Source organism: Luteibacter sp. P1_D3 (assembly GCF_056406135.1).
This window is the reverse complement of the sequence record NZ_JBFUAT010000036.1, coordinates 1-44,680: the sequence shown is the minus strand read 5'-3', so window position 1 is coordinate 44,680 and position 44,680 is coordinate 1. Positions and strand designations below refer to the sequence as shown.

Genomic DNA, 44,680 nt, shown 5'->3' with positions numbered 1-44,680 from the left:
GTCCACCAGCCCGCACGTTCGCCGGATATCTCGAGGTATGCCGCGATACTGCTCAGGAAAAAGTCGTGCAGCACGACGACGCCGGGATAGCGCGCGAGCAGATCGAACATGTGCGTATGGAACGTCGCGTTACCCATCTGGTAGACGATCCGGTCGTAGCTACCAACGTGCTTTACGAACCATTCGACCTTGCGGACGCCGCAGTTGGCGACGACCCAGGGACTGTCGATATCGTCCTGCTCGACGATAACGTCGATGTCGTAGTGACGGGACAGCGCAGGAATGAGCTGCTCCGCGTAATCCGCGATGCCGCTGCGCGCCGGAGGAAGCGGCGTAACCATGGCGAGGCGCTGGCGCCGACGTGCCGGTGCTACGCCAGGGACCTCGACAGCCGCCAACGAGCGAGGCTCGACGGCGCAGATGGCCTCCATCGCCTGCACTGCTCGACCGGCGGTTTCCTCCCACGAAAAGCTCGCGGCGCGCTCGATGCCCCATGCTTCGAGCGAGGTGCGGAAGGCATCGTCGGTTAGAACGCGAAGCATCAGACGGGTACAGTCCTCAACCGACAATGGATCAAACAGCGCATCGGCGCGACCGATCACCTCGGGAACACTGGTCGCACTGCTTCCGATGACGGCCCGCCCGCATGCCATCGCTTCCAGCGGCGGCAAACCGAAGCCTTCGTGCAACGATGGAAAAACAAAGGCCGTGCAGAGGTTGTAAAGCGCTACCAGCGTCTCATCGTCGACGTAGCCGGTGACGACTAATTCGTCCGCCCCGACGCCCGCCTTGCGGGCCATTATCGAGAGATCGTCGAGTTCACCGGCGCTTGCCTTCCCGGCAAGAAGCAGTTGGTGCGCCTGTCGAACCTCGCGAGGCAATTGCCCGAAGGCTGTCAGCAGCAGGCGAATGTTCTTTCGCCCGTCCAGGCCACCCGTATACATGATGTAGGGACGCTTGATGCCCAGCGGCTGTAGATGCGAGCTGCGCTCGCCCGACGAGTAACTATGCGGCCGGAACACACTGTCGGCGGCGCCAAGGATATTGAACGCGCGCAGCGAATCGATGCCGGCAATATCGATCGCCTCCTGGCGCGCATGCTGCGAAATAGCCAACCAGCCGTCGGCTGCGGTCAACGTCGCGAGCTTCCGGTAGTACCAGGCCTGGGTGACGGGATCGGCCAGGTATTTCTTGGAATAGACGAGGGGAATCAGGTCATAGACGATCGCGACGATTCGCGTGAGTCCGTTCTCGACCAGGCGTGCTGACGTGACACTGTCGTCGTGAAGACCGTCGAAAACGCTGGCGACCAGTAGGACGTCGGCGTTGACGCGCGCCAGGACCGCTTCCCTGAGCAACTCGCTCGCCTGTTCCCGCCACCGGTTCCTTGCATCGCTCGCATGGGTCGGCGTGGGCATGTCCCAGGAAACGATGCGCTCCGATGGCACGAGCGAACTGAACTCGCTGCGGAGCGCATCGCCCGTGTCGGGCATGGCCGCATTGAGCGCGATCCAGTATTCGTTGTCGTCGTTCCGACCACAGAGCGCCTTAGCCAGGGCGACGCTATAACGACCGATCCCGCGAAAGCGGTTTTCGTTCTGGCATGCCTGCAAATCAATCAGGATTCTCATCCGTCATGCCCCCGCGGCGAATCGCGGCGCTCATCCGCTCCCTTGAGCGCAAGAGCATACTGCGAGGCGATCGGTGAAAGACCCACAGTCGTGGAGAGAGGTACTACACGGGTACCCTCCTGCACGCCGTACAAGCGGAGCAGACGCTGGCGAACGCGCGGCATCCGGCGAAGCACGGCAGCATCGAGTCGGCGGGCACCAGGCATTCGCGATGCCGTACGTAACAACCGCCCCGCAACACGCCGCAGGATGGCGCGTCGCCCCCCGTGGGCCGCGGGCTGAGATGCAAGACGACGGATGACACGCAACGGCCTGGTAAGGCGCCACGATGAGCTTCCGAGAATCACCGCCAACTGCTCTCGCAGGTGGTTCGCTTCTGCACGCTCGAGCGCATAAGCGGCTTCCAGGTTGCCCGCCTGCTGCTCCAGTACCTGTACGTAGTGGCGCAAGTTACCCGTTTCAGTGCGCAGGAGGTCAATCTGTCGCTCGCTCGCAGTGACCCGCTCCTCGGCTGCGAAGAGCTCCATGCGATATTGCCGCGCCGCACGGGCGTCCTCGACCATCGCACTGCATTCGCTACGTATTGCGGCAACTTCGGCCTCTGCCTTACGCACCTGACGCCGCATCACGATGCGCTCGGCCCGCAGCCTGCGATAGCGCTCGCGCATTGTGACCAGCAGGTCATGGTCCGACACATCGCCGGGCGAATCAGGCAGCGAGAGCAGATCGTCCCGCTGTTCCGTTACCTGTGCGAGATCCCTCTCGAGACGTTCGGCATGATGGCGTAGCCAGTTAACCGGCATACGCTCGTAATCGTCGAAAAAGTTCGGCGGATAAAGGAAAAAACCCTTCAACTCCGCGTATTTTTCCCGGGCCACGTAGAAGCGGTTGAGACCGTCGGCGTAGACGAACACGTAGTCCCGGGCCAACACGCCCGGCTCCCACTCTCCATGCGTTTCTACCTGAGAATTCGGTGCGGTCGCCTCGATCAGCAAGACCCAAGGGCGGTAGGCGTCGAACGACATGCCCGCCAGCACCTTTGCCTCATGACCTTCCACGTCCACCTTCAGGAAGTGGACCGTATCGACGCCATGTTCACGACACAGGTCATCCAGGGTCGTCGCACGCACCTGGAACTCGACCACGGCGTGTCCACCGAGCGAATGCTGCTGGGCGATATCCGGATCGACCGTCGAAAGCCCCGTATCGACTACTTCCCGGATCGTTTCGGTACCCACCTTGTCCGCGACGATCGCCTGTACGTTGACGTCCCGGGGACGATCCGCCTGGAGACGCTCGAACCAACGCTGCACCGGCTCGACATTGATGCCGTGCCAGCCCCTGTCGTAGAAAGCCCTCGTCACGGAATCGTTGATGGGGTCCTGCGCACCCACATCGATGTAAAAGCCGTTGGCGACATGACCGAGGGCGCGGAAGAGCATGACGTCTTCGGCGTTCTGGGCGTAGGAAATGAATGTCACGTCGTCACCTTGAAGGCCGGCGGCAACCATGTGCTACCGACAAAATAGGGTTTGTCGAAATTGCTGACAGTGAACACGAGGGCGAGATCCCGCCACTCGAAGTTATCCACCAGGTGGGTATCGGAGCTCACGAGCGCTGTCGACACCGAGTAACTTCCTGAACCCAGCGAAGCCACGAAGCCGGCGCTGAAGGTCAGCTCCGTACCTGCGCGGACGTCATGGACGACCTGGCCCGTATGGAAGGTGTTTGTGCCGAACATCTGCTGACCAAACCTGTCCTTGATCATGTAGCCGAAAACGAGCTGCGGAATATCCCGCGAAACGCGAACCTTCGCACGCAGTTCGACCGGGGAGCCAACGTTGATGAATTCCACGGCGGCGCCGTTCTCGTCGCGCAGGGAGATCTCGCTGACTACGGCCTCACCCGTACCCGAAACCGTCTGGACGATGTCGGTACCCTCGAGCCGGATGACCTCGACCGTCGAGTTCTCCTTCTCGGCGATGAGTGCGTTATAGAGGTCGATGACTTCCGTGGGAGAGCCATCCTTGATCATGCGACCCTTATCGAGAAGCACGGCGCGGTCGCATAGCGCCTGCACGGCGGAGTTGTCATGAGAGACGATGAGCAGGGTCGTGCCCTGCTTCTGGAACTCGCGAATGCGTTCGAAGCACTTGTGCTGAAAGTACGCATCACCGACCGAGAGCGCCTCGTCGACGATGAGGATGGCGGGACGAAACGCGGTTGCGACACTGAAGGCGACCCGCATCTGCATACCGCTGGAATAAGTACGAACTGCCTGGTCGAAATATTCGCCCACCTCGGCAAAAGCCTCGATAGCCGACATCGCAGCCGAAATCTGGGGCCGATCGAAACCCATCAGTCCAGCCGAATGATAGACGTTCTGCCGTCCGGTGAGCTCCGGATTGAAGCCCATCCCCAATTCGAGGATTGCCGCGATGCGACCGTTGACCGTCACCTCGCCCTCCGTGGGAGGCAAGGTACCGGTGATCATCTTCAGCAGAGTGCTCTTCCCTGCGCCGTTCTGGCCAATGATTCCCACCGCTTCGCCTGGGGCAACGGAAAAGCTTACTTCGCGAAGCACCCAATGCTGCCGGGGCACTCGCGCGGTAAGGCCAAACCAGCGCGCGAAGCGATGGAATTCGCTGCCGTATTCCTGGAATGCCTTGCCAACCCGATGAATCTTCATGACGGGGCTCACAGGACATCCACCATTTCAGCATTGGCACGACGGAAAAGGAACAGCGACAGCCCCAGAAGCAGCAACGAGCCCACAGCGATATAAGCGAGGTGGTCCAGTTGCGGCGCCTTGCCGTACAGAAGGACGTCCTGGAAACCCGAGGCTATATAGAACATCGGATTCAGATGGATGATGCCCTGGAATTGCTCCGGAAGAATCGTGGGCATATAGACAATCGGAGTCATCCAGAACCAAAGCTGCAGGATCACCACCATCACCTGCCCGATGTCTCTCACGAAAACATTGAGTATCCCGAGGATCAATCCGAGGCCGATTGAAAAAGAGAGGTTAACCGGAATCAGGACCAGCAACCAAAGCATGCTCAGGGTAGGCATATGCCCGGCAATGAGAAAAACGCCGACGGCAGCAACCAGCAGCAGAAGATTACTGACCAATGCAGACCCTGCGACGATCAGCGGCAAGCTGATTCGCGGAAAAACGATTTTCTTGAGGAGGTTGCCGTTGTCGACGAAAATGGTCAGGCAGCGCGTCACCGTCTCGACGAAAAGAGACCACGCGACCATGCCCGCGATGAGGTAGATGACGTAGGCGTAGCGGTTATCGGTACCCGGAAGACGGCTACCCATGATGCGCGACAGGACAACGGCGTAGATCGCCACCTGTGCGAGGGGCTGGAGGATCATCCAGAGGCCACCCAGCTTGCTGCGCGCAAACCGCATCCGCAGATCGTTGCGAATCGATGAATAGATGAAATGCCGGTAGACCCACACCGCTCTAAGCAAATTCTGCATTCGTCACACCCCGGACTGATCGACGGACACGTAGTCCGCGATGCCATGAATCATGTAAGTGCATCCAAAGGGACGCACTTCAGCGAGCGAGGGCGCGAGCGAGTTCCGCACGCAGATCGCTAACATCCTCCACACCCACCGACAACCGGATCAACCCATCGCTGATCCCCAGCCGCTTGCGCGTCGCCGGCGGAATCGACGCATGCGTCATGATCCCCGGGTGTTCGATCAGGCTTTCCACGCCGCCCAGCGACTCGGCCAGCGCGAACAATTCGCAGCGTTCGAGCATCTTGCGGGCTGCGCGAATACCACCCTTCACTTCAGCCGAAATGATCCCGCCGAAGCCATCCATCTGCCGACGCGCCAGCGCGTGCTGCGGATGCGACTTCAGGCCCGGGTAGATCACCTTCTCGATGGCCGGGTGCTTCTCGAGCCAGCGCGCGATATCCAGCGCTGAGGCGCAGTGCGCCTGCATGCGCAGGTGCAGGGTCTTCAGACCACGCATGGCCAGGAAGGAATCGAACGGACCGGCGACGGCGCCCACCGAGTTCTGCAGGAAACCCATGCGCTCGGCCATTTCCTCATTGGCGGCGACCACGATGCCGCCCACCATGTCGGAGTGACCATTGAGGTACTTGGTGGCCGAATGCAGGACCAGGTCCGCCCCGTACTCGATCGGGCGCTGGAGCATGGGCGAGCAGAAGGTGTTGTCGACGACGAGGATCAGGCCGTGCTTCTTCGCAAAGGCCGACAGCTTGGCCAGATCGACCAGCTTGAGCATCGGGTTGGTCGGGGTTTCCGCCCAGATCATCTTCGTGTTCGGCTTCAGGGAAGCTTTCAGCGCGGCCGTGTCATTGAGGTCGATGAAGGTGAAGTCCAGACCGGCGGAGCGACGACGAACCCGCTCGAACAACCGGTAGGTGCCGCCGTAGAGGTCGTCCATCGCGATGACGTGGTCACCCGAGTCGAGCAGGTCCAGCACCGTCGAAGCACCGCCCAGGCCCGAGCCGAACGCGAAACCGGCGACGCCACCTTCGAGGTCGGCCACGCAGCGCTCGTAGGCCATGCGGGTCGGATTCTGCGTCCGCGAATACTCGTAACCCTGGTGCTTGCCGGGACTGGACTGGACATAGGTCGAGGTCGCATAGATCGGCGTCATGATGGCGCCCGTCGACGGATCGGGATGCTGGCCGGCGTGGATCGCCCGGGTGCCCAGACCGAGTACTTGCGTCGCTTTCTTGGAAGCCATTGATCTACCTGAGATAATTGTTCCGAGCGCGCACGATGCGCCACGGTAAAGCGACTTATATTACCGTCTTGGCGTTCTCTCGGCAGGAGAGTATGAAGCGGTGTTCATCTACTCCCGGTGTAGGCGACTGAGGGTGCGTGATCACCCATAATCGGCGGCAATGCCTGCGAGAGCTCGCTCGGGGCCACATCAAGGTCGTTCATGTCCACACTTCTGGTCACCGGCGGGGCCGGCTTCATCGGCGGCAATTTCGTTCATCGGGCTGTGGCAACGGGCCACCGCGTCGTCAACCTCGACAAGCTGACCTATGCCGGCAACCTGTCCACCCTGGCCTCGCTCCGGGACCATGCCGGGCACCGGTTCGTCCAGGGGGACATTGGCGACGCCCGTCTCGTGACCGCCCTCCTGGCCGAACACCGGCCGGACGCGGTGATCAATTTCGCCGCGGAGTCGCATGTCGATCGATCGATAGACGGGCCGGCCGCCTTCATCCAGACCAATGTCACCGCGACCCTCGCCTTGCTGGAAGTGACCCGCGACTACTGGCGCGGACTCTCCGCTGACCAGGGTCAGGCGTTTCGCTTCCTGCACGTTTCTACGGACGAGGTGTACGGTTCCCTCGGCCCCGAGGGTCGCTTCACCGAAAGTACGCCTTACGCCCCGAACTCCCCTTACTCGGCCTCCAAGGCCGCGTCGGACCACCTCGTCCGCGCGTTCCACCATACCTACGGCCTGCCTACGCTCACGACGAACTGCTCGAACAATTACGGCCCGTACCAGTTCCCGGAGAAGCTGATCCCGCTGGTGATCCAGAAGGCGCTCGCAGGCGAGGAACTCCCCGTCTACGGCGACGGGCTCAACGTTCGCGACTGGCTTTTCGTCGAGGACCACTGCGACGCCATCGCCGCCGTCCTCGGAACGGGCACCGTCGGTGCGACCTACAACGTGGGCGGTGACAGCGAGCAGACCAACCTCGACGTGGTAAAGACGATCTGCGCGCTCCTGGACAGCCGTGTGCCGACGAGTACGCCGCGCGAATCGCTGATCCGCTTCGTCCGCGATCGTCCCGGGCACGACCGGCGCTACGCCATCGACGCAGGCAAGATCCAGCGCGAACTCGGCTGGACGCCACGCAACGATTTCACCTCCGGCCTGGCACTCACCGTGGACTGGTATCTCGCCAACCAGGCGTGGGTCACTGGCATCCTCGACGGCAGCTATCGGATGGAACGGCTCGGACAATGAAGAATCGCAAGGGCATCATCCTCGCCGGCGGCTCCGGCACCAGGCTGTATCCGATCACCCAGGGCGTAAGCAAGCAGCTCCTGCCGGTCTATGACAAACCGATGATCTACTACCCGCTCGGCACCCTCATGCTGGCTGGTATCCGCGAGATCCTCGTGATCAACACACCGCACGAGCAAGCCATGTTCCAACGCCTGTTGGGCGACGGTTCGCAGTGGGGCATTTCCATCAGTTACGCGGTTCAGCCCAGCCCGGACGGTCTCGCCCAGGCTTTTCTGATCGGCCGGGAATTCCTCGACGGCGCCCCGAGCTGCCTTGTACTGGGTGACAACATCTTCTACGGCGACGGCCTCACCGAGCGCATGCGCCGCGCGGATGCGCGCGACGAAGGTGCCACGGTGTTCGGTTACTGGGTGCGCGACCCCCAACGTTATGGCGTCGCCAGCCTGGGTGCGGACGGCAAGGTTCTCGATATCGAGGAAAAACCAGCCCGACCGAAGTCCAACTATGCCGTCACGGGCCTGTACTTCTACGACGAGCATGCGCCCGCCTATGCGGCGGAGCTGCAGCCGTCGGTCCGCGGCGAGCTCGAGATCACCGACCTCAACCGGCGTTACCTCGGCCAGCAGCAGCTCCACCTGGAACAGCTCGGTCGCGGCTACGCATGGCTGGATACGGGCACCCACGAATCGTTGATGGAAGCCGGCAATTACATCCAGACGATCGAGAACCGCCAGGGCCTCAAGATCTGTTGCCCCGAGGAGATCGCCTTCGTCAACGGCTGGATCGACAGGGAACAGTTGGCTCGCCTCGCCGCGCCCCTGTCCAAAGTCGGATACGGACAGTATCTTCTCCGCCTTGCCGAGCAGGATGGACAAGCGTGAAGTGCATCGCCACGGAACTCCCCGGCGTCGTGATCGTCGAACCGACGGTGCACGGCGACGACCGCGGGTTCTTCTATGAAAGCTTCAACCAGGCGCGCTTTGCGGCCAATGGCATCGACGCCAGCTTCGTGCAGAGCAACGTCTCTCGCTCGCGTCGCGGCGTCCTGCGCGGCCTGCACTATCAGTGGCCCAACCCGCAGGGCAAGCTGGTCAGCGTGCTCGACGGTGAGGTCTACGACGTCGCCGTAGACATTCGACCGGCGTCGCCGACCTTCGGCCAGTCGGTCGCAGTCATGCTTTCCGGCGACAACAAGCGACATCTTTGGATCGCACCGGGCTTTGCGCACGGGTTCTGCGTCGTCTCCGACGAAGCGACGTTCGTCTACCAGTGCACGACCCTGTACGATCCTGCCGCCGATGAATCGATTCGCTGGAACGATGCACGATTCGCCATCGACTGGCCGGTATCCGACCCCGAGCTCTCGGCGAAGGATCGCAAGGCACCGCTCTTCGACGAGATGTCGCACGACCGCCTACCCGATTACCTGCCGTGAAGATCCTGCTGTTCGGCGCTGACGGGCAGCTCGGCGGGTACCTGCGCGACACGCTGCCTGTCCTTGGTGAGGTCCACGCGTCGTCCCGGTCGACCTCAGACGCCCTATTGCGCTGCGACCTCTCCGATTCTTCAGCCGTCGATGACCTGCTCCGTCGCCTGCGCCCCGACCTGGTGGTAAACGCAGCCGCCTATACGGCAGTGGATCGTGCGGAAACCGATGCGGACGCCGCGATGCGCATCAATGCGACCCTGCCCGGCGTGATCGGCGCGGCAGTCGCCGCCTGGGGCGGCGCGGTGATCCACTACTCCACCGACTATGTCTTCGATGGAACGGCGCATTACCCCTATGCCGAAGACGATGCCACGGCGCCGCTCGGCGTCTATGGGAACAGCAAGCTCGCCGGCGAGCAGGCGCTCGCCGCGACCGGGGTGGATCACCTCGTATTGCGAACGGCTTGGGTCTATAGCCTGCGCGGACGAAACTTTCTCACGACGATGCTGCGGCTTGGTGCCGAACGCGACTCGCTTTCCGTGGTCGACGACCAACGGGGCACCCCGACCAGTGCCGGTTTCCTTGCGAAAGCCACGGCGAACATTGCCGACAAGTGGCTGAACAACGTCGCGACGCATGCGCGACCACGCGGCATCTTTCACCTAACAGCCGCGGGTGATACCACCTGGCACGACTTTGCCGAGGCGATCTTCGACGAAGCGGTGACGAGCGGACGCTTGCCGACAAAGCCTTCGGTGCTGCCTATTCCCAGTGCCGATTACCCGACGCCAGCGAAGCGTCCGGCGTGGTCCGTGCTCGATACGACCAAGACCCTTGCTTCGTTCGGCGTCATGCCGCCGGACTGGCGAAGCGACCTGCGCAAGGTCCTCAACGGCGACTACGACACCGCGTCGTCGACGTAGCCGATCACCCGCGCGGGCGACCCGACGACGATGGCTCGTGCGGGGACGTCTCCCGTCACCACCGCACCCGCTCCGACCATCGCCCGCTCACCGATCTCCAGACCCGGCAGGATGGTCGCGCCTCCGCCGATCGATGCGCCGCGACGCACGAGAGTCTGCGGAAAGCGTCCCGGATGCTGGCGTGACCGTGGCATCCGATCGTTGGTAAAGGTGGCATTCGGACCGACGAAGACATCGTCTTCGAGACGCACGCCGTCCCATAGCTGCACGCCACTCTTCACCGTGACGCGATCGCCGACGACGACGTCGTTCTCGATGAAACAGTGTGAACAGATGTTGCAGTCCTTGCCGATCACCGCGTCGGCGAGGATCACCACGAACTGCCACACCGTCGTACGGACACCGACAGTTTTGGACTGCACGTCGGAGAGCGCATGAATGATCGCCTGGTCAGCCACGAGACGGGGACTCTTATTCCACCGTCACCGACTTCGCCAGATTCCGCGGCTGGTCCACGTCCGTTCCGCGCTGCACGGCCACGTGATAAGCCAGCAACTGCAGTGGAATCGTAAACACGGCCGGCGCAATCAGATCGCCACCGCCATCCACACGCACCATGGCCACGTGCTCGGTGCCGTCATCCATCTCCGCACGCTCATCTGCGAAAACGATCAACTCGCCACCGCGCGCCCGCACTTCCTGCAGATTCGACTTCAACTTGTCGAGCAACGGCCCGTTCGGGGCGACAGCCACGATCGGCATGTTCTCGTCGACCAGCGCCAGCGGGCCGTGCTTCAGCTCGCCGGCCGGATAGGCTTCGGCGTGGATGTACGAGATTTCCTTGAGCTTGAGCGAGCCTTCCAGCGCCACCGGGAACTGCGCGCCACGACCCAGGAACAGGGCGTGCTGCTTGTTGATGAAGTGATCGGCGATCCGGAGGATTTCCGGCTCGATCTTCAGCGCGTTCTCGATGTAGCGCGGCAGCGACTGGAGCTCCTTGCAGTGCTCGAGGTACTTCGCGCCATCGAGACCGCGACGGCGACCGAGGTCCAGCGCCAGCAGGGCAAACGCCGTGAGCTGGGTAGTGAAGGCCTTGGTCGAGGCGACGCCGATTTCCGGGCCCGCGCGCGTCATCAGGCGCAGGTCGGATTCGCGGACCACCGACGACTCCGGCACGTTGCAGATGGCGAACGTGGCCAGGTAGCCACGACGCCGCGATTCGCGCATCGCGGCCAGCGTATCGGCGGTTTCACCCGACTGCGACACAGCGACGAAGAGGGTGTTCTCCGGCACGACGACATCGCGGTAGCGGTATTCGCTGGCCACTTCGACGACGACCGGGATCCGGGCGAACTGCTCGATCCAGTACTTCGCCACCATGCCGGCGTGGTAGCTGGTACCGCAGGCTACGATGTGGATGGCGCGGGTCTTTTCGAGAATCGGGTCGGCGTCGATCCCGAAGATATTCGGCAGGATGCCATGCGGGCCGATGCGGCCTTCGAGCGTGTCGGCGACGGCACGCGGCTGCTCGAAGATTTCCTTCTGCATGTAGTGGCGGTATTCGCCACGCTCCACGGAGTCGGCACTGATCTCGCTCTCATGCGCGGTTCGGTCGACGCGCTGGCCGTCGAGACCGTAGACCTCGACCGTGTCGCGGGTGATTTCGACGACATCGTCCTCTTCGAGGTACATCATCCGGTTGGTGACCTTGATCAGCGCCTGCGCGTCCGACCCGAGGAAGTGCTCGCCGATACCAATGCCGACCAGCAGCGGGCAGCCACGGCGCGCACCGACGATGCGCTCGGGTTCATCCAGGCTCATCACGGCGATGGCGTAGGCCCCTTCGAGCTCGCGTACGGCGGCGGTGACCGCCTCGCGAAGCGACTTGCCGGCCTGCACGTGCTCATCGATCACCGCACCCATCACCTCGGTGTCGGTCTCCGAATGGAAGGTGCGGCCTTTGGCCCGGAGCCCATCGCGCAGGGACGCGTAGTTCTCGATGATGCCGTTGTGCACGATGGCGATGCGGCCCTGCACGTGCGGGTGCGCATTGGCTTCGCTGGGCACGCCGTGCGTGGCCCAGCGCGTGTGCGCGATACCCGTGCCGCCCGGCACCGGGTCGGCGTCGTAAAGGGCTTCCATCTCACGAACCTTGCCCTTCGCGCGAACGCGGCGAATCTCGCCGCCATCGGCGATGGCCATGCCCGCCGAATCGTAGCCGCGGTATTCCAGGGCCTTCAGGCCGGCGATGAGGATCGGCGCGATATCGCGCTGGGCAACCGCAGCAACAATTCCACACATGAGTCGTGATCCTTATTAATTGACTTTGCGACGCAGGTAATTGAGCAGGTCGATCCGGGTGATCAGTCCGAGGAACTGCTCACCGTCGACCACGATGGCGACGTGGCCCTTCTCGAACACCGGCAATAGTGCATCGATCGGCTCACGGACCTGGAGCATTTCCGGCGAAGCGATCATGGCCGTGGAGACCGGGTCGCGGAACCGCCTTTCGTCCGCATGCACGTGCATCAGCACGTCGGATTCGTCGAGGATACCGACGATGCGCTCGCCCTCCATCACCGGCAGCTGCGAGACGTCGTACAGCTTCATGCGGTTATAGGCGGTGACCAGCATGTCGTCCGGCTTGATGACGACCGTGTCGCGCTGGGCAKAGGGACGCAGGATCAGGTCGCGCAGGTCGCCGTAGCGTTCGCGCTCCAGGAAACCGTTGTCGAGCATCCAGTAGTCGTTGTACATCTTCGACAAGTACTTGTTGCCCGTGTCGCAGACCAGCGTCACGACCCGCTTGGGCTCGGTCTGTTCACGGCAGTACTTCAGGGCGGCAGCCAGCAGGGTGCCGGTGGACGAACCACCGAGGACGCCCTCCTTCGCCAGCAGCTCGCGCGCGGCGAGGAAGCTTTCCTTGTCGCTGATCGCAAACGCTTTCTCGACCATGGTGAAATCGCTGATCGAGGGGAGAAAGTCCTCGCCGATGCCTTCGACCATCCAGCTACCGGACTTTTCCGACAGGACGCCGTCGTTGATGTACTCGGCGAGGATGGAACCGACCGGATCGGCCAGGATGATGCGGGTGTGCGGCGAGTGCTCGCGCAGGTAGGCGGTGAGACCACTCATCGTGCCCGACGAACCGCAGCCGACGACGATGGCGTCGACCTTGCCGTCCATCTGCTCGAGGATCTCCGGGCCGGTGGTCTGCTGATGCGCGAGCGGGTTGTCCGGATTGCCGAACTGGTTGATGAAATAAGCCCCCGGTGTCTCGCCCGCGATGCGCGCGGCCATGTCCTGGTAGTACTCGGGGTGACCCTTGGCCACGTCGGAGCGGGTAAGCACCACTTCGGCACCCATGGCCTTGAGGTTGAAGATCTTCTCGCGGCTCATCTTGTCGGGCACGACCAACACGAGGCGGTAACCCTTCTGCTGCGCGACGAGGGCGAGGCCCAGGCCAGTATTGCCGGCCGTACCTTCCACGAGGGTGTCGCCCGGCTTGATCTTCCCGGCACGCTCGGCGCCTTCGATCATGGACATGCCGATACGGTCTTTCACCGAGCCGCCCGGGTTGGCGCTTTCCAGCTTCAGGAAGAGCTCGCAACGGCCAGTATCCAGACGCTGGGCGCGCACCATGGGGGTGTGGCCGATCAGATCGAGGACGCTGTCATGAACACTCATTGGAACTCCATCATGGCTCGGGCATGGTCCCTGCGACCTCGCCCCTTTGGGCGCACATGATAAAGGGTGGCGCGCTGAACCGATGCCCGGCTTCTCGGCCGATCCGAAAGGGTGTAGGGACGACCAAAAAAAAACGGGCACGTTTCCGTGCCCGCTTCCTGAATTAGTGAACCCGTGCCATCGGGTCAGTGTCGCGATTGCTGCCAGCTATCCCACATTCGCTGGAGCTTCTCCTTCGCCTGCAGCTTTTCTTTCTTGAGTCCCGCCAGGCTTTGGTCATCCATGGGCAGACRGCCGATATTGGCGTCATGCAGCTTGGTGTCGAGTTCCTGGTGACGGTAGAAGAGACGACGGGTGTCGGCATCGGCGTGGATGAACTTTTCGACGTCGTCGCGCTGCTGGTTTTCGAACATAGCGAACTCCTCGCGTTGGGGAGGGCCGTCACGTGGTTTTCGCGTGGCGGGAGTTCGAAGCTACTCCGCTCGACAGGGTGCCGCAAGACCGATCTTTCTCAATTCCCGCATGAAAAAATGGTTGCGGGCGCAACGGTTTAGGCAGCAAATGGGCCCCGGACCCGCCATCTGGCGGGCCCGGGGCGAGTTATCGCACCGGATTCCTGTAGGAGCCGATTTATCGGCGATGGGTGCTCGCGACATCGACGAGCATCGCCGATGAATCGGCTCCTACATAGAGCGGTCGGCTTAGTTGCCGTTGCTGCTTTTCTTTTTCTTCGGCGTCGGCGCCGGGTCGGCTGCGCCGTCGGACGAGCTTGCGTCACGCATGGCGCGTGCCGCGGCCTCGGCCAGGGCCGCCTGCTTCTTGGCGGCGTTGGCGACCTTAGCCTGGGCAGCCGCGACCTGACGGGCCTTGTCACCCTCGGCCTTGGCCTGATCCAGGGCCTGCGAGTACTCCACGCCCTGCTGCTGCAGGCGGGCGGCCTCTTCCTGGATCATCTGGTTCTGGGCGCGCTGCTGTTCCAGCTGGCGGCGGGCCATCTCGGCGTCGAGGCGGCTGGCCTCGAGCAGGATGGAATCGTGCTCCCGGTCCAGCTGGGCCGACTTGCTCTGCGCGTCCTGGAACTGGGCCATCGCCTTGGCGATGTCCACACGGCGCTCGGCGATGTACAGATAGTGGGCGTGCTCCTTGTCCTTTGGCTTGAACTGGCCCATCTGGTTGATCGCCTCACGGGCCCGCGCCTGCTCGGCCTGGGCATAGCCACCGAGGACAGGGTCCGCGGAAAGCTGGTCCAGGCTGGAGTTCAGCCGGCGGATGTCGAGGTCGTCCGTGGCAGCGATGGCCGACCCTGCCGAAAAGACGGCAAGGACCAGGGCGGAAAGGAGGATAGTCGTGCGCTTCATCACTGGCCTCCCTGATGGTCGTTCAGAGGCTGGGTCTGGCCACCGACGGGCGGCGGCGTGGTGTCGGTCGGCTCGGGCAGGACACTTTCGGTCTCCTGGACGTTGGTCGGGATCGGCACCGTGTCGTTCGCGTGGTTGTCGATCATCTCGACGCGCATACGCGAGTTTTCCTGGCTCTTGGTCTGGTTCTGGGCACGGGCGGCACCCAACCGGGCCTTGGCCCGGGCCAGTTCGCTATCCGCACGCGACTCGTCGGCCAGAACGGCCGCCTCGTCATACTTGCGGCTCGCCATGGCGGTTTGTGCCTGGCGGAACTTACCCTGCGCATAGTCGAGGTCGACCGGCGCATAATCGGCTGCACCTGCGTCGCGCGCCGCCTGGAGCTGGGCTAGTGCCTGATTCATGGCACCATCCGGGGGCGGAGCGCTGGCGCAGCCAGCAAGAGTCGCAATCGCCAGGCCTAGGGAGGCCAGGGCGAGGAGCCGGCGGCCCTTGGAAAGGGCTTTCGACGGCAAGATGTGCACCATCACTCGTTATCCTCTTACAGGTTTGCGAGATATTGTCGATATATGAAGGTCTAGGGAGACCTCATCTCGATTGTAATGCGAATGCCCGGGGGTTTAGGTGGATATTGGTTATTTCCTGAAGCTTATGGTGGACAAGGGTGCGTCGGACATGTTCCTGACGACCGGCGCCCCCGTGAACATCAAGGTGGAAGGCAAGCTCTACCCGTTAGGTAACACGGGCCTGCCGAGCGGCATGGTCAAGAAAATCGCCTACTCGCTGATGGACGAGGGCCAGGTGCCCCAGTTCGAGCGCGATCTCGAGCTCAACATGGCGCTGGCCGTGAAGGAAGCCGGACGCTTCCGTATCAACGTGTTCAAGCAGCGCGGCGAGATCGGCATGGTCATCCGTGCCATCAAGAGCGAGATTCCGTCGCTCGAAGAGCTGCGCCTGCCGACAATCTTCCGTGACCTGATCATGGAGCCACGCGGCCTGATCCTCTGCGTCGGTGCCACCGGCTCGGGCAAGTCGACCACGCTGGCGGCCATGCTGGACCACCGCAACAACAACAGCTCGGGCCATATCCTCACCATCGAGGATCCCATCGAGTACCTGCATCGTCACAAGCGCTCGATCATCAACCAGCGCGAAGTGGGCCTGGACACGCACAGCTATCACGAGGCGTTGAAGAACGCGATGCGTGAAGCCCCGGACGTGATCATGATCGGCGAGATCCGCGACACGGAAACCATGGAGGCCGCCATCGCCTTCTCGGAAACCGGTCACCTGTGCCTGGCTACCCTGCATTCGAACAATGCGGACCAGACCCTCGAGCGCATTCTGAACTTCTTCCACGAGTCGGCGCACAAGAACGTGCTGATGAACCTGGCCCTGAACCTGCGCGCGGTGATCAGCCAGCGACTGGTGATCGGCAAGGACGGCCGCCGCATGCCGGCCACCGAGGTGCTCCTGAACACCCCACTGATTCGCGACATGATCCGTCGCGGCCAGATTCACGAGGTGAAGGACGCCATGGACCGCAGCCTGCAGGAAGGCATGCAGACCTTCGACCAGTCGCTGTACCGGCTGTACAAGGACGGCTACATCACCCTCGAGGAGACCTTGAACAAGGCCGACTCGCGCGATGGCCTGGCCTTGAAGATCCGCCTGTCCGAGGGTTCGACGAGCAACGAGTTCGCCTCGAGCGATCCGTACGGCATCGGCGTCTGACCCGCCCTTTGTAGGAGCCGATTCATCGGCGAAAAGCCAACGGAGCGGTGAAGCCGAAAAGCATCGCCGATGAATCGGCTCCTACATTTCCGTTACTGAGCGTCCGGCTGCGCTTCGGGCGCGGCCTTCTGGAAGGCCTCCAGCGCCTGGCAAGCCTCGACCACCCGGCGGATCGTCGGGTACGGCGCCAGGTCCACGCCCCAGCGCACCGCGTTATAGAACTGCGGCACCAGGCAGCAGTCGGCCAGGGTCGGCGTATCGCCGTAGCTGAAACGCCCTGCCGCCCCCTGGGCCAGCACCGCTTCGAGACCATCGAAGCCCTGCTTGATCCAGCGCCGTGACCAGGCCTCCTTGACCGACGGGTCCGCGCCGAACTCCGCTTCGATCGCCCGCATGACCCGCAGGTTACCCAGAGGGTGGATATCCGTGCCCACGACCTGCATCAGCTCGCGCACGCGGGCCCGTCCCAACGCGTCGCCCGGCATCAGGGGAACCTCGGGCCGGGTCTCGTCCAGGTATTCCAGGATGGCCATGGACTGGCGAATCGTGAGGTCACCATCGAGGAGGGTCGGCAACTGGGCCTGGGGCGAGATAGTGCGATAGGCCGCCTTCAGGTGCTCTCCGCCCTCGTTGAGCAGGTGCACCGGGCGGGCTTCGTAGCGCAGGCCTTTCAGGTTCAGGGCAATCCGGACGCGATAGGCGGCACTGGAGCGCCAGTAGGTGTAGAGGACGAGGGACATGTCGGCTCCTTTTGCGGACGGCGGGATTCTACCCGCAGGGTCTGGCCTTGCCATGGCGCGCTGCCGCGCGATCGCCGATGAATCGGCTCCTACCGAGCGCGTCGAGGGAATCCGCCGTGCCCCGCTTGGGTAGGAGCCGATTCATCGGCGATTCCAGCCCGCGATTTGCTGCCAGGGGGCCAGCCACCGACAATGGGCGTTTCTCCGAACCGAAGCTGGAGTCCAACGTGTCCGTCATCCGCATGCAAGACCTCGACCTGCGCGGCAAGCGCGTGCTGATCCGCGAAGACCTTAACGTCCCGGTGGAAAACGGGAAGATCACCTCCACCCAGCGCCTGGACGCCTCGCTGCCGACCATCGTCGCCGCCCGCGACGCCGGCGCGAAGGTCATGGTCATCTCCCACCTGGGCCGGCCGAAGGAAGGCGAGTTCGACGAAGCCTCCTCACTGAAGCCGGTCGCCGACTGGTTGGGCAAGAAGCTCGGCAAGGACGTTCGTCTGGTCCGCGACTACCTTGACGGTGTCGACGTGGCCGAGGGTGAAGTGGTGGTGCTCGAGAACTGCCGTATGAACGTGGGCGAGGGCAAGGACGACGAGGCGCTGTCGAAGAAGTACGCCGCGCTGTGCGACGTGTTCGTCATGGACGCCTTCGGTACGGCGCACCGCGCCCAGGCTTCCACTCACGGCGTGATCCGCTTCGCACCGATCGCCGCCGCGGGCCCGCTGCTGGCGAAAGAGCTCGACGCGCTGGGCAAGGCCCTGGAAAACCCGGACAAGCCGCTCCTCGCCATCGTCGCCGGCTCCAAGGTATCGACCAAGCTCGAACTCCTGCAGAACCTCGTCGGCCGCGTGGACCAGCTGATCGTCGGTGGCGGCATTGCCAACACCTTCATCCTTGCCGAAGGCCACAAGGTCGGTAAGTCGCTGGTCGAAGCCGACCTGCTCGACATCGCGAAGAAGATCATCGCCGATGCCAAGTCGCGCGGTGCCGACGTGCCGGTGCCGACCGACGTCGTGGTTGCCACCGAATTCGCCGCCACGGCCAAGGCCACCATCAAGAACGTGAGCGATGTCGCCGACGACGAGATGATCCTCGACATCGGCCCCGAGACCGCCAAGCGCTACGCCGATCTGATCGCGAAGGCCGGCACCGTCGTCTGGAACGGTCCGGTCGGCGTGTTCGAGTTCGATGCGTTCGGCAAGGGCACCGAGACCCTGGCTCGCGCGATCGCGGCCTCGAAGGCCTTCTCGATCGCCGGTGGTGGCGACACGCTCGCCGCCGTCGACAAGTACGGCATCGAAGACGGCGTGTCCTATATCTCCACGGGTGGCGGCGCGTTCCTCGAATTCCTCGAAGGCAAGGAGCTGCCTGCCGTTGCGGCACTCAAGGCCCGCGCGGAGAAGAAGTAATGCTGTTTCTCTTCGACCTCGACGGGACCCTCATCGATTCCGAAATCGGCATCTTCGCCGGCGTTCGCCACTCCCTGGCGGCCGTCGGCGCGGAGTCGCCGGACGATGCCGCCCTGCGCGCCTGGGTCGGCCCGCCGCTGCGTGTCAGCTACGCGGCGATCCTCGGTGACGACAACGAACGTATCGAAGCCGCCGTGGCGGCTTATGGCGACCGCTTTCGCGATGTGGGCTGGTCGGAACACACCGTCTACGACGGCATCCCCGAACTGATCGCCTCGCTCGCGGCGGCAGGGCACCGCCTCGCTGTGGTGACGAGCAAGCCGCTGCCGCATGCTGGTCCGATCATCGCCCACCTGCCCTTCGGTCACCTGTTCGAGCGCGTCTACGCGCCCGACCTGTCCACGTCGCACAGCGAAAAAGCCACGATGATCGCGGCGGCTCTCGCCGACTTCGGCCAGCCGGTGGACGACACGATCATGATCGGCGACCGGCTCTACGACATGGAAGGCGCCGTCGCCAACGGCGTTCGCGGCATTGGCGTGCTCTGGGGTTTCGGCGATCGCGAGGAGCTGGAAGCCGCTGGCGCCTGGAAGGTCGTTGCCGAGCCGGCGGATATCGCCACCGTCACCGCGGCGGTCATGGCCGATTAACCCACGCAAGGGTAGAAGCGTCGTTCCACACAACACAGGCTGGTGCGTCATGCAGGGTATCGGTCGATTCCTCGTTCTCGCGCTAGCCACGACCACCGCGACGCATGCGTCGGAGGGGCCGCAGCCACTGCCCCTGCCGACGCCGGTGCCCGCACCGCGCGACATGCCGTTCAAGGGCAGCATCGCGCTCACCGTCGACGCGACGAACACCTCGCAACGCATCTACCGCGTGCGCGAAACCATACCGGTCCAGTCCGCCGGGCCCATGACGCTGCTCTACCCGCAGTGGGAAACCGCCAGCCACGCGCCCACGGCATCGGCCACCGCGCTGGCCGGCCTGGTCATCCGTAGCCAGGGCAAATCGCTCGTCTGGCAGCGTGACGCGGTCAACCCGTTCGCCTTTCACGTGGACGTTCCCGCAGGCTCTACCATGCTCGATCTCGAGTTCCAGTTTCTCTCGCCCTTCTCCGCACGGCAGGGCATGGTGAGCACGACACCGGACATCGTCACGGTGCCATGGCAAAGCGTGCTCCTCTACCCGGCCGGCTGGTTCGCGCGAAATATACCGGTGACGGCGCACCTCACACTGCCGCCCGGATTCCAGGCGGTCACCGCACTGGAAAGCCAGCCCGAACGCCCTCTCGCGTTCAAGACGACGTCGCTTGAAACCTTGGTCGACTCACCGGTTGTCGCCGGTCGTCACGTCAAGCGATACGACCTGGACGCCGCCGGTGATGCGCCCGTGCGACTGACCGCGCTGGCTGCGAGCGCCAGCGATGTGGACGTGGATGCGGTTCAACTCGGCAAGCTGCGGGCGATGGTGCGACAAACACGTGCGCTGCTACCGACGCGCCACTACGCGCACTACGATTTCATGCTGGCGCTCAGCGACGATCTACCCGGTCCGGGCGGTATCGAACAGGCGCAATCGAGTAGCGACGTCCTCGCCCCGGATTTCTTCCGGAGCAACGCCGATCATCTCGTCGACCGTGACCTGCTGGCCCACGAGTTCGTTCACTCGTGGAACGGCCGTTACCGTCAGCCTGCCGACCTGTGGTCCGCCACCTTCAACGAGCCGATGCGCGGTAGCCTTCTGTGGGTCTATGAAGGGCAGACGGAATTCTGGGGCCGCGTCCTTGCGGCGCGCGCGGGACTGCGCACGACGCAGGAAACCCTGGACGCCCTCGCCGTGGGGGCCACCGGTGTTCGTGGCCAGAGCGGGCGCGCGTGGAAGTCCCTGCAGGACAGTACCAACGATCCCCTGATTGCCGCCGGCCATCCGATGGCCTGGCGTGACTGGCAACGACGCGAGGATTACTACGGCGAAGGTGTCTTCCTCTGGCTCGCCGTCGATGCCGAGATTCGCGAGAAGACGCATGACACAAGGAGTCTCGACGACTTCGCGCGCGCCTTCTTCGGCGGAGGCAAGGAAGGTGACATGACTACATCGACTTATTCGTTCGACGACGTGTGTTCGGCCCTGCAACGCGTTGCACCGAACGACTGGGCGACGTTCCTTCGTTTGCGCCTCGACAGCCACGACGCCAGCCATGTCACCGACGGCCTTGCCGGCGAAGGCTATCGGCTCGTCTTCGATGCCACGCCGAGCGACTACTTTCGACAAAACGAAATCGACGCCGGCGCCCGCGACTTCTCCAGTGCGGTGGGCCTCACGATCGGCAAGGGAGGCATCGTCAAGACCGTCTCATGGAACGGACCGGCATTCCGCGCGGGCTTCGCTCCGGGAGCACGCATCGACGCGGTGAACGGACAGGCCTACCGACCCGAGCTTCTCGACGACCTCCTCAAAGCACCGAAGCCCGCACCACTGCAACTGACGACGACCATGGATGGGAGCACCACCATCATCGTCGTGTCACCGGAGGGACCGCTACGCTATCCACACCTCCAACGCATCGGGGGGACGCCGGATCGCCTCAGCGCCTTGCTTGCGCCGAGGCCCTAGTCAGCTAGTCAGCGGCCGCGGCAACGTGCGACGGCGCTTCGTGGAGCCGACGAGCGGCCTGTGTAAACGACGGCAACAGCAGGCGATTGGCGAAGCCACTGAGGTGGTCACCGTCGAAGAAAAGCGGCCTGCCGCCGAGGAAGCCATTGCAATCACCGCCCACCGGGCAAATGACCGGGAACGGATCCCAGACGATCGATCCGGGCGCCTGGCCGGCCATGACATGAAGCGAGGCGAGCATCGGCGCGCGCAGGCGCTCGAATTCGGCGCGATTGACCACGGTGCCGTCCGCACAGACCGGGTTGGTCGTGGTCCATACATCCGCACAACGAAACAGCGGCGCCTTCATGACCAGGTCGGGTGCTTCGAGCATCGCGCGTGCGCCGGTCGCCTGGATACGCTGGAGCACTTTCTCGCCGTCCAGCATGGCCGTCTCGCGATCTTTCGCCGCGGCGGCGCCAAAGACGAGTTCAGGGATATCGTCCTGAGGCAGGCGATCCCATTGGTCCACAAAGCGCGGAACGCGCAACGACGGCATGAAGACGACATCGCCAGCGCCCAATCGCGGCAGCATGTGCTCGAGTGCCTGCCCCGCCACTTTCAGGCAACGCGGCGCGCGGTCGCGCCAGGGCTGGAGGCCCAGGAAGGGGCAACCGCCATTGTTGTAGAGGGTCACCTTGGCGCCCGTCTCCAGGGCATACGCGCTGAACATCGTGCCGTAGGCCATGGCGTGCGAATCGCCAATCGCAAAGACATCCGGCGCTGTGACGGGGTCGTTGCACGCTTTGCGTTCAAAGACAACGCGGAAGCCGTCACCCACTTTCTCGCGTGCAGGTGTGACCGAGCATCCCGCCGCATTGGTCACCGTGGCCTTGCGCGACGGATACCAGTCGTCGGCATGACGCGAGACAGCACTGATGGAAAGGCTCGGCTGCTGGCTGTCCACCCACCCGCTGATCCACATGCCCGCGTACAGTGCGACGACACCACAGCCGACCACGGCCACCCGACGCATCGCTTTGAGGCGAGGCGCCCTGCGCACGGGGGTCTCGACATAACGCCAGGACAACACGGCAAGGATTACGGCGATCGCCAACGCCACAATACGCGTGGCGAACGATCCCGTGCCCACCGTCCAGCGAAACAGGACGAAGACCGGCCAGTGCCAGAGGTAAAGCGAGTAGGAAAGCCGCCCGATCCGAAGCATCGGATGCCAGGTGAGCGCGCGTACGAAGGGAAAACTCATCGGCCGGCCGTGCAGCATGCCGAGCAGCGCCGCGGTCGCCAGCACAGGCAAGACCGCACCCGGCGCCGGGAACGTGGCGGGCTGCGACGTCACCAGACTGACCAACAATGCCGAAAATGCGAGTACGCCCGCGGGAAACAACCAGCGCGGCGTGACCGGATCGATCGTATCGAACCGGCGCCCCGCCATCGCCATGCCGAGGTAAAGCAGTACACCGACTGCCAACTCCCAGAATCGGCTGGCAAGCAGGTAGAAGGCAGACGCATGATCGCTGGAGCCGATCTGCATCGCATGATTGAACGACCACAAGCCGCCTGCGACGAACAGACCCGCGACGACCTGGCGCCAACGCCCCCCGAAACTCCACAGCCAGAACAGCACCGGGAACAGGAGATAGAACTGTTCTTCCACACCGAGCGACCAGGTGTGCGTATACGGGTTGTATTCGGAGATTGGCGAGAAGTAGTCGTTACCGAAGCGCGCCAGCATCAGGTTGCCGAAGCCGAAGAAGGCGTATCGACCGGTTCGTTGGTTGCTCTCGCTCAACCACGCATCGGGAATGAACACTGCGGCGACCAATCCGGTCACCAACAGGCAGACGATCAGCGCAGGCGCGATGCGCAGCATGCGCCGCGAAAGAAAGTACGACATGAACGACGGAAACGAGGTGCGCTCGCGGTCGCCTACCGACGCGGCCACGACGAAGCCCGAGATCACGAAGAAAATATCGACGCCCGCGAATCCGCCCGGCAGCCATGCCGGATTCAGGTGATACAGCACGACTGCCAGGACCGCGATCGCTCGCAATCCGTCGACGTACGGGAGGTACGCGTGTCGTTGGGAGGTCGGTGTCATGAACGGAGGAATCGGGTGCCCGGAACGCCAAGATTACCAGAGGGGCGGCCAACCATCGGCGCGAGCGTGCGGCAGCGCCCATTCTCCTGCCGACTTGGTAGACTTTCCATGGCCGCACCCATTGGCGGCTATCCATGGAGGAACCTATGCGTCGTCGATCGTGCTTTCCGTACATCCTGGCGCTTCTGGCGGCCGCCCAGGCATCGCTGGTCGCAGCGGCAGAGGCTCCCGTCGTCCAGACGCCTCACGCGTGGCTGACGGGGACGCAACCACAGGCGTCACCGATTTCCTGGCAATCGCCACTGCAAAGCGACGGCCAGGGCGCGTTTCCGAAGAATCCGCAAATGCTTGGCGCCACGCGCAGATCGCCCTCGAAGGACAGTGTCGTCGTTAGACCCCAGACGCCAACGGGACATTGCTCGTCCAGTGGCACCAGCTCCCAGGCGATCGGCTGCGCGGCCTTCATTGCGGTCAGCGCTGCCGTGCACAGCGTCCAGCAATAAATCCTCCAAACAGCCAAAAAAAGAGGCCTCCTTGCGGAGGCCTCTTTTGTCTACGCGGATGAAAAACCGCTTTACTTGATCACGCTCTTGACCGCATCGACGATCTTCGGCGTCGTAATGCCGAAGTGTTCATACAGGTCGTTGATCGGCGCCGAGGCACCGAAGGTGGTCATGCCGATCACCTTGCCGTCCAGGCCGACGTACTTGAACCAGAAGTCCACGCTGGCCGCTTCGACAGCGACGCGGGCGCGGCACCACGACGGCAGGACGCCCTCGCGGTATTCGACCGGCTGTGCATCGAACTCTTCCGTGCAGGGCATCGACACGACGCGGACCGGCACGCCCTGGTCACCCAGTGCCTGCGCGGCTTCCACGGCGATGCCGACTTCCGAGCCCGTGGCGATGATGATCGCCTTGAACTTCTCCGACGGCTCCCAGAGGACGTAACCGCCCTTCTCGATGTTCGCCAGCTGCTCGTCGGTGCGCGGATTATGCTTGAGGTTCTGACGCGAGAAGATCAGGCACGACGGGTTACCGGCACGCTCGATCGCCATCTTCCAGGACACCGCCGATTCAACCGCATCGGCCGGACGCCACAGGCGGTTGTTCGGGATCAGGCGCAGCGACGCCATATGTTCGACCGGCTGATGGGTCGGGCCGTCTTCGCCCAGGCCGATCGAGTCGTGCGTGTACACGTGGATGGTGTGCGCGGGAATCAGGCACGACATGCGCACGGCGTTGCGGGCGTAGTCGGAGAACACCAGGAAGGTCGCGTCGTACGGAATGAAGCCACCGTGCAATGCGATACCGTTGGAGATCGCCGTCATGCCGAACTCGCGCACGCCGTAGTGGATGTAGTTGCCTTCGGCACCACCGGTAGCGATGTTCTTCGAGCCCTTCCAGATGGTCAGGTTCGACGGGGCCAGATCGGCGGAGCCGCCGATCAGTTCCGTCAGCAGCGGGCCATACGCATCGAGCGACATCTGCGATGCCTTGCGCGATGCGACCACCGGACCTTCGGTCTGCAGCTTCTTGATGAAGGCGGCAGCGCCTTCCTTCCAGTTGGCCGGCAGCTCGCCGGACAGGCGACGCTTGAGCTCGCTGGCGAGTTCCGGGAAGGCCTTGGCGTAGGCGTCGAACTTGTCGTTCCAGGCCTTTTCCGCGTCGGCGCCGCTCTTCTTCGCGCTCCACGAGTCGTACATGGCCTGCGGGATCTCGAACGGACCGTATTCCCAACCCAGCTGCTTGCGGGCGAGAGCGACTTCTTCCTTGCCCAGCGCGGCGCCGTGCGAGGATTCCTTGCCTTCCTTGTTCGGCGAACCAAAGCCGATGATCGTCTTGCAGATGATCAGCGAGGGCTTGTCGCTCTGCGAGGTGGCGGAGGTAATCGCCTTCTTGATCGCCTCGGCGTCATGGCCATCGACCGGCTTGTCGTTGTCACCGACGACCACGTTCCAGCCATAGGCGCGGAAGCGCTCGGCGGTGTTGTCGGTGAACCAGTCGTGCACTTCGCCATCGATGGAGATGCCGTTGTCGTCGTAGATCGCGACGAGCTTGCCGAGCTTGAGCGTACCGGCGAGCGACGACACTTCGTGCGAGATACCTTCCATCAGGCAGCCGTCACCGACGAAGACGAAGGTGTGGTGATCGACGATCTCGTGACCCGGGCGGTTGAAACGCGCCGCGAGGACTTCCTCGGCAATCGCGAAGCCGACGGCATTGGCGAGGCCCTGGCCGAGCGGGCCGGTGGTCGTCTCGATGCCGGGCGTGTGGTGGAATTCCGGGTGGCCAGCGGTCTTCGAACCGAGCTGGCGGAAACGCTTGAGTTCACCGATCGGCAGGTCGTAACCGGTCAGGTGAAGCAGCGCGTACTGCAGCATCGAACCATGACCGTTCGACAGCACGAAGCGGTCGCGGTTGGGCCAATGCGGATTCGTCGGGTTGTGATGCAGGAAATCGCCCCACAGGACCTCGGCGATATCGGCCATGCCCATCGGCATGCCCGGGTGGCCGGAATTGGCGGCTTCCACACCATCCATGGCCAGGGCGCGGATCGCGTTTGCGCGTTCGCGACGTGTCGTCATCGGCGTTCTCCAGTTAACAGGCGGCGGAAAAACCATGATTGTCGCGCATTGATCACATCTTGTCGTGGACGTTCATGCTGCAAACGCAAAGTTAACTCCACCTTAATCTTTCCGTTCTGTTTTTCGGGGCGCTTCAGGTTCGAAGGACTCTAATCGATCACGGCAACCGATCTTCCCCCCACCCCCACGGATCGGTCGCCGCCCCAAAATAAGAGGAACATCCCCATGAAGAAGGCAGCTCTTGCCCTTGCAGTTTCTTGCGTCTCGTTTGCGGCCATTCCGGCCTTCGCCCAGGACAGCAACCCGGCTGTCTCCGGCAATTATCAGCCGAGCCAGGCCGTGGGTAGCGGCAACTGGTTCATCGGTGGCAACGTGGGCCGTACCAACGGCAGCGACACCGGTGGCTTCGGCAGCAATGTGAGCGGCTTCAATCCGCTGCACGGCGAACAGGGCCGTCGCACGGGCTATGGCCTGCTCGGCGGTTACCGTTGGAAGGTCGGCCAGGACCTCGGTCTGGGCGTCGAAGCCGGCTACACGGATCTCGGCAATTACCGCGTGAAAAACGCGTTCGAGTCGGATCAGGACGTCGACCAGAAGAAGACCAAGAACGCGCTGCGTGGTTGGATGCTCGGTGTCAACGGCAAGATCAACCTCGTGCCGGGTTGGTACCTCAGCGGCCATGGCGGCTACTTCCGCGCCAATGACAACAACAACAATTACAACAACAGCGTTGGCCAGGACATCGGCTTCTCCAACGGCGGTCGCCCGAACCGCGGCAGCTGGTATGCCGGCGTCGGCACCGGTTGGGACGTGAACGAGCACTTCGGTATCGGCCTCGCCTACGACTACTTCCACGCGAATGCGGGCAAGGTCATGGACAACGCGACCGGCGACACCAGCGTTGGCCTGAAGCGCTCCACCGGCATCATCTCGCTCGCTGGCGAATACCGTTTCTAAGACGGGATAAGTTGTTGTTCTGAAGTCATAAGCCACGGCGCCCCAGACGCCGTGGCTTAATTTTTTCTTAATAATGAACTTATGGGTATTGAATCTATTGCGGCAGCGCCGCATCTACTTCCTGGACGCGCGGCACCCCCGCTCGCGTGTTGTGGCGGAGACGGCTTCCCCAAGCCATCCGCATTGAACGCATAAAGAATAAGCAGGAGTTTTCCCCATGAAAAAGACCCTCATCGCTCTTGGCCTCATGGCGGCCGGTATGGTTGCGGCCCCGGCTTTCGCGCAGGACGCCAGTGGCGCCGGTTTCTTCGTCAACGGCAGCGCCGGACGTGCGCAGGTCAACAAGGGCAACTACGACGGGCATGACGTCGCGTACGACATCAACGGCGGTTATCGCTGGGCTGTCAGCCCGTCGGTCGCGCTGGGTGTCGAAGGTGGCTACAACGACCTGGGCAACATCCACGCCAAGCACCTGGTCACCGGCGGCAATGCCATCGACGACCGCAAGTCGAGCCTGCATGGCTGGACCGCTGGCGTGAACGGCCGCTTCAACATCGATCCGAAGTGGTACATCAGCGGCCGTGCCGGTCTCTACGCCTGGAAGGGCGACGGTGTGAGCCATGACGACATCACGCGCCACAACTTCGACAAGACCAGCTGGTACGCCGGTGCAGGCGTGGGTTACAACCTGACCGACAACTTCAGCCTCGGCCTGAACTACGACCACTACGATGCCAAGAAGCACGGCCTCAACCTGTCCACCAACGTGGCCTCGGTGGGTGCGGAATACCGCTTCTGATCGACGCGCCGGTCGTTGACCGCCGCAGATGGTGAAACAAAACCCGGCGCCGCGAGGCGCCGGGTTTTTTGTTGACGCACGACCATCGGGAGGAGCGCGCCGCGAGGGCGCGTCACACCTCGATCAACCGCGCTTCTTCCACTGGCCCAACGCTGCGTCGCCATTTTCCTTGGCACGCTCGTGCACGACCGTCTGTGCCTTCTCGTAATTACCCTTGAGATCCTTCGACCACACGTTCAGCGCCTCGGCGACCAGCGCGCGGCCGTAGGAGAAGCTCACCGGCCACGGGTGCGGGCCCAGCTTGTTGATGAGGTCCAGGTGCTCGGTGGCCTGCTCATCGCTCTGGCCGCCCGAGAGGAACACGATGCCCTGCACGCTTGCCGGAACGGTGGTGCGGAGAACGCGCACGGTCTCCTCGGCAACCTGATCCGGCGTGGCCTGCTCGTCCGCAGGCGCATTCTTGCCAGGGATCACCATGCTGACCTTCAGGATGAGACCTTCGAGCATCACGTTGTGTGCATAGAGCGCATTGAACAGGCTGCGCAGCACGGCTTCATGCACTTCGTAGCTCACCTCGATGTCGTGCGTGCTCTCCGGACCGTCCATGACGATTTCCGGCTCGACCATCGGTACCAGACCGGCTTCCTGGCACAGTGCCGCGTAGCGGGCCAGGTTCTCCATGTTGGCCTCGATGGCCGTGGAGCTCGGATTGTCGTCAGTGATGTTGATCACCGCGCGCCACTTGGCGAACTGGGCGCCGAGCTGGGCGTATTCCTTGAGGCGATCACGCAGGCCATCGAGGCCTTCGGTGATGACATCGCCCGGAAAGCCCGCGAGAGGCACCGGACCCTTGTCGACCTTGATGCCCGGGATGATGCCGGCCTTCTTCATGGCGTCGACCAGCGGCGTGCCGTCGCTGGCCTTCTGACGGATGGTCTCGTCGAACAGGATGGCGCCAGAGATGTGTTCACCCAGGTCCGGCGCGGTCAGGAGCAGCTCGCGATAGCGGCGACGATTTTCCTCGGTGTTCTCGACACCGGCGGCCTCGAAACGCTTCTTGATGGTGTTGGTCGATTCGTCGACGGCAATGATGCCCTTCCCCGAGGCCACCATCGCCTGTGCGACTTCTTCGAGATTTTCGATGCTCATGACAACTCCGTATGGATGTAGTGGTATGCCCCTCGACGAGAGGCTAAGCGAAGGCAAAAACCGGCGGAGTATAAGGGACGACTCCGCGAAAGCCGTTGTGCGGCGCGATCAAGTGGTCTGGTAGCCTGGCAGCTCGCACTGCTTCAGGATCGCGGCCTTCTTGTCCGGATCTTCCGGCAGGTTGAAACCGGTCACGTAGTAGGTCTGCACTGGAACGGCCGTGCCGTTCTGGGAGCCCTTCACGTAGGAAAGCTGCTTGACGATGCTCACGCCGACCTGGCCGAGGTCACCCGCGGGGACGACCTTCTCGATCTTGGCGTTCTGGGTGCGGCCATCGGAGCCGATCATGTAGCTCACCGCGACACAGGTGGGCTGGTCGAGGTTCTTGCCGGTATTGGGAACGTCGGGATTGACCGACTTATTGGTCAGATACCAATAACCGGTCAGTCGCTCGGGGGCAACGCGGCGGAGGTTCTGGGCCTCGGCGACGCCGGCGACGAGCAGAAGAGCAGCAGTGGCGGCAATCGCGCCGGTACGGAGCTTGAGTCGGATCATGACGCCCTCGGTGAGTTGCCAGTGCACCAAGTTTAACCCTGCACGCGCATGCGATGCGTGTGAAATCGTGCGGTGGTATTCCGCCGCCCTGACTCGGTAGGAGCCGATTCATCGGCGACTGAGGGGATGCGGGAGCCGATTCATCGGCGAAAAGCCTACGCGGCGACGAAGCCGGAAGGCCTATCGCCGCTGAAGCGGCTCCCACAAGAGCATCGCCGATGAATCGGCTCCTACCTTGTCCAATTACAGGTCGCGCAGGCTGTCGGCGATGCCGTCGTCGCCGACGACGAGCAGCTTCAGGGTGTTGGTACCGCCGCCACGGCCGATGTGGTCACCGTGGGTCAGGATGACGCGGTCGCCCTTGGCCAGCTTGCCCAGTGAGAACAGGTGCTGGAGAGCGGCGCGGGCGGTGTGCGCCGGGTCGAGGTTGCTCTGCTCGAAGTCCACCGGCTGCACATCGCGCAGCATGAGCATGCGGCGACGGGCCATATCCGACGGCGACAGCGCGTAGATGGGCACGGCGAAGCGGTAGCGTGAGAGCCACTGCGCGGTGGCGCCCGATTCGGTCAGCGCGACGATGGCGCGCACGCCGACCTGGGCGGCCAGGAGCATCGCAGCGAGCGCAATGGCCTGGTCGCTACGGTCCAGCGAGTGGGTGTCCGGGCGCAGGTCGTCGCGCGGTTCGAACTGACGCTCCGCACCCAGGCAGATGCGACGCATGGCGGCCACGGCCTTGTCCGGATGGGCGCCGGCGGCGCTCTCTTCCGAGAGCATCACCGCGTCGGTGCCATCGATGACGGCGTTGGCCACGTCGAGCACCTCGGCGCGCGTAGGGATGGGCGCGCGGACCATGGACTGCAGCATCTGGGTGGCCGTGATGACCGAGCGATTGCGCTGCACCGACTCACGGATGATCTTTTTCTGCAGGCCCGGCAGCTCGGCGTCGCCGATTTCCACGCCGAGATCGCCACGGGCGACCATCACCACGTCGGACGCGTCGATGATTTCACCGAGCACGGGGATGGCGTCGGCGCGTTCGATTTTCGAGACGATGGCGGCATCGCCACCGGCCTCGCGCATCAGGCGGCGGGCTTCGTGGAGGTCTTCGGCGCAGCGCACGAAGGACACGGCAAGGAAGTCGGCGCCCATCTCGGCGGCCAGCTTGATGTCGTTGCGATCCTTGTCGGACAAGGCGCTGACGCTGAGGCCACCGCCCTGGCGGTTGAGGCCCTTGCGTGCTGACAGACGGCCGCCGATGACAACGCGGGTGCGGATTTCGCTACCGGAGATCTCGATCACCGAGAGGGCGATCAGGCCGTCGTCGAGCAGCAGCACGTCGCCGGCGACCACGTCCTTGGGCAGGTCGTAATAGCTCACGCCAACGTGGTTCTGGTTGCCGGCCGGGGCATCCGGGCGGCAGTCGAGCACGAAGCTGTCACCGGCCATGAGGTCGATCGGGCCATCGGCGAACTTCTCGATGCGGATCTTCGGACCCTGCAGGTCGGCAAGGATGCCGACTTCGCGACCGACGGCGAGCGCAGCGGCGCGAACCGCGTTCGCGCGAGCGCGGTGGTCGTCCGGCGTACCGTGCGAAAGATTCAGGCGGACGATGTCGACGCCCTCCTCGAGGATCTTCTCGAGCATGCCCGGCGCGTCCGTGGCGGGTCCGAGGGTGGCGACGATCTTCGTGCGGCGAACCTGGATATCGGTCATTTTTTGTTAGTCCAGCGTGTGGTTGAGCAGGTCGGCGAGACGCTTGCCGGCAAGGCGCAGGCGGGTCTCGGCAACCGGTAGGTATTTGGCGACATAGGCGTCGTCGACCGCGTGGCCGTCCGGGTAGAACCCGTTCGCGGCGACGATCGAGCAGGATTCCTCAGCCCACTGGGCGTACGGGTTATCCAGCGGCGGGATGGGCTTGGGCAGTTTCACCGGGCCCTCTGCCGCGAGGCGGTCGGCGTAGGCCGGCCACTTCAAGTCGCGGGTGTAGAGCATGCCGGAGTCCCAGACCTTGTGCAGGTTGGAGCCCTTGCCGTCGAACTGGACCTGGTAATCGTTGCCGCCCTTGTCGTCGCGGTTGCCGGCATGAAGCGGTTGGTGCACGTCACCGACGAAATGGACGACGAATTTCAGCGCCTGGGCCCGTTCGGCTTCCGACTTATGGCGGTCACCGAGGATGGCGACGTACTTCTCCAGGCCGCCGACGACGCATTCGCCATCCTTGCAATCGACCGGCTTCACGTAGACGCAGTGCCCGTCAACGAAGTCCATGTAGTGAAGCTTGGCCGTGGCCTTGCCCAGGTCTTTCTGGGTCGGATCGTCCCGGAGGTGGTCGGGCCAGCTGGCCACGTCGGCGAGGGAGTCGGAGCCGTCGGCCTTGAGCAGGCGCTCTACTTCGGCCTTGGCCGAGGGGTCGAGCTGGCGCCAGGCCAGTTCGGCGACGATGCGGTGGCCGATGTCGCCCCAGGCCTGCACGGTGCTGGCGAAGGCGGGGACGGTCAGGACCAGGAAGGCGGCTAGCGCGCGCTTATGAGTCGTTTTCATGGAGCTGTAAACGTTTCCGGACGGGCGAACGGCCAAGTGTGCCACAGCCGGACTGAGACCCGGATGACAGATCGCCGCGTTGCAGCAAGCCGCCCCCTGCGACGTTCCGTTACCATGGACGTTTACGCCACCTGCCCCTACTTAGTCAGCACATCCCATCCGGAGGCTTGCCCTATGACCATCAAGGTCGCCATCAACGGTTACGGTCGCATCGGTCGCAACATCCTGCGCTCGCTCTATGAAGCCAAGAAAAATGGCCAGGACATCCAGATCGTCGCGATCAACGATCTCGGCGATGCCAATACCAATGCCCACCTCACCCAGTACGACACGGCCCATGGCCGTTTCCCGGGTGAAGTCTCGGTTGACGGCGGCGACCTGATCGTCAACGGCGACCGTATCAAGGTCTTCGCCGAGCGCGATCCGTCCAAGTTGCCCTGGGGCGAGCACAACGTCGACGTCGTGCTGGAGTCGACCGGCTTCTTCACCTCCAAGGCCAAGGCCAGCGCGCACATCGCCGGCGGCGCCAAGAAGGTGATCATCTCGGCACCCGGCGACAAGGACGTGGATGGCACGTTCGTCATGGGCGTGAACGACGACAAGCTGACCTCGAAGCTCGAAGTCATCTCCAACGCGTCGTGCACCACCAACTGCCTGGCTCCGCTGGCCAAGGTGCTGCACGAGAAGATCGGCATCGTGCACGGCCTGATGACCACCATCCATGCCTACACGAACGACCAGGTCCTGACCGACGTCTACCACTCGGACCTGCGCCGCGCCCGTAGCGCCACGCACAGCCAGATCCCGACCAAGACCGGCGCCGCTGCCGCGGTCGGCCTGGTCCTGCCGGAACTCAACGGCAAGCTCGACGGTTTCGCCATGCGCGTTCCGACGATCAACGTGTCCGTGGTCGACCTGGTCTTCACCGCCGCCCGTGCGACGACCAAGGAAGAGATCGATGCCGTGATCAACGAGGCCGCCAATGGCTCGATGAAGGGTATCCTGGCCGTGAATACGCAGCCGCTGGTGTCGATCGACTTCAACCACAACCCGCACTCGTCGATCTACGACTCGACGCAGACGCGCGTCATGGAAGGCACGCTGGTCAAGGTCCTCTCGTGGTACGACAACGAGTGGGGCTTCTCGAACCGCATGCTCGACATGACCAGGGCGCTGATGAACGCCAAATAATCTCTTTGGCGTGACATCGAAAGGCCCGCACATGCGGGCCTTTTTCTTTTGTAGGAGCCGATTCATCGGCGATCCCGCGCAGCAGGCCAGGGTGTCGCAAGCACCCATCGCCGATGAATCGGCTCCTACAATGCAGCGCCGACCACGATGGTCTGGGCAAGTTGGAACAGGCCAGCAACGGGTTTGCTAAACGGCCCCTTCGGATTGCCGGGGGCGACACGAAAGATATAGTTGCCCGAGCCAATCCAGCCTACCGTGGTCGCGTACGTAAGGCCTGGACCCTTGCACTTCACGAGATGCGCCTCGCTCTCGTCACCCTTACTCACCCAAAGGCAGCTGTGCTCGGTGACTGCCTCGGTGGCAGACTGGTCCCACCGCCAATGGATAGTCACCGAGCCAAGAGCGCCCCCCGGCATACTGACGACCTGAGGTGAAGCGGTCACGCTGCCGATGGGAGGCGGGCAGTTGTAGTAGCACCGAGCTCCGCGACTGTTCCGCCCCGCAGCCCTCTCCTTCTCCGGGACAGTCGAGAGGGCGCGAACGAGGGAGGCCTGACGCTCGATATCGACCCGCGTCGTCGTCCCCGCAACAGCCGCTGCGATGGCTGCATCGGTCCTTCCGCCCTCCGACCGGACCGGCCCACCGAGTCCGACAATCACGGCGACCACAGAAAACCCGACAATCGACCATAGCGTTTTCATTCGTTGATCCTGCAGGCGATCGAAACACGCTAATCGGTCGAGCCCGCGGTGAATGTAGGCATTTTCTTGGCCTCGTGTAGGCGTCCCTAGTGATCTGAGCCATGTAACAAGAAAGGGCCCGCACGAGAACGTGCGGACCCTTCTTATTTCGCGATTTTGTAGCTCTCAGGCTTTCTGGATGGACTGTTCGATCGCGCCGAAGATGGAGGCCCCGGTGGCGTCGGTGACATCGATCTTCACCGTATCGCCGAACGACAGGAACGGCGTGATCGGCTTGCCGTCGCGCAGGGTTTCCACGGTGCGCTGTTCGGCGAGGCAGGAGGCGCCCTTGCCGGTATCTTCGTTGGCGATGGTGCCCGAGCCGACCAGGGTGCCCGCAGTCAGCGGACGGGTCTTCGCCACGTGTGCCACCAGCTGCGAGAAGTCGAACTGCATGTCGATGCCGCATTCGGCTTCGCCGAACCAGGTGCCGTTGATCCACGTGCGCATCGGCAAATGGAGCTTGTCGTCGATCCACGCCTCGCCAAGCTCATCGGGTGTAACGAAGACCGGCGACAGCGCCGAACGCGGCTTGGACTGCAGAAATCCGAAGCCCTTGGCGAGTTCGCCGGGGATCAGGCCACGAAGCGAGACGTCGTTCACCAGGCCAACGAGCTGAATGTGCGATGCGGCCTGTGCCGGCGTTACACCCATCGGCACGTCGTCGGTGATGACGAGCACTTCAGCCTCGAGATCGATGCCGAACTCCTCGCTCGAAACAACGACCGGATCGCGCGGACCGAGAAAACCGGCGCTGGTCGCCTGGTACATCAGCGGATCGGTGTAGAACGACTCGGGCACTTCAGCGCCGCGCGCACGGCGCACGCGCTCGACATGTGGCAGGTAGGCGCTGCCGTCGACGAATTCATAAGCGCGCGGCAGCGGTGCGGCGAGCTTCGTCATGTCGAGGTCGAACGCATCCTGCGCGCGACCCTCGTTGAGGTCTTCCGAGAGCGCATTGAGCCGCGGCGCGATCGTGCTCCATTCGTCCAGTGCAGCCTGCAGGGTCGGCGCGACACCGGTGGCTTTCACGGCACGAGCGAGGTCGCGGCTGACGACGATGAGCGTACCGTCACGGCCGCCTTCCTTAAGCGAAGCGAGTTTCATGCGTTTCCTTTTCGATCAGGCCGACGGCGGCGTGAAGTGTTTCTTCAGCCCGCGCCAGCATTCGTAATAATTACCCTGCAACGACGGCGAGTCGAGCGCCTGCCGGGTCGGACGAATGACCCTGCGCGTCTCGAACATGAAGGCCATGGTGCCCACGATATGGTCGGGACGTGAAACGTCGGCGTTCGAAGCTTTCTCGAAGCTCGCCGCGTCGGGGCCGTGGCCGCTCATGCAATTGTGCAGACTGGAACCACCGGGCACGAAGCCGCCCTGCTTCGCGTCATACGCACCATCGATCAGGCCCATGAACTCGCTGGCCACGTTGCGATGGAAATACGGCGGCCGGAATGTGTGCTCGGCGACCAACCAGCGCGGCGGGAAGATGGCGAAGTCCATGTTCGCCGTGCCCGGCGTGTCGCTGGCCGAGGTGAGCACGGTGAAAATCGACGGATCCGGATGATCCACGGCGATCGAGCCGATGGTGTTGAAGCGACGCAGGTCGTATTTGTACGGCGCGTAATTGCCGTGCCAGGCGACCACGTCGAGCGGGGAGTGGTCGATGCTGGCGGACCATAACGCACCCTGGAACTTGGCGATCAGCGCGAACTCGCCCTCGAGGTCTTCGTAAGCGGCCACCGGCGTGAGGAAGTCGCGCGGATGGGCCAGGCCGTTGGCACCGATCGGACCGAGATCCGGCAGGTGCAGTGGGGCGCCGAAGTTTTCGGCGACGTAGCCGCGAGCTTCGCCATCCGGCAGTTCGACCAGAAAGCGCACGCCACGCGGCACCACGGCGATTTCCAGCGGCTCCACCTCGACGACACCCAGCTCGGTGCGGATACGCAGGCGGCCTTGCTGGGGAACCATCAGCAACTCGCCGTCGGCGTTGTAGAAGTAACGACCCTGCATGGACCGATTGGCGCAGTAGAGGTGCACGCCGACGCCGGCCTGCTCTTCCGCACCGCCGTTACCGCCAAGCGTGACCAGGCCGTCGACGAAGTCCGTCGGCTGCGACGGCATCGGCAACGGATCCCAGCGCATCTGGTTCGGCGTAGCGGGCGCTTCGTTGAAGCGGTTGTGGAACGTGGCGTGCGGCAGCTCGGCAAAAGGCGAGTGCTGCGCGGCCGGGCGCATGCGATACAGCCAGCTACGCCGGTTGCGATGCCGCGGCGCAGTGAACGCGCTGCCGGAGAGCTGTTCGGCGTAGAGACCGTGCCCGACCCGCTGGGGCGAATTCTGGCCGGTGGGCAGGACGCCGGCCACGGCTTCGGTGGCGAACTCGTTGCCGAAGCCGGTCTGGTAACCGCGCGTATCGTCGGTGTGGCTCATCGTGAGGATCCTTGGGATGAACGCATCGCGGCGCGGTCCGTCTCGGGACCGCGCCGCGCTTAGTCTAGCTTTCGCGAAGGCTTCGCGCGCTCAGAGCACGCCGCGGCGCATCTGGTCGCGCTCGATGGACTCGAACAGGGCCTTGAAGTTGCCGTTGCCAAAGCCTTCGTTGCCCTTACGCTGGATGATCTCGAAGAAGATCGGGCCCACGTTGTTCTGCGTGAAGATCTGCAGCAGCAGCTTCTTCTTGGTCTCGTCGTCGGCGTCGATCAGCAGCTTGTTCTTCTGCAAGCGGGGAATGTCCTCGCCGTGATCCGGCACACGGATGTCGATCATTTCGTAGTAAGTATCCGGCGTTTCCAGGAATGCGACGTCCTGCGCACGCATGGCTTCGACCGACGCATAGATATCGTCGGTGAACAGCGCGATGTGCTGGATGCCTTCGCCGTTGTATTCGCGGATGTATTCGTTGATCTGCGACTTCTCGTCCGCCGATTCGTTGAGCGGGATGCGGACCATGCCGTCCGGCGCGGTCATCGCCTTGGACACCAGGCCGGTCTTCGCGCCCTTGATGTCGAAGTAACGGATCTCGCGGAAGTTGAACAGGCGCTCGTAGTAATCCGACCACTTCTGCATGTTGCCGAAGTGCAGGTTGTGCGTCAGGTGGTCGATGAATGTCAGACCGAAGCCCTTAGGGTGACGATCCACGCCCGGAATCCACTCGAACTCGCCGTCGAACACGTCGCCCTTGGCGCCGTAGGTATCGATCAGGTACAGCGCGCAGCCACCGATGCCCTGGATGGTCGGCACGCCCAACGCGAGAGTATCGGCCTTGTGCTCGACCTTCTCGGCGCCGTTGGACAGCGCGGTCGCCTGCACGTCCGTGGCCGGGCGGTTGAAACGGATAGCGAAACCGCAGGCGCTCGGGCCGTGCTCGGCAGCGAAGTCCGCGGCGAACGAGTTCGGCTCTTCGTTGGCCAGGAAATTGCACTCGCCCTGGCGATACAGGGTGATCTTTTTAGTTTTGTGCGTCGCCACGGCTGTGAAGCCCAGCTTTGGGAACAACGTGTGCAGCAGCGCCGGATCCGGCGCGGCGAATTCGACGAACTCGAAGCCATCGACACCCTGCGGGTTTTCGAAGGTGGTGACTTCCATACCGATATTGGGCTGGGCGCTCATGGGCGATACTCCTGGCTTGGGGCACGGCTTGCGCCGTCTACCCGTACGTTATAGTTTCACTTGTAACCATTTGCAAGGACCAGCGCAGCATGACCCTAGACACCGTTCCTGCCCATGCCCCGTTGGAGCTCGAGCACTTCCTGCCCTATCGCCTGTCCATCCTGTCGAACACGGTGAGCCAGTCGATCGCGTCTGAATACCAGGATCGCTTCGAACTGAGCATGACGGAATGGCGTGTCATGACCATCCTGGCGCGGTTTCCCGAGATCTCTGCAAGGGAAGTGGTGGACCGGAGCGCCATGGACAAGGTGGCGGTGAGTCGCGCCGTGGCCCGGTTGGTCAACGCGGGCCGGGTGGACCGGGGCATTCACGATGGCGACAAGCGCCGCTCGGTTCTGCAGCTGTCCGAGGCCGGCTGGGCGATCCATGACGAGGTCGCGCCGCTGGCACGGGCTCACGAGCGAGATTTGCTGGCTCGCCTCGATGACGGCGAGCAGGCGCAGTTGAACAGCATCCTGGACAAGCTGCTGGCACCGTAATCGCTGGTCTTTTGCTCGGTAGGAGCCGATTTATCGGCGATGCTCTTCGCGAGCACCCTTTCGCCGATAAATCGGCTCCTACAAAGAGCATCGCCGATAAATCGGCTCCTACCGAGCCAAGCGCCGCCTTATTTGACGCCGTGCATTAGCCGGTTGATCAGCGGCGCGATCAGGAACAGCACAATGCCCGCGCCGACCAGTAGCTCGAAGCTGAAGGTAAAGCCGCTGAGCGCCGACTCGACGGTCATGCCGGTTTCGCCGCTGATGTGGCCGGCGAGCAGGCCCGAAAGGTTGTTGCCGATCGCCGTGGAGAGGAACCAGCCGCCCATGGCGAGGCCGACCACGCGCATCGGGGCCAGCTTGGTGACCATCGACAGGCCGATGGGCGACAGGCACAGCTCACCGATGGTCTGCAGCACGTAGCAGGCCGCGAGCGGCCAGAACGGGATGTGGCCGTCGCCACCGACCAGGCTCGCCAGGGCATACATCAGCACCAGGAAGGCGAGCGCGTTGAAGATCAGGCCGAGGCCGAACTTGCGTGGAATGGACGGCTCCAGCTTGTGCCGCGCCGACCAGCCCCAGGCCAGCGCCACGAGCGGCGCGAAGACCAGGATCGCCGCCGAATTGACCGACTGGAACCAGCCGGTCGGGAATTCCCAACCGCCGAACATGTGGCGATCGACGATGTTCTGCGCGAGGAAGTTGAACGAGCTGCCGGCCTGCTCGAAGAACATCCAGAACAGCACGTTGAAGGCGAACAGCAGCAGCATGGCGATGACGCGGTGGATCTGGATGCGATCGTGACGCACGGCCTCCAGTACCAGCATCACGGCCACACCGATGAACAATGCGCCCAGCAGCCAGGCAATGAAGATCGCACCGGCTTTCGCCATCAACAGGTAAACCAGCGGAATCGCCACGATGATGCCGATGATCACACCGATGAGGTTCTTGCCCTCGTGGCGCTCCGGCGGCGGCAGGCCCACGCCCTTGAGCTGGCGCTTGCCGATCAGGAACCAGATGAAACAGACGACCATGCCGAAGCCGGTCGCTGCGAAAACGGCCTTGTAGTTGTCCTGCAGCGGCGTGTCGGTCAGTACCGAAGCCAGCCAGCCGGTAACCAACGGGGCGAGGAAACCGCCCATGTTGATGCCCATGTAGAAGATCGTGAAGCCACGGTCGCGACGGTCATCGCCCACCGGGTAAATCTGCCCGACCAGCGACGAAATGTTCGGCTTGAACAGGCCGTTGCCGACGATCACCGTCGCCAGGCCGATCAGGAAGACGTCCTGGTTGGGCACCATGACCAGGAACAGGCCGGTACCCATGACCGCCGCGCCGACCAGGATCGATCGCTGGTAGCCGAGCACCCGGTCGGCCACGTAGCCGCCGAAGATCGCCGACGCGTAGACCAGCGCCAGGTACGAGCCGTAGGTGCGGCTGGCGTACCCCTGCCCCGCCTGATCGCCGTGGAAGAACTGGGCCACGATGTACAGCGTGAGCGCCCAGCGCATGCCGTAGAACGCAAAACGTTCCCAGAACTCGGTCATGAACAGCATCCACAAGGGACGCGGATGACCGAGGGTCTGCGGGTAGTCGGGCACGGGCCTGGCGGTGGCTGGGGCAGTCGGAGTCATGCAGTTCCCTTGGGCGTGAAGACGCTTGGTGCAGGGTGTTTAACTGTCCGGACTGCCGCCCGTCAAATTTTTACGTTCCCAGGATGGTGCGCACTTCGATCAGTTCGGGGAAAAAACTCTGCTCCAGCGCCTTGCGCAGGAAGGCCACGCCGGACGAGCCGCCGGTGCCGGCGCGGAACCCGATGATCCGTTCGACCGTCTTCATGTGGCGGAAGCGCCAAAGCTGGAACGACTCTTCGATGTCGACCAGTTCTTCGCTGAGATGATACTCAGGCCAGTGGTGGGCGGTGTCTTCGTAGATCCGCTTGAACACCGGCAGCAGCGCGGGCTGGCTCCGCCAGGGCTGGGTCAGGTCGCGCTCCAGCAGGTCCACCGGCACCGGGTGTCCGCGGCGTGCCAGGTAGCGCAGATATTCGTCATAGAGGCCGGGCGCTTCGAAGATCACCTTCAGGCGCGCATGAGCCACCGGATCGTGCTCGAAGACGCGGAGCATGTCCGCGTGCTTGTTGCCGAGCAGGAACTCCACCATGCGGTACTGGAGGGACTGAAAGCCCGACGAGGGCCCCAGCACGTCGCGGAACTGCAGGTATTCGGCCGGGGTGAGGGTTTCCAGCACGCCCCACTGCTCGTAGAGCTGCCTCTGGATGGCCTTGACCCGGGCCAGGATCTTCAGCGTCCCGTCCACGTCGTCCGCCCGCAGGTGCGCCAGGGCGGCATCCAGCTCGTGGATCATCAGCTTCAGCCACAGCTCGGAGGTCTGGTGCTGGACGATGAAGAGCATCTCGTCGTGGTGCGCGGGCTGGCTGCGGGGTACCTGCGCGCTCAGTACCTGGTCCAGCCTGAGGTACTCGCCGTAGGTGAGACGGCCGTCGAGATCGGTGCGAATACCGGGTTCGAGGTCGCGCTGGGAGTTGGCCATGGACGATTTCACATTAGGAGTGGATCGGCGCAAACGGCGCCGTGGCGCGGTTTCTTGACCGGAGACGACCGGTTCTATGCTGCGCCGTGCCTTGCCGGGCCATAATACCCCTGATATCTAGTCCGGCTCGCAACAACCCGAAAGTCGATCGTGCCCCACTGGATGGGCCCGTCCGCTTCCCCCATCGTGCGTGTCGTTTCTAACCCTTCCCCTGGGAGCGAGTCGTGTCCATCGCCGCCAAGTTCGAAATCGAATACCTGCAATACCTTGACCAGGACGGCAAGGAAACCGGAAAGGAACTCCCCGCTTTCGCCAAGGATCTCGACCACATGGTCGAGCTCTACAAGCTGATGGTGTCCACGCGTGTGTTCGACGCCAAGTCGATCGCCCTGCAGCGCACCGGCAAGCTCGGCACCTACGCCTCCTGCCTCGGCCATGAAGCCGCGCACGTGGGCATCGGCAGCGCCATGCGCCGCGAAGACTCGCTGGCCGTGTCCTACCGCGAGTACGGCGCCCAGCTGTATCGCGGCGTCAAGCCGCGCGAGGTCTACACCTACTGGGGTGGCGACGAGCGCGGTAACGACTTCGCCGACGCCCCCGCCCACGATTTTGCCTGGTGCGTACCGATCGGGACGCAGTGCCTGCACGCCGCCGGCTCCGCCCTCGCCTTCAAGATCCGCAAGGAAGCGCGCGTGGCCGTCTGCACCATCGGTGACGGTGGTTCGTCCAAGGGCGACTTCTATGGCGCGATCAACGTCGCCGGCGCGCAGCAGCTGCCGATGGTCGCCGTGATCGTGAACAACCAGTGGGCGATCTCGGTGCCGCGTCGGATCCAGAGCGGCTCCGGCACGCTCGCCCAGAAGGGCATCGCCGCCGGCCTGCCCTGCATCCAGGTGGACGGCAACGACATCATCGCCGTGCGCGCCGCCATGGAGATCGCGCTCGAGCGCGCCCGCTCCGGCCAGGGCGCCAGCGTGATCGAAGCGGTGACCTACCGCCTCGGCGACCACACCACCGCCGACGATGCCCGCCGCTACCGCGGCGAGCAGGAAGTGAAGGATGCCTGGGAACGCGACCCCATTCCGCGCCTGCGCAAGTGGCTCGAAGGCAAGGGCAAGTGGGACGACGCGAAGGAAGAGGCCTGGAAGGCCGAGTGCGACGACTGGATGGACAACGAGGTCAACGCGTACCTGGAAACGAAGAACCAGCCGGCAACGGCGATGTTCGACTATCTGTACGCCGAACTCCCGGCCGACCTCGAAGCGCAGCGCGAGCTCGCCGCTTCCCTCGATCGCACGTCGTAAGGAACCCTTCCCATGGCACAAATCACTCTTATCGAAGCAGTGACCCAGGCGCTCGCCTACGAGATGCGCAACGACGACAGCGTCGTGGTGCTCGGTGAGGACGTCGGCGTCAACGGCGGCGTGTTCCGCGCCACCCAGGGCCTGCAGGAACAGTTCGGCGAAATGCGCGTCATCGACACGCCGCTGGACGAAGCCACCATCGCCGGCCTGACCATCGGCCTGGCCGTGCAGGGCATGAAGCCCGTCGCCGAGGCCCAGTTCGAAGGCTTCATCTACCCGATGATGGAGCACATCGCCTGCCATGCCGCCCGCATGCGCAACCGCACGCGCGGCCGCATGACCGTGCCGGCCGTCTGGCGCGCCCCGTGGGGCGGCGGCATTCGTGCTCCGGAGCATCACTCCGAAGCCAACGAGCACCTGTTCACCAACATCCCGGGCCTGCGCGTGGTCATGCCGTCGTCGCCGGCCCGTGCCTACGGCCTGCTGCTCGCCGCCATCCGCGATCCGGATCCGGTGATCTTCTTCGAGCCCAAGCGCATCTATCGCCAGTACAAGGAAGAAGTGCCCGACGACGGCGAGGCCCTGCCGCTCGACGTCTGCTTCGTGTTGCGCGACGGCACCGACGTGACCCTGGTGACCTGGGGCGCACAGGTGAAGGAATGCCTTGAAGCCGCGGACGAACTCGCCACCAAGGGCATCAGCGCCGAAGTGATCGATGTGGCCACGCTCACGCCGCTCGACTTCGACACGATTGCCGAGTCGGTGACCAAGACCGGCCGCTGCGTCATCGTGCACGAAGCGCCGAAGACGGCCGGTTTCGGTGCGGAAATCGCCGCGCGCCTGGCCGAGGAATGCCTGTACAGCCTGCTCGCGCCGGTGCAGCGCGTGACCGGTTTCGATACACACATCCCGTTGTTCCGCCTGGAAATGAAGTATCTGCCCAGCGTCGAACGCATCGTCGAGGCCGCCGAGCGCACGCTCGCGGCATCCTGAGGAACCTATCGCAATGGCCGACATCAAGACCTTTTACCTGCCGGACCTCGGCGAAGGCCTTCCCGACGCGACCGTCGTCGAATGGCATGTCAAGGAAGGCGACACGATCAAGCTCGACGCACCGCTGGTGTCCATGGAAACCGCGAAGGCCGTCGTCGACGTGCCCTCGCCGTACTCCGGCACCGTGAAGAAGCTGCACGGCGCGGTCGGTGACATCATCGAGACCGGCGCGTCGCTGGCCGATTTCGAGATCGACCCGAACGCGCGCCAGCGCGCCGAAGCCGAATCCACCGGTCACCACCATGGCCCGAAGAAGGGCGTTGGCAGCCAGGCACCGGACGATGCGCACAAGGTCATCGCTTCCGATGATGGCGGCGAGATCGATTCCGACGGCGTGGCACCGGCCAAGCGCGAAGACGAAGGCACCGTCGTCGGCGCCATGATCAGCGGCAATGCCGTGCACACCGAGCAGGTCTCCAGCGCCGGTGGCGTCAAGGCCGTGCCGGCCGTGCGCGCCCTCGCGAAGAAGATGAAGATCGACCTCTCCCGCGTGCAGCCGACCGGCGCCGGCGGTGTCATCACCATGCAGGACGTCAAGAACGCGTCCGCCAACGGCAGCGCCGCCGTGGGTTCGGCCCCGGCACGCCCGGCCGCCGCGCAGCACCTCGCGCCCACGCTGCCGGAGCCGGGTCCCGCGCCGTCGCGTACGCCGGTGTCGCTGGCTGGCAAGGCCGTGCGCACCTCGCCTCCGGGCAAGGAAGCGATGGGCCAGCCGGAGCAGCTCAAGGGCGTCCGTCGCAACATGGCGCGCGTCATGGCCGATGCACACGCCCAGGTCGTCCCGACCTCCATCGTCGACGACGCCGACCTGCACGCCTGGATCGGCAAGCAGGACATCACCGCCCGCCTCATCCGTGCAGTCGTGGTCGCCTGCAAGGCCGTGCCGGCGCTCAACGCCTGGTTCAACGGCAAGGACCTCACGCGCACGCTGCACCCGCACGTGGACATCGGCATTGCCGTGGATACGGACGACGGCCTGTTTGTGCCGGCCCTGCGTAACGCGGACGTGCTCGACGGCGCCGGCATCCGTGCCGCGATCAAGCGCCTGCGGTCGTCCGTCGAAGATCGCAGCATCGCGGCGTCGGAGCTCTCGGGCTACACGATCAGCCTGTCGAATTTCGGCATGTTCGCCGGCCGCTACGCCACGCCGGTAGTCGTCCCGCCGACCGTCGCCATCGTTGGCGCGGGTAAGCTCAGCCACGACGTGGTTGCCGTGATGGGTGGTATCGAAGTGCACCGTCGCATGCCGCTGTCGCTGACCTTCGATCACCGCGCTGCGACGGGTGGTGAGGCAGCGCGGTTCCTGAAGGCGATGATCGACGATCTGGGGTTGCCGAACTAAAAGCTCGCCGATAAATCGGCTCCTACCCAAGACCTGTGCAGGTCCTGGGTAGGAGCCGATTCATCGGCGAACCCGCGGCAGCGGGCCAGCCCAGTGCTACCCTATGTCCATGCTCAACAACGACACCCTACGCAGCAT

General features: G+C 63.7%; 39 protein-coding genes. 16 read left to right on the top strand and 23 right to left on the bottom strand.

Features of this window, described 5'->3' with window-relative positions; translation table 11 throughout:
* The 5 genes from AC1DYM_RS19120 to AC1DYM_RS19100 form a co-directional block, all read right to left on the bottom strand.
* On the bottom strand, window positions 1-1,631 hold a 1,631-nt coding region (locus tag AC1DYM_RS19120), incomplete at its 3' end, for a glycosyltransferase family 4 protein (RefSeq protein ID WP_477341024.1).
* On the bottom strand, window positions 1,628-3,142 hold the full coding sequence (locus tag AC1DYM_RS19115; RefSeq protein WP_477341022.1) for an FkbM family methyltransferase: 1,515 nt from the start codon (window positions 3,140-3,142) through the stop codon (window positions 1,628-1,630). The genes AC1DYM_RS19115 and AC1DYM_RS19120, both read right to left, overlap by 4 nt.
* Window positions 3,109-4,320, bottom strand: coding sequence for an ABC transporter ATP-binding protein (locus AC1DYM_RS19110; RefSeq protein ID WP_477341020.1), 1,212 nt, complete (start codon window positions 4,318-4,320; stop codon window positions 3,109-3,111). Before AC1DYM_RS19110 ends, AC1DYM_RS19115 begins: the two co-directional genes overlap by 34 nt.
* Window positions 4,321-4,328: 8 nt before the next feature.
* Complete coding sequence (locus tag AC1DYM_RS19105) at window positions 4,329-5,123, bottom strand: ABC transporter permease (protein WP_477341018.1); 795 nt, start codon at window positions 5,121-5,123, stop codon at window positions 4,329-4,331.
* A 79-nt stretch (window positions 5,124-5,202) separates the two neighbouring features.
* Window positions 5,203-6,372: a trans-sulfuration enzyme family protein gene (locus AC1DYM_RS19100; RefSeq protein ID WP_477341016.1), complete on the bottom strand. Its 1,170-nt coding sequence runs from the start codon at window positions 6,370-6,372 to the stop codon at window positions 5,203-5,205.
* Between the two features lie 201 nt (window positions 6,373-6,573).
* Between AC1DYM_RS19100 and rfbB the strand changes: the two genes are divergently transcribed.
* From rfbB to rfbD, 4 genes are read left to right on the top strand one after another with little or no spacing between them, the layout of a single operon-like run.
* A complete protein-coding gene (rfbB, locus tag AC1DYM_RS19095; RefSeq protein WP_477341014.1) occupies window positions 6,574-7,617 on the top strand; it encodes a dTDP-glucose 4,6-dehydratase in 1,044 nt (347 codons plus the stop codon).
* Window positions 7,614-8,501 (top strand): glucose-1-phosphate thymidylyltransferase RfbA, encoded by an 888-nt coding sequence (rfbA, locus tag AC1DYM_RS19090; RefSeq protein WP_477341012.1) that lies wholly within the window; start codon window positions 7,614-7,616, stop codon window positions 8,499-8,501. Before rfbB ends, rfbA begins: the two co-directional genes overlap by 4 nt.
* Entirely contained in the window at window positions 8,498-9,055 is a 558-nt protein-coding gene (gene rfbC, locus AC1DYM_RS19085) for a dTDP-4-dehydrorhamnose 3,5-epimerase (RefSeq protein ID WP_477341010.1), read from the top strand. The genes rfbA and rfbC overlap by 4 nt, the downstream gene beginning before the upstream one ends.
* Window positions 9,052-9,972, top strand: a complete 921-nt coding sequence (gene rfbD / locus AC1DYM_RS19080) for a dTDP-4-dehydrorhamnose reductase (RefSeq protein ID WP_477341008.1) — start codon at window positions 9,052-9,054, stop codon at window positions 9,970-9,972. The genes rfbC and rfbD overlap by 4 nt, the downstream gene beginning before the upstream one ends.
* Here the strand turns inward: rfbD and AC1DYM_RS19075 are convergent.
* From AC1DYM_RS19075 to AC1DYM_RS19050, 6 genes are all read right to left on the bottom strand, one after another.
* Window positions 9,948-10,430: an acyltransferase gene (locus tag AC1DYM_RS19075; protein WP_477341006.1), complete on the bottom strand. Its 483-nt coding sequence runs from the start codon at window positions 10,428-10,430 to the stop codon at window positions 9,948-9,950. The genes rfbD and AC1DYM_RS19075 overlap by 25 nt on opposite strands.
* 13 nt (window positions 10,431-10,443) lie before the next feature.
* On the bottom strand, window positions 10,444-12,273 hold the full coding sequence (gene glmS / locus AC1DYM_RS19070; protein WP_477341004.1) for a glutamine--fructose-6-phosphate transaminase (isomerizing): 1,830 nt from the start codon (window positions 12,271-12,273) through the stop codon (window positions 10,444-10,446).
* Between the two features lie 15 nt (window positions 12,274-12,288).
* Window positions 12,289-13,659, bottom strand: coding sequence for a pyridoxal-phosphate dependent enzyme (locus AC1DYM_RS19065; RefSeq protein WP_477341002.1), 1,371 nt, complete (start codon window positions 13,657-13,659; stop codon window positions 12,289-12,291).
* 185 nt (window positions 13,660-13,844) lie between these two features.
* Window positions 13,845-14,072: an HP1242/YdcH family protein gene (locus AC1DYM_RS19060; protein WP_477341000.1), complete on the bottom strand. Its 228-nt coding sequence runs from the start codon at window positions 14,070-14,072 to the stop codon at window positions 13,845-13,847.
* 288 nt (window positions 14,073-14,360) lie between these two features.
* A complete protein-coding gene (locus AC1DYM_RS19055) occupies window positions 14,361-15,017 on the bottom strand; it encodes a DUF4398 domain-containing protein (protein ID WP_477340998.1) in 657 nt (218 codons plus the stop codon).
* The gene (locus tag AC1DYM_RS19050) at window positions 15,017-15,421 is read right to left on the bottom strand and encodes a DUF4398 domain-containing protein (RefSeq protein WP_477340996.1); all 405 of its coding nucleotides are present in this window, start codon (window positions 15,419-15,421) and stop codon (window positions 15,017-15,019) included. The genes AC1DYM_RS19055 and AC1DYM_RS19050 overlap by 1 nt, the downstream gene beginning before the upstream one ends.
* Window positions 15,422-15,641: 220 nt before the next feature.
* On the opposite strand from AC1DYM_RS19050, the gene AC1DYM_RS19045 reads away from it, so the two are divergent.
* On the top strand, window positions 15,642-16,751 hold the full coding sequence (locus AC1DYM_RS19045) for a PilT/PilU family type 4a pilus ATPase (protein WP_046968546.1): 1,110 nt from the start codon (window positions 15,642-15,644) through the stop codon (window positions 16,749-16,751).
* Window positions 16,752-16,843: 92 nt separating this feature from the next.
* Here the strand turns inward: AC1DYM_RS19045 and maiA are convergent, their stop codons facing one another.
* A complete protein-coding gene (gene maiA / locus AC1DYM_RS19040) occupies window positions 16,844-17,491 on the bottom strand; it encodes a maleylacetoacetate isomerase (protein WP_477340994.1) in 648 nt (215 codons plus the stop codon).
* A 227-nt stretch (window positions 17,492-17,718) separates the two neighbouring features.
* Here maiA and AC1DYM_RS19035 point away from each other — a divergent pair, with 227 nt between their 5' ends.
* From AC1DYM_RS19035 to AC1DYM_RS19025, 3 genes are read left to right on the top strand one after another with little or no spacing between them, the layout of a single operon-like run.
* Window positions 17,719-18,900: a phosphoglycerate kinase gene (locus AC1DYM_RS19035; protein ID WP_477340992.1), complete on the top strand. Its 1,182-nt coding sequence runs from the start codon at window positions 17,719-17,721 to the stop codon at window positions 18,898-18,900.
* Window positions 18,900-19,550 (top strand): HAD hydrolase-like protein, encoded by a 651-nt coding sequence (locus tag AC1DYM_RS19030; protein ID WP_477340990.1) that lies wholly within the window; start codon window positions 18,900-18,902, stop codon window positions 19,548-19,550. Before AC1DYM_RS19035 ends, AC1DYM_RS19030 begins: the two co-directional genes overlap by 1 nt.
* Before the next feature lie 49 nt (window positions 19,551-19,599).
* Complete coding sequence (locus AC1DYM_RS19025; protein ID WP_477340988.1) at window positions 19,600-21,516, top strand: M61 family metallopeptidase; 1,917 nt, start codon at window positions 19,600-19,602, stop codon at window positions 21,514-21,516.
* 4 nt (window positions 21,517-21,520) lie between these two features.
* Here AC1DYM_RS19025 and AC1DYM_RS19020 read toward each other — a convergent pair whose 3' ends face one another.
* Entirely contained in the window at window positions 21,521-23,617 is a 2,097-nt protein-coding gene (locus tag AC1DYM_RS19020) for an acyltransferase family protein (RefSeq protein WP_477340986.1), read from the bottom strand.
* 146 nt (window positions 23,618-23,763) lie between these two features.
* On the opposite strand from AC1DYM_RS19020, the gene AC1DYM_RS19015 reads away from it, so the two are divergent.
* Window positions 23,764-24,120, top strand: a complete 357-nt coding sequence (locus AC1DYM_RS19015; RefSeq protein ID WP_477340984.1) for a hypothetical protein — start codon at window positions 23,764-23,766, stop codon at window positions 24,118-24,120.
* Window positions 24,121-24,191: 71 nt separating this feature from the next.
* Here AC1DYM_RS19015 and tkt read toward each other — a convergent pair whose 3' ends face one another.
* Window positions 24,192-26,204: a transketolase gene (tkt, locus tag AC1DYM_RS19010; protein ID WP_477340982.1), complete on the bottom strand. Its 2,013-nt coding sequence runs from the start codon at window positions 26,202-26,204 to the stop codon at window positions 24,192-24,194.
* Between the two features lie 225 nt (window positions 26,205-26,429).
* Here tkt and AC1DYM_RS19005 point away from each other — a divergent pair, with 225 nt between their 5' ends.
* Complete coding sequence (locus AC1DYM_RS19005; protein ID WP_046968554.1) at window positions 26,430-27,161, top strand: outer membrane protein; 732 nt, start codon at window positions 26,430-26,432, stop codon at window positions 27,159-27,161.
* 217 nt (window positions 27,162-27,378) lie between these two features.
* Window positions 27,379-27,960, top strand: a complete 582-nt coding sequence (locus tag AC1DYM_RS19000; RefSeq protein WP_046968555.1) for a porin family protein — start codon at window positions 27,379-27,381, stop codon at window positions 27,958-27,960.
* A 123-nt stretch (window positions 27,961-28,083) separates the two neighbouring features.
* Here the strand turns inward: AC1DYM_RS19000 and AC1DYM_RS18995 are convergent, their stop codons facing one another.
* The 4 genes from AC1DYM_RS18995 to AC1DYM_RS18980 form a co-directional block, all read right to left on the bottom strand.
* Window positions 28,084-29,109 (bottom strand): class I fructose-bisphosphate aldolase, encoded by a 1,026-nt coding sequence (locus AC1DYM_RS18995; RefSeq protein ID WP_477340979.1) that lies wholly within the window; start codon window positions 29,107-29,109, stop codon window positions 28,084-28,086.
* Between the two features lie 108 nt (window positions 29,110-29,217).
* A complete protein-coding gene (locus tag AC1DYM_RS18990) occupies window positions 29,218-29,664 on the bottom strand; it encodes an energy transducer TonB (protein ID WP_477340978.1) in 447 nt (148 codons plus the stop codon).
* 243 nt (window positions 29,665-29,907) lie between these two features.
* A complete protein-coding gene (pyk, locus tag AC1DYM_RS18985) occupies window positions 29,908-31,377 on the bottom strand; it encodes a pyruvate kinase (protein WP_477340976.1) in 1,470 nt (489 codons plus the stop codon).
* A gap of 6 nt (window positions 31,378-31,383) precedes the next feature.
* Entirely contained in the window at window positions 31,384-32,205 is an 822-nt protein-coding gene (locus AC1DYM_RS18980) for a S1/P1 nuclease (RefSeq protein ID WP_477340974.1), read from the bottom strand.
* A gap of 174 nt (window positions 32,206-32,379) precedes the next feature.
* Here AC1DYM_RS18980 and gap point away from each other — a divergent pair, with 174 nt between their 5' ends.
* Window positions 32,380-33,396, top strand: coding sequence for a type I glyceraldehyde-3-phosphate dehydrogenase (gene gap / locus AC1DYM_RS18975; protein WP_477340972.1), 1,017 nt, complete (start codon window positions 32,380-32,382; stop codon window positions 33,394-33,396).
* A gap of 866 nt (window positions 33,397-34,262) precedes the next feature.
* Here the strand turns inward: gap and AC1DYM_RS18970 are convergent.
* From AC1DYM_RS18970 to hppD, 3 genes are all read right to left on the bottom strand, one after another.
* Window positions 34,263-35,243 (bottom strand): fumarylacetoacetate hydrolase family protein, encoded by a 981-nt coding sequence (locus AC1DYM_RS18970; protein WP_477340970.1) that lies wholly within the window; start codon window positions 35,241-35,243, stop codon window positions 34,263-34,265.
* A gap of 15 nt (window positions 35,244-35,258) precedes the next feature.
* Complete coding sequence (hmgA, locus tag AC1DYM_RS18965) at window positions 35,259-36,569, bottom strand: homogentisate 1,2-dioxygenase (protein WP_477340969.1); 1,311 nt, start codon at window positions 36,567-36,569, stop codon at window positions 35,259-35,261.
* A 90-nt stretch (window positions 36,570-36,659) separates the two neighbouring features.
* Window positions 36,660-37,748 carry a 4-hydroxyphenylpyruvate dioxygenase gene (hppD, locus tag AC1DYM_RS18960; RefSeq protein WP_477340967.1) on the bottom strand — a complete coding sequence of 363 codons (1,089 nt, stop codon included), beginning with the start codon at window positions 37,746-37,748 and terminating at the stop codon, window positions 36,660-36,662.
* Between the two features lie 89 nt (window positions 37,749-37,837).
* Here hppD and AC1DYM_RS18955 point away from each other — a divergent pair, with 89 nt between their 5' ends.
* Window positions 37,838-38,287: a MarR family winged helix-turn-helix transcriptional regulator gene (locus AC1DYM_RS18955; protein ID WP_477340965.1), complete on the top strand. Its 450-nt coding sequence runs from the start codon at window positions 37,838-37,840 to the stop codon at window positions 38,285-38,287.
* 128 nt (window positions 38,288-38,415) lie between these two features.
* Here the strand turns inward: AC1DYM_RS18955 and AC1DYM_RS18950 are convergent, their stop codons facing one another.
* Together AC1DYM_RS18950 and AC1DYM_RS18945 are read right to left on the bottom strand one after the other, a co-directional pair.
* Complete coding sequence (locus AC1DYM_RS18950) at window positions 38,416-39,924, bottom strand: peptide MFS transporter (protein ID WP_477340963.1); 1,509 nt, start codon at window positions 39,922-39,924, stop codon at window positions 38,416-38,418.
* A 70-nt stretch (window positions 39,925-39,994) separates the two neighbouring features.
* A complete protein-coding gene (locus tag AC1DYM_RS18945) occupies window positions 39,995-40,843 on the bottom strand; it encodes a tryptophan 2,3-dioxygenase (RefSeq protein WP_477340961.1) in 849 nt (282 codons plus the stop codon).
* Window positions 40,844-41,067: 224 nt separating this feature from the next.
* On the opposite strand from AC1DYM_RS18945, the gene pdhA reads away from it, so the two are divergent.
* The 3 genes from pdhA to AC1DYM_RS18930 are packed head-to-tail and all read left to right on the top strand — an operon-like array spanning window position 41,068 to window position 44,542.
* Window positions 41,068-42,147: a pyruvate dehydrogenase (acetyl-transferring) E1 component subunit alpha gene (gene pdhA, locus AC1DYM_RS18940; RefSeq protein WP_477340959.1), complete on the top strand. Its 1,080-nt coding sequence runs from the start codon at window positions 41,068-41,070 to the stop codon at window positions 42,145-42,147.
* A 12-nt stretch (window positions 42,148-42,159) separates the two neighbouring features.
* Window positions 42,160-43,140 carry an alpha-ketoacid dehydrogenase subunit beta gene (locus AC1DYM_RS18935; protein ID WP_046968568.1) on the top strand — a complete coding sequence of 327 codons (981 nt, stop codon included), beginning with the start codon at window positions 42,160-42,162 and terminating at the stop codon, window positions 43,138-43,140.
* A gap of 13 nt (window positions 43,141-43,153) precedes the next feature.
* Window positions 43,154-44,542 carry a dihydrolipoamide acetyltransferase family protein gene (locus tag AC1DYM_RS18930; RefSeq protein ID WP_477340956.1) on the top strand — a complete coding sequence of 463 codons (1,389 nt, stop codon included), beginning with the start codon at window positions 43,154-43,156 and terminating at the stop codon, window positions 44,540-44,542.
* Window positions 44,543-44,680 lie beyond the last annotated feature (138 nt).

Excerpts from the sequence above, each read along its gene's own strand:
- AC1DYM_RS19115 (WP_477341022.1), bottom strand. The coding sequence starts at position 3,142 with ATGGTTGCCGCCGGCCTTCAAGGTGACGACGTGACATTCATTTCCTAC.
- AC1DYM_RS19110 (WP_477341020.1), bottom strand. The coding sequence starts at position 4,320 with ATGAAGATTCATCGGGTTGGCAAGGCATTCCAGGAATACGGCAGCGAA.
- AC1DYM_RS19105 (WP_477341018.1), bottom strand. The coding sequence starts at position 5,123 with ATGCAGAATTTGCTTAGAGCGGTGTGGGTCTACCGGCATTTCATCTAT.
- AC1DYM_RS19100 (WP_477341016.1), bottom strand. The coding sequence starts at position 6,372 with ATGGCTTCCAAGAAAGCGACGCAAGTACTCGGTCTGGGCACCCGGGCG.
- rfbB (WP_477341014.1), top strand. The coding sequence starts at position 6,574 with ATGTCCACACTTCTGGTCACCGGCGGGGCCGGCTTCATCGGCGGCAAT.
- rfbA (WP_477341012.1), top strand. The coding sequence starts at position 7,614 with ATGAAGAATCGCAAGGGCATCATCCTCGCCGGCGGCTCCGGCACCAGG.
- glmS (WP_477341004.1), bottom strand. The coding sequence starts at position 12,273 with ATGTGTGGAATTGTTGCTGCGGTTGCCCAGCGCGATATCGCGCCGATC.
- AC1DYM_RS19055 (WP_477340998.1), bottom strand. The coding sequence starts at position 15,017 with ATGAAGCGCACGACTATCCTCCTTTCCGCCCTGGTCCTTGCCGTCTTT.
- AC1DYM_RS19050 (WP_477340996.1), bottom strand. The coding sequence starts at position 15,421 with ATGAATCAGGCACTAGCCCAGCTCCAGGCGGCGCGCGACGCAGGTGCA.
- maiA (WP_477340994.1), bottom strand. The coding sequence starts at position 17,491 with ATGTCCCTCGTCCTCTACACCTACTGGCGCTCCAGTGCCGCCTATCGC.
- AC1DYM_RS19030 (WP_477340990.1), top strand. The coding sequence starts at position 18,900 with ATGCTGTTTCTCTTCGACCTCGACGGGACCCTCATCGATTCCGAAATC.
- AC1DYM_RS19025 (WP_477340988.1), top strand. The coding sequence starts at position 19,600 with ATGCAGGGTATCGGTCGATTCCTCGTTCTCGCGCTAGCCACGACCACC.
- AC1DYM_RS19020 (WP_477340986.1), bottom strand. The coding sequence starts at position 23,617 with ATGACACCGACCTCCCAACGACACGCGTACCTCCCGTACGTCGACGGA.
- AC1DYM_RS19015 (WP_477340984.1), top strand. The coding sequence starts at position 23,764 with ATGCGTCGTCGATCGTGCTTTCCGTACATCCTGGCGCTTCTGGCGGCC.
- tkt (WP_477340982.1), bottom strand. The coding sequence starts at position 26,204 with ATGACGACACGTCGCGAACGCGCAAACGCGATCCGCGCCCTGGCCATG.
- AC1DYM_RS19005 (WP_046968554.1), top strand. The coding sequence starts at position 26,430 with ATGAAGAAGGCAGCTCTTGCCCTTGCAGTTTCTTGCGTCTCGTTTGCG.
- AC1DYM_RS19000 (WP_046968555.1), top strand. The coding sequence starts at position 27,379 with ATGAAAAAGACCCTCATCGCTCTTGGCCTCATGGCGGCCGGTATGGTT.
- AC1DYM_RS18995 (WP_477340979.1), bottom strand. The coding sequence starts at position 29,109 with ATGAGCATCGAAAATCTCGAAGAAGTCGCACAGGCGATGGTGGCCTCG.
- AC1DYM_RS18990 (WP_477340978.1), bottom strand. The coding sequence starts at position 29,664 with ATGATCCGACTCAAGCTCCGTACCGGCGCGATTGCCGCCACTGCTGCT.
- pyk (WP_477340976.1), bottom strand. The coding sequence starts at position 31,377 with ATGACCGATATCCAGGTTCGCCGCACGAAGATCGTCGCCACCCTCGGA.
- AC1DYM_RS18980 (WP_477340974.1), bottom strand. The coding sequence starts at position 32,205 with ATGAAAACGACTCATAAGCGCGCGCTAGCCGCCTTCCTGGTCCTGACC.
- gap (WP_477340972.1), top strand. The coding sequence starts at position 32,380 with ATGACCATCAAGGTCGCCATCAACGGTTACGGTCGCATCGGTCGCAAC.
- AC1DYM_RS18970 (WP_477340970.1), bottom strand. The coding sequence starts at position 35,243 with ATGAAACTCGCTTCGCTTAAGGAAGGCGGCCGTGACGGTACGCTCATC.
- hmgA (WP_477340969.1), bottom strand. The coding sequence starts at position 36,569 with ATGAGCCACACCGACGATACGCGCGGTTACCAGACCGGCTTCGGCAAC.
- hppD (WP_477340967.1), bottom strand. The coding sequence starts at position 37,748 with ATGAGCGCCCAGCCCAATATCGGTATGGAAGTCACCACCTTCGAAAAC.
- AC1DYM_RS18955 (WP_477340965.1), top strand. The coding sequence starts at position 37,838 with ATGACCCTAGACACCGTTCCTGCCCATGCCCCGTTGGAGCTCGAGCAC.
- AC1DYM_RS18950 (WP_477340963.1), bottom strand. The coding sequence starts at position 39,924 with ATGACTCCGACTGCCCCAGCCACCGCCAGGCCCGTGCCCGACTACCCG.
- AC1DYM_RS18945 (WP_477340961.1), bottom strand. The coding sequence starts at position 40,843 with ATGGCCAACTCCCAGCGCGACCTCGAACCCGGTATTCGCACCGATCTC.
- AC1DYM_RS18935 (WP_046968568.1), top strand. The coding sequence starts at position 42,160 with ATGGCACAAATCACTCTTATCGAAGCAGTGACCCAGGCGCTCGCCTAC.
- AC1DYM_RS18930 (WP_477340956.1), top strand. The coding sequence starts at position 43,154 with ATGGCCGACATCAAGACCTTTTACCTGCCGGACCTCGGCGAAGGCCTT.